This window comes from Microbacterium sp. 18062, from assembly GCF_902706225.1.
GTDB lineage: Bacteria > Actinomycetota > Actinomycetes > Actinomycetales > Microbacteriaceae > Microbacterium.
In genome coordinates, this window is sequence record NZ_CACSKB010000011.1 from 1 (window position 1) to 56,354 (window position 56,354).

The 56,354-nt window shown below is 71.4% G+C and carries 55 protein-coding genes (1 of these 55 running past the window's edge); 38 read left to right on the forward strand and 17 right to left on the reverse strand.

Going from position 1 to position 56,354, the window contains the following annotated elements:
• Positions 1-348 precede the first annotated feature (348 nt).
• Together GVL03_RS05830 and GVL03_RS05835 are read left to right on the forward strand one after the other, a co-directional pair.
• The gene (locus tag GVL03_RS05830; RefSeq protein WP_159500054.1) at positions 349-642 is read left to right on the forward strand and encodes a hypothetical protein; all 294 of its coding nucleotides are present in this window, start codon (positions 349-351) and stop codon (positions 640-642) included.
• Positions 643-872: 230 nt separating this feature from the next.
• The gene (locus GVL03_RS05835) at positions 873-1,331 is read left to right on the forward strand and encodes a GNAT family N-acetyltransferase (RefSeq protein WP_159500055.1); all 459 of its coding nucleotides are present in this window, start codon (positions 873-875) and stop codon (positions 1,329-1,331) included.
• Positions 1,332-1,587: 256 nt separating this feature from the next.
• Here GVL03_RS05835 and GVL03_RS22585 read toward each other — a convergent pair whose 3' ends face one another.
• The 3 genes from GVL03_RS22585 to GVL03_RS05850 form a co-directional block, all read right to left on the reverse strand.
• Positions 1,588-1,908 carry a hypothetical protein gene (locus tag GVL03_RS22585; protein ID WP_306770314.1) on the reverse strand — a complete coding sequence of 107 codons (321 nt, stop codon included), beginning with the start codon at positions 1,906-1,908 and terminating at the stop codon, positions 1,588-1,590.
• A gap of 29 nt (positions 1,909-1,937) precedes the next feature.
• Positions 1,938-2,192, reverse strand: coding sequence for a hypothetical protein (locus GVL03_RS05845; protein WP_159500056.1), 255 nt, complete (start codon positions 2,190-2,192; stop codon positions 1,938-1,940).
• A 186-nt stretch (positions 2,193-2,378) separates the two neighbouring features.
• Positions 2,379-2,525 (reverse strand): hypothetical protein, encoded by a 147-nt coding sequence (locus GVL03_RS05850; protein WP_159500057.1) that lies wholly within the window; start codon positions 2,523-2,525, stop codon positions 2,379-2,381.
• 170 nt (positions 2,526-2,695) lie between these two features.
• Here GVL03_RS05850 and smc point away from each other — a divergent pair, with 170 nt between their 5' ends.
• The 3 genes from smc to GVL03_RS05865 all read left to right on the forward strand — a co-directional run bounded on the left by smc (position 2,696) and on the right by GVL03_RS05865 (position 7,673).
• Positions 2,696-6,211, forward strand: coding sequence for a chromosome segregation protein SMC (gene smc, locus GVL03_RS05855; protein ID WP_159500058.1), 3,516 nt, complete (start codon positions 2,696-2,698; stop codon positions 6,209-6,211).
• Between the two features lie 23 nt (positions 6,212-6,234).
• The gene (gene ftsY / locus GVL03_RS05860) at positions 6,235-7,107 is read left to right on the forward strand and encodes a signal recognition particle-docking protein FtsY (RefSeq protein WP_159500059.1); all 873 of its coding nucleotides are present in this window, start codon (positions 6,235-6,237) and stop codon (positions 7,105-7,107) included.
• A gap of 65 nt (positions 7,108-7,172) precedes the next feature.
• Positions 7,173-7,673, forward strand: coding sequence for a DUF2004 domain-containing protein (locus GVL03_RS05865; RefSeq protein WP_159500060.1), 501 nt, complete (start codon positions 7,173-7,175; stop codon positions 7,671-7,673).
• Between the two features lie 19 nt (positions 7,674-7,692).
• On the opposite strand, the gene lipA is transcribed toward GVL03_RS05865, so the two are convergent.
• The 6 genes from lipA to GVL03_RS05895 are packed head-to-tail and all read right to left on the reverse strand — an operon-like array spanning position 7,693 to position 14,361.
• A complete protein-coding gene (gene lipA, locus GVL03_RS05870) occupies positions 7,693-8,721 on the reverse strand; it encodes a lipoyl synthase (protein WP_159500061.1) in 1,029 nt (342 codons plus the stop codon).
• Positions 8,718-9,362 carry a lipoyl(octanoyl) transferase LipB gene (gene lipB / locus GVL03_RS05875; protein ID WP_159500062.1) on the reverse strand — a complete coding sequence of 215 codons (645 nt, stop codon included), beginning with the start codon at positions 9,360-9,362 and terminating at the stop codon, positions 8,718-8,720. The genes lipA and lipB overlap by 4 nt, the downstream gene beginning before the upstream one ends.
• A gap of 39 nt (positions 9,363-9,401) precedes the next feature.
• On the reverse strand, positions 9,402-10,895 hold the full coding sequence (locus GVL03_RS05880) for an ABC transporter ATP-binding protein (protein WP_159500063.1): 1,494 nt from the start codon (positions 10,893-10,895) through the stop codon (positions 9,402-9,404).
• A complete protein-coding gene (locus GVL03_RS05885; RefSeq protein WP_235038036.1) occupies positions 10,895-11,725 on the reverse strand; it encodes an ABC transporter permease in 831 nt (276 codons plus the stop codon). The genes GVL03_RS05880 and GVL03_RS05885 overlap by 1 nt, the downstream gene beginning before the upstream one ends.
• Positions 11,722-12,708: an ABC transporter permease gene (locus GVL03_RS05890; RefSeq protein ID WP_235038037.1), complete on the reverse strand. Its 987-nt coding sequence runs from the start codon at positions 12,706-12,708 to the stop codon at positions 11,722-11,724. The genes GVL03_RS05885 and GVL03_RS05890 overlap by 4 nt, the downstream gene beginning before the upstream one ends.
• 9 nt (positions 12,709-12,717) lie before the next feature.
• Positions 12,718-14,361: an ABC transporter substrate-binding protein gene (locus tag GVL03_RS05895; protein WP_159500064.1), complete on the reverse strand. Its 1,644-nt coding sequence runs from the start codon at positions 14,359-14,361 to the stop codon at positions 12,718-12,720.
• A gap of 112 nt (positions 14,362-14,473) precedes the next feature.
• Here GVL03_RS05895 and GVL03_RS05900 point away from each other — a divergent pair, with 112 nt between their 5' ends.
• Entirely contained in the window at positions 14,474-15,031 is a 558-nt protein-coding gene (locus GVL03_RS05900; RefSeq protein ID WP_159500065.1) for a TetR/AcrR family transcriptional regulator, read from the forward strand.
• Positions 15,032-15,058: 27 nt separating this feature from the next.
• The gene (gene ffh / locus GVL03_RS05905) at positions 15,059-16,606 is read left to right on the forward strand and encodes a signal recognition particle protein (protein WP_159500066.1); all 1,548 of its coding nucleotides are present in this window, start codon (positions 15,059-15,061) and stop codon (positions 16,604-16,606) included.
• A 32-nt stretch (positions 16,607-16,638) separates the two neighbouring features.
• Here the strand turns inward: ffh and GVL03_RS05910 are convergent, their stop codons facing one another.
• The gene (locus tag GVL03_RS05910) at positions 16,639-17,796 is read right to left on the reverse strand and encodes a glutamate--cysteine ligase (RefSeq protein ID WP_159500067.1); all 1,158 of its coding nucleotides are present in this window, start codon (positions 17,794-17,796) and stop codon (positions 16,639-16,641) included.
• A 182-nt stretch (positions 17,797-17,978) separates the two neighbouring features.
• Between GVL03_RS05910 and rpsP the strand changes: the two genes are divergently transcribed.
• Genes rpsP through trmD form a run of 4 tightly spaced genes read left to right on the forward strand, consistent with a single transcriptional unit; the run spans position 17,979 to position 19,972 of the window.
• Entirely contained in the window at positions 17,979-18,395 is a 417-nt protein-coding gene (rpsP, locus tag GVL03_RS05915; protein WP_159500068.1) for a 30S ribosomal protein S16, read from the forward strand.
• A 5-nt stretch (positions 18,396-18,400) separates the two neighbouring features.
• Positions 18,401-18,631, forward strand: coding sequence for an RNA-binding protein (locus GVL03_RS05920; RefSeq protein ID WP_159500069.1), 231 nt, complete (start codon positions 18,401-18,403; stop codon positions 18,629-18,631).
• A complete protein-coding gene (gene rimM / locus GVL03_RS05925) occupies positions 18,631-19,275 on the forward strand; it encodes a ribosome maturation factor RimM (protein ID WP_159500070.1) in 645 nt (214 codons plus the stop codon). Before GVL03_RS05920 ends, rimM begins: the two co-directional genes overlap by 1 nt.
• Before the next feature lies 1 nt (position 19,276).
• Positions 19,277-19,972 carry a tRNA (guanosine(37)-N1)-methyltransferase TrmD gene (trmD, locus tag GVL03_RS05930; protein WP_159500071.1) on the forward strand — a complete coding sequence of 232 codons (696 nt, stop codon included), beginning with the start codon at positions 19,277-19,279 and terminating at the stop codon, positions 19,970-19,972.
• Between the two features lie 15 nt (positions 19,973-19,987).
• Here trmD and map read toward each other — a convergent pair whose 3' ends face one another.
• Complete coding sequence (gene map / locus GVL03_RS05935) at positions 19,988-20,770, reverse strand: type I methionyl aminopeptidase (RefSeq protein WP_159500072.1); 783 nt, start codon at positions 20,768-20,770, stop codon at positions 19,988-19,990.
• Between the two features lie 136 nt (positions 20,771-20,906).
• Between map and GVL03_RS05940 the strand changes: the two genes are divergently transcribed.
• The 10 genes from GVL03_RS05940 to GVL03_RS05985 all read left to right on the forward strand — a co-directional run bounded on the left by GVL03_RS05940 (position 20,907) and on the right by GVL03_RS05985 (position 28,625).
• Positions 20,907-21,410 (forward strand): MFS transporter permease, encoded by a 504-nt coding sequence (locus tag GVL03_RS05940; protein WP_159500073.1) that lies wholly within the window; start codon positions 20,907-20,909, stop codon positions 21,408-21,410.
• A 167-nt stretch (positions 21,411-21,577) separates the two neighbouring features.
• Positions 21,578-21,925, forward strand: coding sequence for a 50S ribosomal protein L19 (gene rplS / locus GVL03_RS05945; RefSeq protein WP_159500074.1), 348 nt, complete (start codon positions 21,578-21,580; stop codon positions 21,923-21,925).
• Between the two features lie 140 nt (positions 21,926-22,065).
• The gene (lepB, locus tag GVL03_RS05950) at positions 22,066-22,830 is read left to right on the forward strand and encodes a signal peptidase I (RefSeq protein WP_159500075.1); all 765 of its coding nucleotides are present in this window, start codon (positions 22,066-22,068) and stop codon (positions 22,828-22,830) included.
• Positions 22,827-23,507: a ribonuclease HII gene (locus GVL03_RS05955; RefSeq protein WP_159500076.1), complete on the forward strand. Its 681-nt coding sequence runs from the start codon at positions 22,827-22,829 to the stop codon at positions 23,505-23,507. Before lepB ends, GVL03_RS05955 begins: the two co-directional genes overlap by 4 nt.
• 12 nt (positions 23,508-23,519) lie before the next feature.
• Positions 23,520-23,843 (forward strand): DUF2469 family protein, encoded by a 324-nt coding sequence (locus tag GVL03_RS05960; protein ID WP_159500077.1) that lies wholly within the window; start codon positions 23,520-23,522, stop codon positions 23,841-23,843.
• 95 nt (positions 23,844-23,938) lie between these two features.
• Positions 23,939-24,301 carry a YraN family protein gene (locus tag GVL03_RS05965; RefSeq protein ID WP_159500078.1) on the forward strand — a complete coding sequence of 121 codons (363 nt, stop codon included), beginning with the start codon at positions 23,939-23,941 and terminating at the stop codon, positions 24,299-24,301.
• The gene (locus tag GVL03_RS05970; RefSeq protein WP_159500079.1) at positions 24,298-25,827 is read left to right on the forward strand and encodes a YifB family Mg chelatase-like AAA ATPase; all 1,530 of its coding nucleotides are present in this window, start codon (positions 24,298-24,300) and stop codon (positions 25,825-25,827) included. The genes GVL03_RS05965 and GVL03_RS05970 overlap by 4 nt, the downstream gene beginning before the upstream one ends.
• Entirely contained in the window at positions 25,824-26,999 is a 1,176-nt protein-coding gene (gene dprA / locus GVL03_RS05975; protein ID WP_159500080.1) for a DNA-processing protein DprA, read from the forward strand. The genes GVL03_RS05970 and dprA overlap by 4 nt, the downstream gene beginning before the upstream one ends.
• A 76-nt stretch (positions 27,000-27,075) precedes the next feature.
• Positions 27,076-27,987: a tyrosine recombinase XerC gene (locus GVL03_RS05980; protein WP_159500081.1), complete on the forward strand. Its 912-nt coding sequence runs from the start codon at positions 27,076-27,078 to the stop codon at positions 27,985-27,987.
• Between the two features lie 44 nt (positions 27,988-28,031).
• A complete protein-coding gene (locus GVL03_RS05985; protein WP_159500082.1) occupies positions 28,032-28,625 on the forward strand; it encodes a DUF3060 domain-containing protein in 594 nt (197 codons plus the stop codon).
• A gap of 32 nt (positions 28,626-28,657) precedes the next feature.
• Here the strand turns inward: GVL03_RS05985 and GVL03_RS05990 are convergent, their stop codons facing one another.
• A complete protein-coding gene (locus GVL03_RS05990; RefSeq protein WP_159500083.1) occupies positions 28,658-29,179 on the reverse strand; it encodes a murein hydrolase activator EnvC in 522 nt (173 codons plus the stop codon).
• Positions 29,180-29,511: 332 nt separating this feature from the next.
• Between GVL03_RS05990 and rpsB the strand changes: the two genes are divergently transcribed.
• The 9 genes from rpsB to GVL03_RS06035 all read left to right on the forward strand — a co-directional run bounded on the left by rpsB (position 29,512) and on the right by GVL03_RS06035 (position 36,292).
• A complete protein-coding gene (gene rpsB, locus GVL03_RS05995) occupies positions 29,512-30,498 on the forward strand; it encodes a 30S ribosomal protein S2 (protein WP_159500084.1) in 987 nt (328 codons plus the stop codon).
• Between the two features lie 99 nt (positions 30,499-30,597).
• Entirely contained in the window at positions 30,598-31,425 is an 828-nt protein-coding gene (tsf, locus tag GVL03_RS06000; RefSeq protein WP_159500085.1) for a translation elongation factor Ts, read from the forward strand.
• An 83-nt stretch (positions 31,426-31,508) separates the two neighbouring features.
• Positions 31,509-32,225: a UMP kinase gene (gene pyrH / locus GVL03_RS06005; protein ID WP_159500086.1), complete on the forward strand. Its 717-nt coding sequence runs from the start codon at positions 31,509-31,511 to the stop codon at positions 32,223-32,225.
• 64 nt (positions 32,226-32,289) lie between these two features.
• Positions 32,290-32,844: a ribosome recycling factor gene (gene frr, locus GVL03_RS06010; protein WP_159500087.1), complete on the forward strand. Its 555-nt coding sequence runs from the start codon at positions 32,290-32,292 to the stop codon at positions 32,842-32,844.
• Between the two features lie 7 nt (positions 32,845-32,851).
• Positions 32,852-33,880: a phosphatidate cytidylyltransferase gene (locus GVL03_RS06015; protein WP_159500088.1), complete on the forward strand. Its 1,029-nt coding sequence runs from the start codon at positions 32,852-32,854 to the stop codon at positions 33,878-33,880.
• Positions 33,877-34,494 carry a DivIVA domain-containing protein gene (locus tag GVL03_RS06020; protein WP_159500089.1) on the forward strand — a complete coding sequence of 206 codons (618 nt, stop codon included), beginning with the start codon at positions 33,877-33,879 and terminating at the stop codon, positions 34,492-34,494. The genes GVL03_RS06015 and GVL03_RS06020 overlap by 4 nt, the downstream gene beginning before the upstream one ends.
• Before the next feature lie 51 nt (positions 34,495-34,545).
• Positions 34,546-35,283 carry a lytic transglycosylase domain-containing protein gene (locus GVL03_RS06025; RefSeq protein ID WP_235038038.1) on the forward strand — a complete coding sequence of 246 codons (738 nt, stop codon included), beginning with the start codon at positions 34,546-34,548 and terminating at the stop codon, positions 35,281-35,283.
• 3 nt (positions 35,284-35,286) lie between these two features.
• Positions 35,287-35,571, forward strand: a complete 285-nt coding sequence (locus GVL03_RS06030) for a hypothetical protein (RefSeq protein WP_159500090.1) — start codon at positions 35,287-35,289, stop codon at positions 35,569-35,571.
• Position 35,572: 1 nt separating this feature from the next.
• Positions 35,573-36,292: an alpha/beta hydrolase gene (locus tag GVL03_RS06035; RefSeq protein WP_159500091.1), complete on the forward strand. Its 720-nt coding sequence runs from the start codon at positions 35,573-35,575 to the stop codon at positions 36,290-36,292.
• A gap of 132 nt (positions 36,293-36,424) precedes the next feature.
• On the opposite strand, the gene GVL03_RS06040 is transcribed toward GVL03_RS06035, so the two are convergent.
• Entirely contained in the window at positions 36,425-37,480 is a 1,056-nt protein-coding gene (locus tag GVL03_RS06040; RefSeq protein WP_159500092.1) for an AI-2E family transporter, read from the reverse strand.
• Between the two features lie 154 nt (positions 37,481-37,634).
• On the opposite strand from GVL03_RS06040, the gene GVL03_RS06045 reads away from it, so the two are divergent.
• Both GVL03_RS06045 and GVL03_RS06050 read left to right on the forward strand, forming a co-directional pair.
• Positions 37,635-39,482: a glycosyl transferase gene (locus tag GVL03_RS06045; RefSeq protein ID WP_159500093.1), complete on the forward strand. Its 1,848-nt coding sequence runs from the start codon at positions 37,635-37,637 to the stop codon at positions 39,480-39,482.
• Positions 39,482-40,432 (forward strand): tetratricopeptide repeat protein, encoded by a 951-nt coding sequence (locus GVL03_RS06050; RefSeq protein ID WP_159500094.1) that lies wholly within the window; start codon positions 39,482-39,484, stop codon positions 40,430-40,432. The genes GVL03_RS06045 and GVL03_RS06050 overlap by 1 nt, the downstream gene beginning before the upstream one ends.
• Positions 40,433-40,463: 31 nt before the next feature.
• On the opposite strand, the gene glgB is transcribed toward GVL03_RS06050, so the two are convergent.
• The 3 genes from glgB to glgX all read right to left on the reverse strand — a co-directional run bounded on the left by glgB (position 40,464) and on the right by glgX (position 46,877).
• On the reverse strand, positions 40,464-42,605 hold the full coding sequence (gene glgB, locus GVL03_RS06055; RefSeq protein ID WP_159500095.1) for a 1,4-alpha-glucan branching protein GlgB: 2,142 nt from the start codon (positions 42,603-42,605) through the stop codon (positions 40,464-40,466).
• Positions 42,602-44,686 (reverse strand): alpha-1,4-glucan--maltose-1-phosphate maltosyltransferase, encoded by a 2,085-nt coding sequence (locus tag GVL03_RS06060; protein ID WP_159500096.1) that lies wholly within the window; start codon positions 44,684-44,686, stop codon positions 42,602-42,604. The genes glgB and GVL03_RS06060 overlap by 4 nt, the downstream gene beginning before the upstream one ends.
• Before the next feature lie 76 nt (positions 44,687-44,762).
• Positions 44,763-46,877 (reverse strand): glycogen debranching protein GlgX, encoded by a 2,115-nt coding sequence (gene glgX / locus GVL03_RS06065; RefSeq protein WP_159500097.1) that lies wholly within the window; start codon positions 46,875-46,877, stop codon positions 44,763-44,765.
• 75 nt (positions 46,878-46,952) lie between these two features.
• Between glgX and GVL03_RS06070 the strand changes: the two genes are divergently transcribed.
• The 4 genes from GVL03_RS06070 (at position 46,953) to GVL03_RS06085 (ending at position 52,802) form a co-directional block, all read left to right on the forward strand.
• Positions 46,953-48,137 carry a cysteine desulfurase family protein gene (locus GVL03_RS06070; RefSeq protein WP_159500098.1) on the forward strand — a complete coding sequence of 395 codons (1,185 nt, stop codon included), beginning with the start codon at positions 46,953-46,955 and terminating at the stop codon, positions 48,135-48,137.
• 9 nt (positions 48,138-48,146) lie between these two features.
• Complete coding sequence (mnmA, locus tag GVL03_RS06075; protein ID WP_159500099.1) at positions 48,147-49,241, forward strand: tRNA 2-thiouridine(34) synthase MnmA; 1,095 nt, start codon at positions 48,147-48,149, stop codon at positions 49,239-49,241.
• Positions 49,242-49,636: 395 nt separating this feature from the next.
• Entirely contained in the window at positions 49,637-52,048 is a 2,412-nt protein-coding gene (gene ligA / locus GVL03_RS06080; protein WP_373683828.1) for an NAD-dependent DNA ligase LigA, read from the forward strand.
• Between the two features lie 10 nt (positions 52,049-52,058).
• A complete protein-coding gene (locus tag GVL03_RS06085) occupies positions 52,059-52,802 on the forward strand; it encodes a phosphotransferase (RefSeq protein ID WP_235038039.1) in 744 nt (247 codons plus the stop codon).
• Positions 52,803-52,824: 22 nt separating this feature from the next.
• Here the strand turns inward: GVL03_RS06085 and GVL03_RS06090 are convergent, their stop codons facing one another.
• Positions 52,825-54,528, reverse strand: a complete 1,704-nt coding sequence (locus GVL03_RS06090) for a long-chain-fatty-acid--CoA ligase (protein ID WP_159500101.1) — start codon at positions 54,526-54,528, stop codon at positions 52,825-52,827.
• 83 nt (positions 54,529-54,611) lie between these two features.
• Between GVL03_RS06090 and gatC the strand changes: the two genes are divergently transcribed.
• Together gatC and gatA are read left to right on the forward strand one after the other, a co-directional pair.
• Positions 54,612-54,911: an Asp-tRNA(Asn)/Glu-tRNA(Gln) amidotransferase subunit GatC gene (gatC, locus tag GVL03_RS06095; RefSeq protein ID WP_159500102.1), complete on the forward strand. Its 300-nt coding sequence runs from the start codon at positions 54,612-54,614 to the stop codon at positions 54,909-54,911.
• Positions 54,908-56,354, forward strand: partial view of an Asp-tRNA(Asn)/Glu-tRNA(Gln) amidotransferase subunit GatA gene (gene gatA / locus GVL03_RS06100; protein ID WP_159500103.1) — the 5' portion only. Its footprint extends 74 nt past the window's final position; only the first 1,447 of its 1,521 coding nucleotides appear in the window; its start codon is at positions 54,908-54,910; its stop codon lies beyond the right edge, outside the window. Before gatC ends, gatA begins: the two co-directional genes overlap by 4 nt.

Here is a 56,354-nt window from a genome sequence, read left to right on the forward strand (position 1 = left end):
TCGGCGGGCTGGCTCGGGTGGGGTCGCTCAGAGACACATCTGTAATGAGTCACGCCATCACGGGCGGACAGGCTTCTGATCAAGGCATCTGCGCGGGCAGGCCGAGCCGCAGCACGGTCGCGGACACCTCCTTTTCAAGACATCGCCGCAAGCGGCGGGTCGGTTCTACCCGGAGTCACACGACCGAGCCGAGGCCCAGCCTGTCAGCCGGCCGCAGGCCCGCCAGAAACCATTACAGTTCTACCCGTCTATCTCATCGCGCTCGCCTGGCAGTTCCTTCACTTCGCCGAGGAATACACCGCGCGCTTCTACCAACGCTGGCCTGAGGACGTCTTCGGTGCTCCGGCAATGTCGGCGGAGTTCTTCGTGTGGGGCAATATGGGTTCCTACGCGGCGTTCACCCTCGGCGCGCTCGCACTGTACAAGGGCTGGCGGGTACCGCTTCTGATCGTCTGGTTCTTCGCGATCATGGGCGTCGCGGGCAACGCGATCGGGCATCTCATCTATGCGGTGATCGCGGGCGACGTCTGGTTTCCCGGCACGGTCACCTCGCTGGCGTACTGGGTGATCGGCCCCGTTCTGATCCTGCGACTCTGGCGAGAGTCGCGCGCCGCCCGTGGATCACGGAGCGACCATCGATGACGAAGGTTGAGAACGCGAGGGACCTGACGCATCTGGAGTCGTTCCGCGAGAGCGCCTGAACCATGGCGGTGGCCACCCGTGCGGTGGGTCGCGGAGCCCCAGTGCAGGCAGCGACACGTGGTGGGACAGGGAATCCGGAGAACGCGTGCGGACGGCTATTTCGTATCCGCCGTTCGGGTGCCCTATGTCTCTCGTCAAGTCCAGACGGTCGCGAATGGTTGACTTGATGGGTGAACCTTGAGCGGTGCAGGCCGGCGGATGTTGAGGCGCTGACTGCGTTCCTCAGAGAGGTCGATCTCACGCTGAGCGGCCTGGATGCGCCGCGCGTGCGGTTGTGGCTCGAGAGAGACGAGGCGGGCGCGATCATCGGCAGCACCGGGTATGAGATCAGCTCTGATGGTCACCATGCGCTGATCCGGAGTGTCGCGGTCAGTCCAACGCAGCGTTCGCGTGGTCGCGGCAGTGCCCTTGCAAGCTTCGTGCTTGAGCGTGCTGTCGAGGAGGGCGTGAGCAGGGCGTGGCTGTTCAGCCGCCGTTCTGGGCCGTTCTGGCAGAGTCTGGGTTTCGAGTCTGCTGACCGTGACGAGCTCGCCGAGGCGCTGGCAGGCACCCATCAGGTGCGGCTGTTCCAGCAGACCGGGCAGGTGAGCCGTGAGGTCGCCTGGTCGCGCCTTCTCGCCGCGATCTGACCTCGCTCAGGCAGTGATCGCGATGGGTTGCGGCTGGTAGAGGGTGCCGTCGCGGAGCATCGACAGCTCCGCGACCTGCTCATCGGCGACGGTGCGTCTCGGCATCCACGTTATGAACGGCCTCGAGCAGTGCTCGGGTCCAGCCCCTATCAGCGATCACACACCGCCAACCAGGCCCGGTGACAACACCCCCCCCGGAGAAGAAGCCGATGGGCGCTCGCTGTCGCCGTGGTCGCAGCCACCTGAGCCGAGTCGCTCACCCGAGCACCTTCTTCCAGGCGCCCTCGTAGGCTCGCGGCTCGAAGCCGAGCGCCCCGTCGATGTCGAGCATGGGGCGGTTCTTTTCGGCGTTGTAGGCGATCACCCGGGGCGAGTGCGGCACTCTCTCGCGCCACGCCAGCAGGCCCCCGTAGATCGACAGGATCTCCTCGGGCGTCATGGCGTGGTCGTCGTGACCCGAGATCTCCCGGTACACGCGATTGCGCACCTCGACCATGCGGCGGAAGTCCGTCGCGTCCGTGGAGCCGATCGAGGCCGGCGCCGCGACGGGCCGGAACTCGAGGGCGGGCAGCTCCACGGCAGCACCTCCGGATGCGGACGAAGGCGTCATCGGATGGTGCGGGTGGGCATGGCGTAGGCGGCCGCGCGGTCGTAGTCGCGCCGGACCTGCTCGGCGAGCAGTTGCCGGGCATGGGCGTCGCGTGAGACGCGACGGCGCGACCGGTGGCGGCCCCAGAGGAGCAGGCGCAGCCCGACCCGCATCGCCGTGCGCTCGATGAGCGACGGACGAGGCGTGGGGGCGACGACGCGAGGAGTCTCGGTGGGGACCGGGGCCTCGGGCGGGGCGTGCAGGGTGTTCATGGTGGTTCCTTGTGTGCGGATGGTGCGAAAGGGAATGCCGCCGGTCCGGCCGCGCAGAGCGACGCAGGGATCGGCCGGGCCGGCGTGCACAGCCCGGATCACTGCGGGCCAGACGGCGCGGGGTTTCTCCGCGCGGGGACGACGGAGCTCACGCCCGGGACAGGGCGGAGCCGAACCTCGTGGAGGTCAGTCGGCGGTGTTCGCGCGGAAGGTCGGGAACAGGCGCGTTCGTCGGTTCCGGAACGCCTCGATGGAGACGGTCGCCTCGGCGGCGGCGGCGGCGGCGGCGGCGCGCGTGCGCGGCGCTGGCGTGAACGCTGTACGGATCATCATGGGGCGACCTCCTCTCGACATCGGGTGCGGAGAGCGACACTAGCGGGGCTGGGAGAACGCTGTCAACATCCCGGGCGTGTCGCGAGCGCCGCGGAGCGTCGATGCCGGGCGCGGGCGGTGCGCTCGGGTAGCGTTGGCGCAAGCTCGATGATCCGGCCGGAGGACTGTGCATGCACCTGAAGAGCTTGACGCTCAAAGGGTTCAAATCGTTCGCGCAGCCGACGACGTTCGCCCTGGAGCCCGGCGTCACCGCGATCGTCGGACCCAACGGATCCGGCAAGTCGAACGTCGTCGACGCGCTCGCCTGGGTCATGGGCGAGCAGGGCGCGAAGACCTTGCGCGGCGGCAAGATGGAGGACGTCATCTTCGCGGGCACGTCGACGCGCGGCCCGCTCGGCCGCGCCGAGGTGCTGCTGACGATCGACAACGCCGACGGCGCGCTGCCCATCGAGTACGCCGAGGTGACGATCAGCCGGACGCTGTTTCGCAACGGGGCGAGCGAGTACGCGATCAACGGGCAGTCCTGCCGCCTGCTCGACGTGCAGGAGCTGCTGAGCGACTCCGGTCTCGGCCGCGAGATGCACGTCATCGTCGGGCAGGGACGCCTCGACACGGTGCTGCAGGCGAGTCCCGAGGACCGGCGCGGGTTCATCGAGGAGGCCGCCGGCATCCTGAAGCACCGCCGGCGCAAGGAGAAGACCCTCCGCAAGCTCGAGGCGATGGAGGCGAACCTCACGCGATTGAGCGACCTCGCCGGTGAGCTGCGCCGTCAGCTGAAGCCGCTGGGCCGCCAGGCCGAGGTCGCCCGCGAAGCCGCGACGATCGCCGCCGTGGTCCGGGACGCGAAGGCCCGCCTGCTGGCGGACGAGCTCGTCGCCCTGCGGGCGGAGCTCGGAGACTACGCTCGCAACGAGCAGGAACGTCGTGCCGAGCGCACCCTCCTGCAGGACCGGGCGGATGCGGTGCGGGCCCGTGTCGCGGGGCTCGAGACGCAGGAGCGCTCGGCCGCCGTCGACAGTGCCCGCAGCGTCGCGTTCGGGCTGGAACGCGTCCAGGAGAGGCTCCGCGGGCTGTACACGCTGGCCGGGCAGCGACTGTCGCTGCTCTCAGCCGACGACGACGCACTGGCGCCCGCGCCTTCGGTGTCTGCGCAGACGATCGATGACGCCCGCGCCGAGCTCGACGAGGTCTCCGCCGGGGTGGGCGATGCCCAGGATGCTGCCGCTGCAGCCTCGCGCGAGGTCGCCCGGGCACGAGCGGAGCTCGATGCGCTCGACGCCGACATCGCCGCGCAGAGCGCCCTCGTGTCGGAGCACGACATGCGCCTGACGTCGTTGCGCGGCTCGGCCGAGGCCGCCGAGTCCGCGCTCACCGCGGTGCGGGCGGCGGTCGAGCGCCAGCAGAAGGCGCTGGACGCCGCCGAGTCGCGTCGTGCCGCGGCGGCGGAGGAGCTCGCCGGCGTCGACCCCGACCTCGTTCCCGAGGAGTCGTCCGCGCAGCACGCAGCCGCATACGAGCAGGCGCAGCGGCAGGCGGCGGAGGCCGAGAGTGATGTGGCCGGCATCCGTGAACGCCTGCACGCGGCGGAGCGGGAGCAGGACGCCGTGAGCGCACAGGTCGCGACCCTCGGGCGAGCCCTGGATGTGCGCACGGGGGCGTCGGAGCTCATCGCCGGTGGGGGGCCGGGCGTGCGCGGGCTCGTCGGCGACGCCGTGCAGGTCGACGCCGGCTACGAGCCGGCCGTCGCGGCGGCGCTCGGCGCCGTCGCCGAGGGCGTGCTCGTCGACGCGCGCGCGGATGCCCTCGTCGCCGCCGAGGCGGCGGGCTCGGGGGAGTACGGCGTCGTCGACATCGTCGTGTCCGACGTCGCGACCGATCCGCCGTCCCTGCCCGCCATCGACGGCGCGACCCCCGCGCGTGAGGTGGTGACAGCGCCGGACGGCGTGCTGGGCCTGCTCGCGCGTGTCGTGATCGTCGACGATCTCGCGGTGGCGATACGGGTCGCCGACCGTGCAGATGCCGCCGACCTGACGATCGTGACGCGCGACGGCGAGGTCGTGACGCGTTTCACGGTTCGCGCCGGATCCGGGCAGGGGCGGTCCCGCCTGGAGCTCGCGGCCGAGCGGGATGCGGCGGCCGAGCGGTTCGCCGAGATCACCGTCATCGCCGACTCCCTGCGCGAGGCGCTCGCGGACCGTTCACGCGAGCTCGCCGAGGCGCGCGCGCACACCACCGCGTCGCTGACCGCGTTGCGCGAGCACGACGCGGCTCTCGCGGCCCACGCCGAGAAGGTCAACCGGGCGACGGTGCGCCACGAGGCGGCCGTTGCGGAGTGCGATCGGCTCACCGCCGCTCTGCAGCAGGCGCAGGCCGCGGTCGCGGAGGCCGAGGACTCGGCCCGTGTCGCGAACGATCGACTCACGAACGCTCAGGAGGCCCCGCGCCCGATCCTCGACGTGTCCGCCCGCGACGGGATGCTCGCGGCGCTCGAGACCGCCCGCGACACCGAGATGCGCTCGCGTCTCGACGTCGAGACGCTGCGAGAGCGCATCCGCGCGGCGGAGGCCCGCATCCTGGGGCTCGAGCGGCAGCGCGAGCGAGAGCGCGCCGCCGCGGAGGAGGCGGCGCGGCGCGCGGTGATCCGGCGTCGTCAGCGGGACATCGCCGCATCCGTCGCCGAGAAGATCCCGCCGCTGCTGGACTCCGTCGACCGCTCCGTCGCCGAGGCCCGGGTGGAGCTGGCGACCGCCGAGTCCGCCCGCACCGCCGTCACCGCCGAGCTCGCCGAGGCCCGCCGAGAGGAGAGCGCTCTGCGCGAGCGCCTGAGCGGGCTCACCGAGAGCGTCCACGGCCTCGAGCTGCGCATCCACGAGAAACGTCTCCACGTCAGCTCGCTGCTCGAGCGCGTGCAGAGCGAGCTGGGACTGTCGGAAGACATTCTCGTCTCGGAATATGGTCCTGACCAGCCGATCCCGGCCGAAGCCGGGGGCGAGGGCTCCGAAGAGCCCGATGCGGAGCCGTTCGACCGAGTCCGCCAGAAGCGTCGGCTGCAGGAGGCCGAGCGCAAGCTCGCCCAGCTCGGCCGCGTGAACCCGCTGGCGCTGGAGGAGTTCGCCGCGCTCGAGCAGCGGCACACGTTCCTGACCGAGCAGCTCGCCGACCTCACACAGACGCGCGCCGACCTGCTGACGATCATCGCCGAGCTCGACGAGCGGATGCAGACGATCTTCGTCGATGCCTTCGAGGACACGAGGGTCGCCTTCACCGAGGTGTTCCCGGTGCTCTTCCCCGGCGGCACGGGAAGCATCGCCCTGACGAACCCCGACGACCCGCTGACGACCGGCATCGAGGTCACCGTCCGTCCCGTGGGCAAGAAGGTCGAGCGGCTCTCGCTGCTCTCGGGCGGGGAACGATCCCTCGCCGCCGTTGCCCTGCTCGTGGCGATCTTCAAGGCGCGGCCGAGCCCGTTCTACATCCTCGACGAGGTCGAGGCGGCCCTCGACGACGCCAACCTCGGACGCCTCCTGAGCGTCTTCGAGCAGCTGCGCGAGTCGAGCCAGCTCATCGTCATCACCCATCAGAAGCGCACGATGGAGATCGCCGACGCGCTCTACGGCGTGTCGATGCGCCAGGACGGCGTGTCGGCGGTGGTCGGCCAGCGAGTCCGCGACCGCGAGAGCGCATGACCGCCGCCGCGTAGGCTGAGGACATGGCCGAGAGATCGTGGTCGCTGGGCAGAGCCCTGCGCGGGATGTTCGTCAAGCCCGTCATCGACGAGACCACCTGGGAGGACCTCGAGACGGCACTGCTGACGGCCGACTTCGGCCCGGACATCACCGAGCGCATCGTCGACGAGCTGCGCGAGAAGGTCGAGCGCTATCGCACGACCGACCCCCGAGACCTGCAGCGCATGCTGAAGGAGACCCTCGAGGAGCATTTCGCAAGGTTCGACACGACCCTGCGGCTGACCGAGCGGCCGGCGGTCGTGCTCGTGGTCGGCGTCAACGGCGTCGGCAAGACCACAACGATCGGGAAGTTCGCGAACTTCCTGCGTCGGTACGACCGCTCGGTCGTCGTCGGCGCCGCCGACACCTTCCGCGCGGCGGCCGTCGACCAGCTCGCCACGTGGGCCGAGCGCGGCGGCGCGACGATCGTCCGGCCGCAGCAGGAGGGGCAGGATCCCGCATCCGTCGCGTTCCAGACGGTCGAGTACGCGAAGAACACGGGGACGCAGATCGTGCTCGTGGACACCGCGGGCCGCCTGCACACCAAGGGCGGCCTCATGGACGAGCTCGGCAAGATCCGTCGGGTCATCGAGAAGCAGGCCCCCATCAGCGAGGTCCTGCTCGTGCTGGATGCGACGACCGGGCAGAACGGCGTGCTGCAGGCTCAGGCTTTCCTGGAGCAGGCCGGGGTCACGGGCCTGGTCATCACGAAGCTCGACGGGTCGGCGAAGGGCGGGTTCGTGCTCGCCGTGCAGGAGCGCACCGGCATCCCCGTGAAGCTGCTCGGACAGGGCGAGGGCATCGGCGATCTCACCGGCTTCACCCCGCACGTGTTCGTCGAGGCGCTCGTCGGCTGACTTTCTCCGGGTACGACGTGCGCGTCGGACTACCGTCCGGGCGGGCGTGCTGCTTTCATGGGGGGATGGCGATCGAGCACGACTTCTTCGGCCTTCTCGAATCCGGTCCCGACGGCTCGATCTTCTGGTCGGAGAACGTCGAGTTCGGCGACCAATCGGTGACGGTCGACCTCACCGCGCCCGACCAGGACGACGTCTCCGAGGCGGCGCTCGACGTCGCGGCGAGTCTCGTGTCGTCGCTGGAGGCGCTCGACATGGTGGCGCGGAACGCGATGATCACCGAGCTCGACGACCGCACGAGCGAGGTGACCGAGTACATCCTGCAGCAGCAGGAGTCCTTCGGCGACGAGCTCGCCGAGTTCCTCGTCGACCTCTCCGGAGACGTCCACGTGGACGTGATCCGCTCGCTGCAGCTGACGAGCATGACGATCCTCGCCGACGAGCACGGCGGCTCCGATCCCTTCGCGGTGCTGGAGTACGCCCTCGACGCCGACGAGACCGACGACGTGCTCCTGGTGAACCTGGACTCCGAGGGCAAGGTCCAGTCCGTCACGAGCGCCGACTGAGCGGACGCCCCGGAGACTCTCAGACGGCCTGCGCGAAGGTGGTATCGCCCGCGGCGATGTCGTCCGCGAGGTGGGCGAGGTCGGCGGGGATGCCGCGCCCCTTCGCCTGCATCGACTGTGCCCAGAGGCGCCCCGCGCGATACGACGACCGGACGAGGGGGCCGGCGAGGACGCCGAGGAACCCGATGCGCTCGGCCTCCCCCTTGAACTCGACGAACTCCTGCGGCTTCACCCAGCGGGCCACGGGGAGGTGCCGCGGGGTGGGGCGCAGGTACTGGGTGATCGTGATGATGTCGGTGCCCGCCTCGTGGAGGTCCTGCAGCGCCTGCACGACCTCCTCCGGCTCCTCGCCCATCCCGAGGATGAGGTTCGACTTCGTGATGAGGCCCGCGGCGCGCGCCTGCGTCAGGACGTCCAGTGAGCGCTCGTACCGGAACGCGGGACGGATGCGCTTGAAGATTCGCGGCACGGTCTCGACGTTGTGAGCGAAGACCTCGGGACGGGAGGAGAACACCTCGCCGAGCAGATCCGGATCGCCGCTGAAGTCGGTCGCCAGGATCTCGACACCGGTCCCCGGGTTCTCGGCGTGGATGCGCCGCACGGTCTCGGCGTGGAGCCACGCGCCCTCGTCGGGCAGATCGTCGCGGGCGACGCCGGTCACGGTCGCGTAGCGCAGCTGCATCCGGGCCACGCTGTCGGCGACGCGACGCGGCTCGTCGCGGTCGTAGTCGGCTGGCTTTCCGGTGTCGATCTGGCAGAAGTCGCACCGGCGCGTGCACTGGGAGCCGCCGATCAGGAACGTCGCCTCGCGGTCCTCCCAGCACTCGTAGATGTTCGGGCAGCCGGCCTCCTGGCAGACGGTGTGCAGGCCCTCGTCCTTCACGAGCGAGTGCAGTGCCTGATACTCGGGGCCGAGCTTCGCCTTCGTCTTGATCCACGCCGGCTTCCGCTCGATCGGCGTCTGGGTGTTCCGGACCTCGAGACGCAGCAGCCGGCGGCCGTCCGGGCCGGTGGCGGGCGCGCCAGGACCCGTGCCGCAGGCGCTCATGCCGCGACCTCCGCTCCTGCGTACTCCGCGGCGAAGGCGTCGGCGACGGTGGGCGCGACATCCCTCGGCGATACGAGCGCGCCGACGACCTCGGACACCGTCGTCACCCCGGCGTCGCTGATGCCGCACGGCACGATCGCGCGGAACGCGGCCAGCGAGTTGTCGCAGTTCACGGCGAAGCCGTGCATCGTGACGCCCTTCTCGACGCGGACGCCGATCGCGGCGAGCTTGTCGGTCGAGAGCCCCCGCTGCACCCACACGCCGCTGCGGCCCTCGATCTGGACGCCGTCGACGCCGTGGACGCGGAGCGCCGCGATGATGAGCCGTTCCAGCCGCCGCACGTGGGCGACCACGTCGACCGGCTCGGGCAGACGGACGATCGGGTAGCCGACCAACTGGCCTGGGCCGTGCCACGTGATCCGCCCGCCCCGGTCGACGTCGATGACGGGGGTGCCGTCGACGGGCCGCTCGTGCGGCTCGGTGCGCTTGCCGGCGGTGTAGACGGCCTCGTGCTCGAGGAGCAGGAGCGTGTCGGTCCTGGTGCCGGCCACGACGTCGGCGTGGATGCGGCGCTGCAACGCCCATCCGTCGGCGTAGGGGACGACGTCGGGGGACAACCCCGCGGTCTGGATCTCGAGCATGGGATCTCCCTTTGTTGTACCCGGTCCAACAATAGACGATCAGCGCCGTGCGGCGGCGCGGATGAGCTCCTCGGTGAACGGATGGCGCGGGTGGGCGAAGACCTGCTCGGTCGGTCCCTCCTCGACGATCCGGCCCTCGCGCATCACCACGACGCGATCGCTCACGGCGCGGACGACGGCGAGGTCGTGCGAGATGAACGCGATGCCGATGCCCCGCTCACGCTGCAGCCGGACGAGGAGCTCGAGGATGCCGGCCTGCGTCGTGACATCGAGCGCCGACACCGGCTCGTCGCACACCAGAACGTCGGGCTCGGCGGCCAGGGCGCGAGCGATCGCCACCCGCTGGCGCTGCCCGCCGGAGAGCGTCGCGGGGGAGCGGGCGGCGAGGCCGGGAGACAGCCCGACCTGGGCGAGCAGGTCAGCCGGCGCGGCTCCCGCGCGCGCCGAGGCACGGAGGATGCGCGCCACGGTCCAGCGAGGATCGAAGGAGGCCAGAGGATCCTGCGGCACGAGCCGGACGCACGGGCGAGGGGAGGTCACCTCGACCGTGCCCTCGTCCGGACGGTCGGCGCCGACGAGGATCCGCGCCAGCGTGGTCTTCCCCGAGCCCGACTCGCCGACGATCCCCACCGCCTCCCCCGCGCGGACGGTGAGGCCGACGTCGTCGAGCGCCGTCGTGACGCCGCCGTCGGGGGAGCGGAACCGCCGTACGAGCCCCCGCCCGGTGATGAGCTCCCGCCCCGCGGCCTCGGTGGGCGTCCGCTTGGGCCCGCGGGGCACGGCCGCGACGAGCGCACGCGTGATCGGATGCTGCGGGCGCTCGAGGACGTCCGGTGTCGGTCCCGTCTCGACGATCCTGCCCTCGGCCATGACGGCTACGCGGTCCGCGACCCGGGCCACGACCTCCAGATCGTGGCTGATGAGCAGGAGCGCGCGGCCCTCGTCGCGAAGGCCGCCGAGGAGTCCGAGGATGCGCGCCGCGACCGTGGCGTCGAGGGCGGTGGTCGGTTCGTCCGCGACGATCAGCCGTGCCCCGCCGACGAGCGCCGACGCGATGAGCACGCGTTGCCGCATCCCCCCGGAGAGCTCCTCCGAACGCTGGCGCAGGCGGATGGCGGGGTCCGCGAGCCCGGCCTGATCGAGCGCGTCGAGCACGCGCGCGCGGCGTTCGCCGGCAGGGACGTGGCGGATGGCGAGCGGCTCGCCCACCTCGGCCTGGACCGTGCGGAGGGGATCGAGGGACTGCAGGGCGTCCTGCAGGACGAGCGAGACGTCGACGCCGCGCCGTGCGCGCCATCCGCGTCGGGAGAGGCGACGGACGTCCTGGCCGCCGAGCTCGAACACGTCGGCGCGGACCCGGGCGCGATGGTCCTCCTGCGTGAGGCCGAGGAGGGTCCGGGCGAGCACGGACTTTCCGGCCCCGGACTCGCCGACGACCGCGAGGCATTCGCCCGGTGCGACCTCCAGATCGATCCCGTGGAGCACGTCGCCCGAGCCCGGCAACGTGACCGAGAGCCCGGTCGTACGGAGCATCACGAGCGCCTCCCGTCGCTGATCCGGCGACCGAGCACGGTCAGCGCCGTCGCGGTGACGACGATCGCGAGACCGGGGAAGATCGTCATCCACCAGCCGGTGGAGATGTACACGCGGCCCGCGTTGAGCATGGCGCCCCACTCGGGCGAGGGCGGGAGCGTGCCGAATCCCAGGAAGCTGAGCGCCGCAACCCAGACGATCGCCTGGCCGACGCCGAGCGTGGCGACGCCCACGAGCGGCCAGAGCGTGTTGGGCGCGATGTGTCGGAGGAACACGCGGATCCGTCCGGTCCCCTCGAGGCGCGCGTACTCGACGAAGCCGCTGCGCGCGACACTGCGGACCCGGGAGCGCAGGATACGGGCGTAGCCGGGCGCCGTGGCCGCGCCGATCGCGAGGATCGCGGGCGCGGTCCCCGGCCCCATCACCGCCACCAGCAGGAGCGCCATGACGAGCGTGGGGAGCGCGAACAGCACCTCGATGACCCGGCCGAGGACCGCGTCGACTGCGCGAGGCCCGAGCCCGGAGGCGAAGCCGAGGACGAGACCCGCGCCGATGCCGATGCCGGTCGCGGCCAGGCCGATGCCGACCGACGGCGCCGTTCCGTGCACGACCCGCGTGAAGATGTCGCGACCGGACTCGTCGGTGCCGAACGGATGCCGCCACGACGGGGGGCTCAGGGCGTCGGCGGGGGCGATCGCCAGCGGATCGCCCGGTGCGAGCAGCGCCGGCCACACCGCCGCCAGGAGGATGAGCAGCACGCCGACGAGGGCGACGACGCCCGCGGCACCCAGGCGCGACAGCGCGGCGCGCGGGGCGAGCACCCCGCTCACGATCCGACCGCCACGTCGGCGGGCCGGGGTGCGGTGCGTCCGCGGTGGCGCAGGCGGGGATCGACCAGCAGCTCGAGCGCGTCGCCGACCACCATCACGGCGATGTAGACGAGCGCGACCACCACGACGGCACCGATCACGATGGGCACGTCGCGCTGGAGCGCGCCGTCGATCAGCAGGCGGCCGAGACCGGGGCGCGCGAACAGGGTCTCCACGATGACGGCGCCGCTCAGGAGACTCCCGTACGCCCAGCCGGAGAGGGCGAGGGCCGGCAGGCTCGCGTGACGCAGCGTGTGCCGGAGGAGCACGCGGGACTCGGAGGCGCCCCGCGAGCGCGCCGTCGTCGCGAACGGCGCCGCATCCGCCTCGCCGAGCGCGTCGCGCATCACCTGGGCGAGAAATCCCGCGATCGGGATCGCGAGGGTGATCACGGGCAGGACGAGCCCCGCCGGGTCCGTACCGTTGCTCGTCGCGGGAAGGACGCCGAGGCTGGCGGCGAACACGAGGATCAGCACCGCTCCGAGCCAGAACTGCGGCGTGACCGTCGCGACCACCTCGGCGCCGCGGAGCGCGGCGGCCACCGCCCGCCCGACGGACCCGCGCGCGGTCTGCGCGATGACGGCGCCGAGAAGCGCGAGCGTCCACGCGAGCACGAGGGCCAGCGTGGCCAGCAGAAGGGTGGAGGGCAGCTGCGCCGCGACGAGCTCGGCGACGGGCTGGCGTCGCGCATACGAGTCGCCGAGCTGCAGCGTGCCGACCCGGCCGAGCAGCAGCAGGTACTGCCAGACGAGGGGCTGATCGAGCCCGTAGGTCTCCCGTGCCCGCGCCACCGCCTCCGGGCCCGCCTGCGAGCCGGGCCCGCCGAGGATGGCCTCGAGCGGATCGCCCGACGCGCGGAGGGCGAAGAAGACGATCGTCGTGACGACCCACACGACCAGCAGGGCCGAACCGATGCGGGCCAGGGCCCAACGTGCGATCCGCACCGGTTCGGGTCAGCCGTCGAGACGCGCGTCGACGAACGTCGGTGTCGACACCGTGCCCAGCGTCCGCACGCCGCTGACGCCGCGCGTCAGGAAGTGGTTCTGCTGGTCGTACAGCGGCAGCACCGTGAAGCTGCCGAGGATGATCTCCTGCGCCTGGGCGTACAGATCCGCCCGCTCCTCGGCGTCGTTCGTCGCGGACGCCGCATCCAGCAGCGCGTCGAGGGCGGGATCCGACAGCTGGGCGTGGTTCGCGAAGTACCCGGAGGGCGCCGGGACGATGCCGTCGGAGTGGTAGAGGATGCGCAGCACGTCGGGGCCGACCTTCGTGTACGGCGCGCTCACGGCCTCGTACTCGTTCGCGGCGAGCGCCCCGTACCAGCTGGACAGGTCGACGGGCGTGAGGACGACCTCGAAGCCCGCGGCGGCGGCGTTCGCCTGGATCTGCTCGAACAGGGACTGCTCGGCGGCGACCGACTGGTTGGTGCTCACCGGGAACCGCACGGTGAGGCGCTGGCCGTCCTTGGTGCGGATGCCGTCGGCGTCCCGCCCGGTCCATCCCGCCGCGTCGAGGAGCGCCTCGGCGGCCACGAGATCCGTGTCGAACGGGGTCTCGTCGGCGACGGCGACCGGCTCGGTGCTGGCGAGTGGCGAGTACGAGCGCTCCACCGTGCCGAGGTACAGGGACTCGATCCCCGGGTTCGGGTCGGCGGCGCGGATGAACGCCTCGCGCACGCGCACGTCGTCGAAGGGAGCCTGCCCCGAGTTCAGCTCGATGCGGTTGGAGGCACCGGGGCGCGGGGCGTCGATGTGGGCGATGTCGTCGGAGGCCTCGGCGGCCACGATCGCGTCGGGCTGAGGGTTGTCGATGACGTCGACCTCCCCGGACTGGAGCGCCGCCCAGCGCGTCGCCGCATCCGGGATGAAGCGCCAGACGATCTCGTCGAGGTGTGCGGCGCCGGTGTTCTCGGTCGCGGCGTCCGGGGTGTCGTAGTCGTCGTTGCGCACGAGGGTGATCTGCTGCTGCGGCACCCATTCGTCGACGATGAAGGGCCCGGTGCCGATCGGTGCGGCGCAGTTCTCCTCGGCTCCCCGCGCGAGGCCGGCGGGCGACTGGATGGCGGTCCACTGCTGGCTGAGCGACTCGAGCAGCGCCGCATCGGGCTCGGAGAGGTGCAGACGCGCGTGCGCGTCGTCGACGACCTCGACCTCGACGATCTTGGCCACCGCGAGGTATCCGGTCGAGGAGCCGGTGTCGGGATCCTGCAGGTGTTCGATGTTGAGCTTCACGGCCTCGGCGTCGAGCGGCGTGCCATCGGTGAAGGCCACGTCGTCGCGCAGCGTGAAGTCCCACGTCAGTCCATCGTCCGAGACGGTCCACTCGGTGGCGAGCCACGGGGTGATCGTGCCGTCGGACGTCCGCCCGACGAGCGGCTCGAGGAACTGGGTGCTGATGAGCGCCTGCGGGTAGTTCCCCCCGACGTGCGGGTCGAGGCAGGTGGGCTCCGCGTCGCCCGTCGCGTAGACGAGCGTGCCGCCGTCCTGCGCCTCGGGCTCGGCGGGGGCGGAGCAGGCGGTCAGGGCGAGGGCGAGGGCCGCGCCCACGGAGAGGACGGACAGGATGCGGCCGCGGGGCGCGGCGAGGGCGCTGTGCATGGGGAGGGTGCCTTTGCTGTGGAAGGAGACCGACATGTTTCCGGATGCGGTCCAACAAGTCGATCCTAAGGGGGTCCGCGGGTATCGGGTCCGTCGTTCGTATGCTGGAGTCATGTCGGCCTCCGCCCGATCGGGCCGCCCCCGTTCCTCCTCGCGCGAGACCATCGCGGAGGCCGCGAGCGAGCTGTTCCTCGAACAGGGGTACGTCGAGACCTCCATCACCGACATCACCCGCCGCGCCGGCGTCGGCCGGTCCAGCTTCTTCAACTACTTCTCGTCCAAGGCCGATGTGCTGTGGTCGGGGTTCGATGCCCGGCTCGCGGTCGCCGAGGCGGGCGTCGACGACGACGCGGTGCCGGTGCGGGACGCGCTCGCCGCCGTCGCCGACGACCTCGCCCCCGACAGTCTCGCGCTGGCGATCACGAACGCGCACGCGATGGGCCTGGCGGACGAGCTCGAGCGCGATCGTGCGGTGCGGCAGGCGCGGCTTCAGCGTGCCGTGGCCGCCCGCCTCCGCCGCGAGGGGGCCTCGGACCTCGCCGCCCAGGTGCGGGCGGCGGCCTACGCGGCGGCGGTGCTCGCGGCCGTGTGGACCTGGGCGGATCGCACCACCGAGGACGCCGCGCTCGCCGACGTGCTCGGCCCCGCCCTGGATCTCGCCGCGCGCTGAGCGCGGTGGCCGTAGAATCGGGGGATCATGGCGACATTCGGCACCCTCTCCGACCGGCTCACAGAGACCTTCCGCAACCTCCGCACGAAGGGCAAGCTCACGCCCGCGGACGTCGACGGCACCGTCCGCGAGATCCGGCGTGCGCTGCTCGACGCGGACGTCGCGCTCGTCGTGGTGAAGGAGTTCACCGCGAAGGTGCGCGAGCGTGCGCTCGGCGACGAGGTGAATCGGGCGCTCAACCCGGCCCAGCAGGTCGTGCAGATCGTCAACGAGGAGCTCGTCGGGATCCTCGGCGGGCAGCAGCGCCGTCTGCAGTTCGCGAAGAACCCCCCGACCGTCATCATGCTCGCCGGACTCCAGGGCTCGGGCAAGACGACGTTCGCCGGCAAGCTGGCCCGACTGCTCGAGAAGGACGGCCACACTCCGCTGCTGGTCGCGGCCGACCTGCAGCGCCCGAACGCCGTGAACCAGCTCCAGGTGGTCGCCGAGCGCGCGGGTGCCGTCGTGTATGCGCCGGAGCCCGGCAACGGCGTCGGCGATCCGGTGACCGTGGCGCGCGAGGGCGTCGAGTTCGCCAAGCGTCAGCAGCATGACATCGTCATCATCGACACGGCGGGCCGGCTCGGCGTCGACGCCGAGCTCATGAAGCAGGCCGCCGACATCCGTACGGCCACGTCTCCCGACGAGGTGCTGTTCGTCATCGACGCGATGAGCGGTCAGGACGCCGTCAACACGGCCAAGGCGTTCCAGGAGGGCGTCGACTTCACCGGTGTCGTGCTCTCCAAGCTCGACGGCGACTCGAAGGGCGGCGCGGCGCTGTCGGTCGCGTCGCTCACGGGGCGGCCCATCATCTACGCCTCGACCGGTGAGGGACTCGAGGATCTCGAGCCGTTCCATCCCGACCGGATGGCGAGCCGCATCCTCGACCTCGGCGACATCCTGACCCTCATCGAGCAGGCGCAGCAGGCGTTCGACGAGACCGAGGCCATGAAGGTGGCCGAGAAGCTCGCGAAGGAGCAGTTCACCCTCGAGGACTTCCTGGAGCAGCTCCAGCAGATGAAGAAGATGGGCTCGATGAAGAAGATGCTCGGGATGCTCCCGGGCATGGGCCAGATGAAGCAGCAGCTCGACGACTTCGACGAGCGCGAGATCGATCGCACCGAGGCGATCATCCGCTCGATGACGCCGGGCGAACGACGAAATCCCAAGGTCCTCAACGGCTCGCGACGCTTGCGCATCGCGAAGGGCTCGGGCATGACGGTCACCGACGTCAACCAGCTGGTGCAGCGGTTCGAGCAGGCGGCGAAGATGATGAAGACCGTCGCGCGCGGCGGTGTGCCCAATGTCCCGGGGATGGGCTCGATGGGCCGGCCCGGCGCGTCGAGCAAGCGCAGCAAGCAGCAGAAGGCGAAGGGCTCCCGCTCCGGGAACCCGGCGCGGCGCGCGGCCGAGAACGCCGGCGCCGCATCGGCTGAGCCTGCCGCCCCCACCGGATCCGGATTCGGCCTCGGCGGCGGGAAGACGCCGAGCGCCGCCGACCTCGCCGAGCTGCAGAAGATGCTCGGCAAGGGCTGACGCCCGGGTCGGCGACCCGTGGTGCAGGCCGGTCAGGCGCGCAGCAGCTGCTCGCGACGGACGGGACCGGCCCGGAACTCGCGGATGAGGTGCTGCACGACCGCACGCAGGTCTCCGCCGGCCGCATCGGCCACGGCGATCTGGCGCGCGTAGCTCGCGCCCTGCGCCAGGATCGTGTCGAGCTCCGCGAACTCGGGAGCGCACCTGAGCTCCTCGGCGATGCCGCCGACGGCCTCGATCGTCTCGCGCAGGTGGTCGGCGACCGGTTCGCTGCGGCCGTCCCGGTCGACGATGACCTCGGCCTCGAGCCCGTACCGGGCGGCGCGCCACTTGTTCTCGCGCACGAACCAGGGCTGCAGCTGTGGCAGTGTCTCGCCGGAGTCGAGTCGGCGGGAGAACCATTCGACGAGCACCTGAGCGAGCGCGGCGACGGCGGCCAGCTCGGGCAGGGTCGACATGCCGTCGCACGCGCGTACCTCCACCGTGCCCCAGCGTGGAGCGGGCCGTACGTCCCAGCGCACCTCGGAGGCATCGGCCATCACGCCGGTGCGGACCATGTCCTCGAGGTACGACTCGAACGCCGGCCAGTCCTCGAGGGGCCAGGGGAGTCCGGCGGTGGGCAGCTGCTGGAAGACCAGCGAACGGTTGGAGGCGTATCCGGTGCGCTCGCCCGCCCAGAACGGACTGGAGGCGGAGAGCGCCTGCAGATGGGGGAGGTAGGCCGACAGTGCGCCGACGATGGGCATCACCTTTCGCACGTCGTCGACGCCGATGTGCACGTGGACGCCCCAGATCATCATGTTGCGACCCCACCACTGGGTGCGCTCGATGAGCTTGTGATAGCGCGTCTTGTCCGTCACCTGCTGGTCGTACCACTGCGCGAAGGGATGGCTTCCCGCGCAGAGGAGCTCGAGGCCGCGCGGGTCGGTCGCCTCGCGGACCGCAGCGATCGCGTCGGCGATGTCGTCGACGGCCGTCGCGACCGTCTCGCCGACACCGCTGGTCACCTCGACGGTGTTGGTGAGCAGCTCCCCGGTCACGGAGAAGCGTTCGCCGGCGACGCGCGGCGCCACCTCTTCGATGACCTCGGGGCCGCGCGGGGCGAGGTCGCCCGTCGCGCGATCGGCCAGCATGAGTTCCCACTCGAGTCCTACCGAGGAGCGCGGGGATGTCGCGAAGGGCACCGTCACGCGATCAGTCTGGCACGCGCGCCGCGCCGGGTTCGCGGCATCCGTCATGATCTGGCAAAATGGGACGCTGGATCATCGTCCGACCCTCTATCCGACGTTGTCCACCCATCAGAGCTTCCGCCGGGTGTGCACCCCACGCTCCAGGCGACCAGTTCGACCCCTTCCACACATTCAGGAGAATCGTGGCCGTCAAGATCCGTCTCAAGCGCTTGGGCAAGATCCGGGCTCCCTACTATCGCATCGTCGTGGCCGACTCGCGCACCAAGCGCGACGGTCGTGTCATCGAGGAGATCGGCAAGTACCACCCCACCGAGGAGCCCTCGTTCATCGAGGTCGACTCCGACCGTGCGCAGTACTGGCTCGGTGTCGGCGCGCAGCCGACCGAGCAGGTCCGTGCGCTCCTCAAGCTGACCGGCGACTGGGGTCGCTTCAAGGGCGACAAGAACGCCGTCAGCACCGTCAAGGTCGCCGAGCCCAAGCCCGCCTTCGAGGTCGACGCGGCCAAGAAGTCGGTCGTGAAGCCCAAGGCGGAGAAGAAGGCCGACGAGCCCGCCGCCAAGACTCCGGCCGACGAGGCCGCAGAGAGCACCGAGGCGTAGTCGCCGTGCTGGCCGCCGCGCTCGAGCACGTCGTCAAGGGGATCGTCGATCACCCGGACGACGTGCGCATCGTCTCGTCCACGTCGCCGCGCGGCGACGTGCTCGAGGTGCACGTGCACCCCGATGACCGGGGTCGCGTGATCGGGCGCGGCGGTCGCACCGCGAAGTCCCTGAGGACCGTCGTGGGCGCGCTCGCCGACGGATCCCGGGTCCGCGTCGACGTCGCAGACGACTGATGGCCGACGATCCGTCCGTGCGGACGAAGGCCTCTGCCCGCCCTCCGCTCTCCGCCAAGACCCAGCTCCGCGTCGGGCGCCTCGTGAAGGCGCACGGGCTGAAGGGCGCCCTCAAGGTCGAGCTCTACACCGACGACCCGGACGGGCGCTTCGCCACCGGGGCCTCGTTCACCCTGCAGGTGCCGGACTCGTCGCCGTGGTTCGGCAAGAGCGTCACCGTCCGAGAGTTCCGCTGGATGAACTCGCACCCCGTCCTCTTCCTCGAAGGCGTCGACGACCGCAGCACCGCGGAGTCGCTCGTCCGTGCGATCCTGTGGATCGATCAGGATGCGGATGCCGAGCCCACCGAGGACGACGCCTGGTTCGACCACCAGCTGGTCGGTCTCGACGTCGTCCGAGACGGGGCCGTCGTCGGCCGTGTCGCGCGGGTCGACCATCTGCCCGCCCAGGACCTCCTGATCGTCGACACCGGAGAGAACGAGGTGCTCGTCCCCTTCGTGAAGGCGATCGTCCCCGAGGTCGACATCCGTGCCGGCCGCGTGGTGGTCACCCCGCCCCCCGGCCTGTTCGAGGAGCTCCCGCCCGAGGACGACGCCCCCGAGGGCGTGCCCGAGGAGCCCGCTCCCGGGGGCTCCGGAGCCTGACGTGCGGATCGACGTCGTCACGATCTTCCCGGCGTTCTTCGACGTGCTGGAGGTCTCGCTGCTCGGTCGTGCCCGCGGCAGAGGCCTCATCGACGTGCGGGTGCACGATCTGCGCGACTGGACCCACGATCGCCACCGCACCGTGGACGACACCCCCTACGGCGGCGGTGCCGGCATGGTCATGAAGCCCGAGCCGTGGGGCGCCGCGCTCGAGGCGATCGCGGCCGACGCGTCGACGACGCCCACCTTCGTCTTCCCGTCGCCCGCCGGCGAGCGCTTCGTGCAGGCCACGGCCCGGGAGTGGGCGGCGACGGACCATCTCGTCTTCGGCTGCGGCCGATACGAGGGCATCGACGAGCGGGTGTTCGCGTACGCGGGGACGCTCGGCCCGGTACGGCTCGCGAGCCTCGGCGACTATGTGCTCAACGGGGGGGAGGTCGCCGCCATGGCGATGATCGAAGCCGTCGGGCGTCTCGTCCCCGGTGTCGTCGGCAACCCCGAGAGTCTCGTCGAGGAGTCCCACGAGGACGGGCTGCTCGAGTATCCCTCGTATACGAAACCCGCGTCGTGGCGCGGCTACGACGTCCCCGAGGTGCTCCTCAGCGGGCACCACGGACGCGTGGCCGAATGGCGCCGGGCGCAGCAGCTCGAACGCACGCGCACCCGGCGTCCCGACCTGCTCCCGGACGCCGACTGAGACCGGTGCGCCCGATCAGTCGACGCCGAGGAACGACCGGTCGGTGAGGACGATCGGCCCGTCCGCCGTGATGGCGACGGTGTGCTCGGAGTGCGCGCCACGGGATCCGTCGGCGCTGCGCAGCGTCCAGCCGTCGGAATCGGTCACGAGCTTGTCGGTCGTGGCGAGGAACCACGGCTCGAGCGCGACGACCAGTCCCGCCCGCAGCGGATAGCCGCGTCCGGCCTTGCCGTCGTTGGGGATATGGGGATCGCCGTGCATGACGCGTCCGACGCCGTGACCGCCGAAGTCGGTGTTGATGGAGTAGCCCTCGCCGCGCGCGACCTGTGCCACGGCAGCCGAGATGTCGCCGATGCGGTGCTCGACGGTCGCCGCCTCGATCGCGGCGTCCAGCGCCCGCCGCGTCGTCTCGATCAGCCGCAGATCCTCGTCGCGGGCCGTTCCGACAACGAACGAGACCGCGGAATCGGCGACCCACCCGTCGATCGAGACCGCGAAGTCGAGCGAGACCAGGTCGCCGTCGCGCAGCGTGTAGTCGTGGGGGAGCCCGTGCAGCACGGCGTCGTTGATCGAGGTGCAGATCACCTTGCCGAACGGGCTGGCGCCGAAGGAGGGGTGGTAGTCGATGTAGCACGACTCGGCGCCGGTCCTGCGGATCAGCTCGTGCGCACGGCGGTCGATCGACAGCAGATTGGTCCCGACCGCGGTCTCGTCGCGGAGGGTCGCCAGCACCTCGGCGACGAAGCGGCCGACGGGCCGCATCTGCTCGATCTCGGCGGGGGTGCGCAGTTCGATCATGGTGCTCCTTCTCTGTCCGCATCCATTCTCTCGGATGCGGACGCGCACGTCCCACCGGTCGTCACAGGCTGAGCGATCCCGGTGAGTGCGCACGACACGCGCCGCGGGCGCACGAGCCCCGCGTACGATCTCAGGCATGTGGGTGAGACGCGCGTTCTACGGGTGGCTGCTGCCGGCCGCCTTCCTGCTTCCGCTGTGGCTCTTCGTGGGCTGGGGCGTCTTCAACGCCGGGGGGTGGGCGTTCCTGTGGATGCTGTTCATCGCGATCCCGTCGGTGTTCATCGGCCAGCTCGCCCTCACCCTGATCACCCGCGCGCGGCCGAGCGTGCGCGCCGCGCGCGCCGTCTCCTGGGGGGACGTGCTCGGCTACGCGGTCTGGCACGCCCTGACGATCTCCCTCGGGTTCTACGTGTCGAGCTGGTGGGCTCCCGTGATGGTGCTCACGGTGATCGTGGGACTCGTCCTCGTCTCGCTGCAGCTGCGTGAGCTCTGGCGGGAGGCGCGCCCGGGAGACATCGTGCTGCACACGAACAGCGGCGCCGCCTACATCCCCGCCCCGCACCCGTCGGCGCAGGAACGCGCCGACGCCGAGCCCCACGAGGTCATCGTGGTGGAGGAGCGCCCGACCGCGGAGCGATGACGTTTTGTCGCTGCCGCCCGCGCGTGGCAGAATGGACCTTCGTGCCCTGACCGACTCTGCCTCAGGGGAGTCCGCCGCTCGTCACCGACCGGCACCGGCACCGTCTCCACTTCGTGAACACCCATTTTTCGCACCCGACCTGTGGCGGTTGCAGGAAGAGATCAACCATGCAGATCCTCGACGTCGTCGACGCGGCATCGCTCCGCTCCGACATCCCCGCTTTCGGCCCCGGCGACACCGTCAAGGTGCACGTGAACATCACCGAGGGAAGCCGCTCCCGCATCCAGGTCTTCCAGGGCGTCGTCATCGGCCGCTCGGGCGACGGCGTGCGCGAGACCTTCACGGTCCGCAAGATCAGCTTCCAGGTCGGCGTCGAGCGCGTCTTCCCGGTGCACTCGCCGGTCATCGACAAGATCGAGGTCGTCACCCGCGGTGACGTTCGTCGCGCGAAGCTCTACTACCTCCGCAACCTTCGCGGCAAGAAGGCGAAGATCAAGGAGAAGCGCGACAACTAGTCGTTCCGATCGAGACCCCCGGCGCCGAGCGCCGGGGGTCTCGTCGTGTCCGCGGCCGCGCGCGGGCGTCGTGCGTCTTCTCAGCGCGCGATGTGCGACGCTAGAGACCGGCGTGAGCCGCCCCGCACCGAAGGACCCCCATGACGAGCGACAACGCGATGCCCGACGTCTCCGCATCCGAGGCACCGCGTGCCGCCCGAGGCGGTCGGGGAGTCGTGACGTTCCTGCGGGACGTCGTGGTGATCGTGCTGATCGCGCTCGTGGTGTCGTTCCTGGTGAAGACCTTCATCGTCCGTTCGTTCTACATCCCGTCCGCGTCGATGGAGCAGACCCTCGTCGAACAGGACCGCATCCTGGTCGACGAGCTGACGCCGCGCTTCGGCGGGTACGACCGCGGTGACGTGGTGGTCTTCCGCGACCCGGGGGGATGGCTCGGGCCCGAGGCCGCCGCCCCGTCACAGGGACCCGTCGTCGACGCGGTCGAGTGGGTGCTCTCGCTCGTCGGCCTCGCAGCGCCCGACAGCGACGACCACCTCATCAAACGGATCATCGGCCTGCCCGGAGACCGGGTCGTCTGCTGCAACGAGCTGGGCCAGCTGACGGTCAACGGGACGCCCATCGACGAGACCTCCTATCTGCAGCTCCCCGAGTCCGGCGCCCCCGCGTCGGCGCTCGAGTTCGACGTGACGGTGCCGGAGGGATCCCTCTGGGTCATGGGCGACAACCGCTACCGCTCGAAGGACTCCCGCTACAACCAGGAACAGCCCGGCAAGGGGTTCGTGCCGATGGACAACCTGGTGGGGCGCGCGTTCCTCATCACGTGGCCGTTCGACCGCTTCGGGCTCATCGACTTCCACCACGAGGTGTTCTCCGCCGTCCCGGATCCCGAGGACGGCGACCGATGACGCCCGCGGTGCCGACGCTCCGTGTCGAGCGGGCGCTCTGGGCCGAGGGACGGATCGTGATCGCCTGCGACGAGGTCGGCCGCGGCGCGCTGGCCGGACCCGTGGCGATCGGCGCGGCCGTGCTCGCCCCGCGGTCGGGTCGTCCCCGCGTCCCGGAGGGGCTGCGCGACTCCAAGCTGATCCCGGAGGCGCGCCGCCCCGATGTCGCCGCGCGCGCCGGCGCCTGGGTCGACGCGTCCGCCATCGGCTGGTCGACGTCGGCCGAGATCGACGAGGTCGGGATCACCCGGGCGCTCGGGCGGGCCGCGCACCGGGCGATCGAGGGGCTCCGGGCGCAGGGCGTGCAGATCGGCGAGGCGCTCGTGATCCTCGACGGGAGCCACGACTACATCTCGGCGGCCGGAGCGCTGGAGTGCGCCGTCCGACCGATCGTGAAGGCGGACCGCGACTGCGCCAGCGCCGCGGCCGCATCCGTGCTCGCCAAGGTCGCTCGCGATGGGCTGATGGTCGACCTCCACGGCACCGAGCCGGTGTACGTCTGGGACCGGAACAAGGGCTACGCGAGCGCGGAGCATCGCGCGGCGATCTCCGCGCACGGCATGAGCTCCCATCACCGCGCCTCGTGGGCGATCGCCGGGACTCCGACGGATGGGCGAGGGAACACCCGTCCGATCTAGGATGGGAGCACCATGGATGACGACGCCTTCGAAGACTACGATCGCGAACTCGAGCTCGCGCTGTACCGCGAGTATCGGGATGTCGTCTCGCAGTTCCAGTACGTGATCGAGACCGAGCGGCGGTTCTACCTCGCCAACGAGGTCAACGTCGTACGCCGGGACACGGAGCACGACTTCTACTTCGAGATCTCGATGAACGACGTGTGGGTGTGGGACATCTACCGCGCCGACCGCTTCGTCAAAGGCGTCCGCGTGCTGACGTTCAAGGACGTCAACGTCGAGGAGCTCTCGCGTCGCGACTTCCAGCTTCCCGAGGAGCTCTCGCTCGACAACTGAGCGACCTGGCCTCCCCAGGCGGCGGATGCGGCTGATCGGTCCCGATCGGCCGCACGGCGTCCACGGGCCCCGCCCGAGAAGAGCACGCTGTCGGCATGGCAGCGAAAGACATCCTCGGTCGCGACGGTGAGGACGCCGTCGCGGCGTACCTGACGCGCGACGGCTACGACATCCTGGACCGCAACTGGCGATGCGCCCAGGGCGAGGTCGACATCGTCGCGCGGGACGGCGCGGAGATCGTCGTCGTCGAGGTGAAGACCCGCTCGACCGAGCTGTTCGGGCATCCGCTCGAGGCCGTCGACGCCCGCAAGCGCACCCGGCTCTGGCGCCTCGCCGTCGCGTGGGCGCAGCAGCATCCCGACCTGGCGCGCGGGTTGCGGCTCCGGCTCGATGTCGTCTCCGTGCTCGGCGCGAAGGCCCCGGCGTTCCGTCTCGAACATCTGCGAGACGTGCGATGACGGTCGCGCGCACCTGGTCGGTCGCGCTGTCGGGGCTCGAGGGCACCCTCATCGAGGTCGAAGCCGACCTCAGCCAGCAGACGCCCGAGTTCCGGATCATCGGTCTGGGCGACCGGGCGCTGGGGGAGGCCGTGCAGCGCGTGCACAACGCGTGCGCGAACTCGGGCCTGCCGCTGCCGCGCCGCCGGATCACCGTGAACCTGTCGCCGGCCAGCCTGCCCAAGCAGGGGTCGGCGTTCGACCTCGCGATCGCGATCGCGGCGCTCGCGACGGACGGCGAGCTCGACGCCGCTGCGGTCGCGACGACCGTGCACCTCGGCGAGCTCGGGCTCGACGGGCGGCTGCGGCCCGTCGCCGGGGTCCTGCCCGCGGTCGTCGCGGCGGTGAGGGCGGGCCGGCCCCGCATCGTGGTGCCGGCGGGCAATCTCGCCGAGGCCATGCTCGTCGAGGGCATCGAGGTGATCGGCGCCGCCACGCTCGCAGAGGTCGCGGCCCGGCACGGCGCCGAGATCGAGCCGCCGGAGTCGACCGACCCGGTGCAGCCGGCACCCTCGCCCGGCCCCGAGGCCGAGGCGCTCGACCTCGCCGACGTCGTCGGGCAACGCGAGGCGGTCGAGGCGCTCGTCGTGGCCGCGGCCGGTGGGCACCACCTGCTGCTGAGCGGACCTCCTGGCGCGGGCAAGACCATGCTGGCGCGTCGGCTCCCCGGCATCCTGCCGGAGCTCGACGAGCGTGCGGCTCTGGCGGTCGCCTCGGTCCGCTCGCTCTCGGGCGAGCCCGTCACCTCGCTCAGCCGCATCCCACCGCTGGAGGCGCCGCACCACACGGCGAGCGTCGTCGCACTCGTCGGCGGCGGGTCGCGCGTCATCCGTCCCGGTGCGATCGCCCGGGCGAGCGAGGGCGTCCTGTTCCTCGACGAGGCGGGGGAGTTCCCCGCCTCCGTGCTCGACGCGCTCCGGCAGCCGCTCGAGCGGGGAGACATCGAGATCCATCGCTCGGGCGTCGCCGTGCGGTACCCGGCACGATTCCAGCTCGTGCTCGCGACGAACCCGTGTCCCTGCGGCAACTATGGGGTGCGCGGAGCGGCCTGCGAGTGCGCACCGTTCGCGATCCGGCGGTACCTCGGCCGGCTCTCCGGTCCTCTCCTGGACCGCGTCGACATCGAACTGCCCCTGCGGCGGGTGTCGAGCGCCTCCGGCGATCCGCTCGAGACACGGGAGAGCAGCGCGCACGCCCGGGAACGGGTGGCGCGTGCGCGCCGGAGCGCCGTGCGCCGGCTGCGCGAGACGCCGTGGCGGCGGAACGTGGACGTGTCGGGCACGTGGCTGCGCGAGGGGCCCGGAGCGCCGGAGCCCTCGGTGCGCAGACCCCTCGATGCGGCTTTGGAGCGCGGCGCGCTGACCCTGCGCGGATACGACCGGGTGCTCCGGGTCGCCTGGACCCTCGCCGACCTCGAGGAACGCCCGCGGCTGGAGGTCCGGGACATCGGCCGGGCGCTGTTCATGAAGAAGGGGATCACGGCATGACCGACGTCTTCGAGCGGGCGGATGAGATCGCCGACGCGCTCGGTCCGCGCTCGGACACCGCCCAGGGACGCCGGGACCGAGTCGCCCGCATCGCCTGGAGCTGTCTGATCGAGCCGGGCGACCGGGTCGCCGGCGCCCTCGTCCGCGCTCGCGGTGCAGCGGAGGCGTGGGAGCTCGTCGCCGGGGATCCGGATCCCCGCGAGCTCGTCGCCGGTGCTCTCGTCGATCCCCGCGAGGCGCGGGCGGCGCTGGATCGCTGGCGACCGCGGCGGGGCGGCGGCACCGTGCACGATGCCGTCGAACGGGCGCGGCGTAATCGCATCGCGGTCATCACGCCGAACGACGACCTGTGGCCGGCCGCCGTCGACGACCTGGGCGACCACGCCCCGCCATGCCTCTGGGTGCGCGGGGACGTACGCCGACTCGCCGAGCTGACGCGCTCGGTGGCCGTGGTGGGCGCCCGCGCGGCGACGTCGTACGGCGAGCACGTCGCCGACGAGGTGGCAGCGGGTCTCGCCCGGTCGGGGATCGCCGTCGTCTCGGGGGCGGCGTACGGCATCGACGGGGCTGCGCACCGGGCCGCGCTGGCGGCCGGCGGCCGCACCTTCGCCTTCCTCGCCGGTGGCAGCGATCGTCCCTATCCGAGCGGGCACACCGATCTGCTGGAGCGGATCGCCGCCACCGCGGCCGTCATCAGCGAGGTCCCGTGCGGAGCCGCGCCCACCAAATGGCGGTTCCTCCAGCGCAACAGGCTGATCGCGGCGGTGTCGTCCGCGACCGTCGTGGTCGAGGCGGGGCTCCGCAGCGGATCGCTCAACACGGCGGGGCATGCCGCTGCGCTCGGCCGCGCGATCGGGGCGGTTCCCGGTCCGGTGACCAGCGCGGCCTCGGCGGGCACCCATCGGCTGCTCCGCGAGTTCGACGCGGTCTGCGTGACCAGCGCCGCGGATGCCCGCGAGCTGATCGGCGTCGTGCCGCTCGGAGACGACGCCGTGCGTCCGCCCGACGATCCGGAGCACACGCGCGTGCGCGATGCGCTGAGCGACCGCACCGTGCTGACGGTGCCGGCGATCGCCGCGCGGTCCGGGATGTCGGTGGCCGATGTCGAGGCGGTGCTGGGTGCGATGCTGCTCGACGGGCGGGGCGAGGGATGGCGCCGGCGCCGCTCGTGAGAGTGTTCGTCGCCGACCCGGGCGGACACCGGGGCGCCTGCCCGTCGGCCGGTCGGAGCGGGGCCATGCTGGCGGGATGGACCTGCGCGCGGCGATCGACGACTGGACCCGGCATCTGTCGGACGTCCGACGGCTCTCGCCGGCGACCGTGCGCGCCTACCGGGCCGACCTCGTCGACCTGTCGGCCACGGTCGGACCCGAGACCAGTCTCGACCGCGTCGACCTCGAGGAGCTCCGGGAGTGGCTGTGGAAGGCGACATCGCGCGGCGACAGCCGTGCGACGGTCGCGCGGCGCACCGCAGCCGCACGCGGATTCTTCGCGTGGGCCAGACAGACCGGGGCGATCGACGCGGACCCGAGCCTGCGCCTGGTCGGTCCCAAACGCGGCCGCACGCTGCCCACCGTCGCGACCGCACCCGCCCTGTCCGGTGTGATGGCCGATCTGGTCGGCGCCGCCGCATCCGGTGATCCGGTCGCCCTGCGCGACCATGCCGTGCTGGAGCTGCTCTACGCAGCGGCGCTGCGCGTCTCCGAGCTGTGCGCGGTGCGCGCGGCGGACATCGACCAGGAACGACGCACGCTCCGGGTGACCGGCAAGGGCGACAAGGAGCGCGTCGTCCCCTTCGGGGCGCCGGCGGCGCGAGCCATCGAGGCGTACGCCGTTCGCGGGCGCCCCGCGCTCGCGGCACGCGCTCCCGAGGGCCGGGCGACGGATCTGCTCTTCCTCGGCGTGCGGGGCGGCCCGCTCGGTCCGCGCCGGGTGTACGACCTCGTGGCCCGCACGGTCGGACCCGCACTCGGCTCCGGCGCGGTCGGGCCGCACACCCTGCGCCATTCCGCCGCGACCCACCTGCTCGACGGCGGGGCGGATCTTCGAGCGGTCCAAGAGATGCTCGGTCACGCGAGCCTCGGCACGACCCAGATCTACACGCACGTCTCCGGCGAACGGCTCGTCTCGACCTATCGGCTCGCGCACCCCCGCGCCTGAGGGGTCGGTGGCGACCTCCCGGGTGCGCCGCGTACGGTGGGGACATGCCCGCCTTCTCCCGTCGCCGTCTCACCGTCGCGCTGCTGATCGCCGTCGCGATCTCGACGAGCGGATGCGGCGTCCTGGCCGGTGAGCGCCCGACCGTCGTGCCGACCGACGGGGGGACGCGGCCGACGGTGCTGCCGACGGCCAGCGCCACCGAAGGCCCCTCCGCATCCCCCTCCGAGCCCGGGACGACGGTGCCGTCCGACCAGACCACCGACTGCGGCGGGGCACCCGTCGAGGTGGGCGGCGCCGACCTCGACGTCACGCTCACGGGTGAGTGCCCGTCCGTCATCGTCGGCGGCACCGGCATCGACCTCGACACCACCGCCGCGACCGTCGGCGCCCTCCAGCTGGGCGGCGACCGCAACGACCTCGACGCCGGACGGGTGGCGACCCTGACGGTGGACGGTCAGGACAACGAGATCGAGGCGGAGCAGGTCGGCTCGCTCGTCGTGAACGGCGATCGCAACGAGGTGGAGGTGCGGGGTGCGATCGACGCCGTCGCGGTCTCCGGGAACGACAACGAGATCTCAGGATCCCCGCTCGGCCCGGTCGGTGACAACGGTCAGCGCAACACGGTGACCGCGCGCTGAGAGACCGCACGCCTCAGCAGCACTCGCACGCCTCAGCAGCAGGGGAGCAGCACCGCGCGCGGGATCCCGCCGAGCAGCAGCAGCGGATTGACGTACTCGCCGTGCACACGTGCGCCGAGATGGAGCTCGCCCTGCTCCGCGTGGCCGCCCGACGAGAGCTCGCCCACGGCGTCCCCGCGCGCCACGGCCGTTCCCGGGGCGAGATCCGAGGCGACCGGCTCGAGCGTCGAGACGATGCCGTCGCCGTGGTCGATCGTCACCAGCGGCCGGTCGACGACCCTCCCGGAGAACACGACGACGCCGTCGTCGGGGGCGTGCACGGTGTGCTCCTCGGCTCGGACGTCGATTCCGCGGTGCCCCGGCCCGTAGGCGTGGGCGGGCTGCTCGTAGGGGTGGGCGATCACACCGGCGACCGGCCAGGCCCACAGGGGCGGATCCGACGGGACCGCATCGTCGACCGCCACGGCGGACGTGGGGCCGGCGGAGGCGGGCACGGCGGCCGCCAGGACCAGTAGAGCGAGCGCGGACGTCGTGCGGGAGAGCGATCGGATCATCGCCCCAGGATCTCGCCGGCGCCGGCGTCGCGGGTTCGCGGGCGGCAGGATGGGGACGAGGCGCCGGTCGACCGCCGCGGGGGAGGGGAGGTCGAGCCCTCTCTCGTCGTCCCGTGCGGCGGACGGGACGGGCCGCGACTGATACACTGATCGAGCACCTCGCATGTCGAGGTGACTACGCGTGCCCTTCAGCGGCGCGGGTCTCCGGATCCGGTCGTGGCACACCCACCCTTCGGTCATATCGCGCGAGCGACGTGCGGGTGCGTGCCGGGCACCAGGCTCGCCGACCGTCCGGTCCGGCGCGATCAACCGTACAGAACAGGAGAACGGCCATGGCCGTCGTCACCATTCGCCAGCTGCTCGACAGCGGCGTGCACTTCGGACACCAGACCCGCCGGTGGAACCCGAAGGTCAAGCGCTTCATCCTCACCGAGCGCAGCGGCATCCACATCATCGACCTGCAGCAGTCGCTGTCGTACATCGACAAGGCGTACGAGTTCGTCAAGGAGACGGTCGCCCACGGCGGCACCATCCTGTTCGTCGGCACCAAGAAGCAGGCGCAGGAAGTCCTCGCCGAGCAGGCGACGCGCGTGGGCCAGCCCTACGTCAACCAGCGGTGGCTCGGTGGCCTCCTCACGAACTTCGCCACGGTCTCCAAGCGTCTCGCGCGCATGAAGGAGCTCGAGGAGCTCGACTACGACAACCCTGCCGACAGCGGCTTCACCAAGAAGGAGCTCCTGCTCAAGAAGCGCGAGCTCGACAAGCTGCACAAGTCGCTCGGCGGCATCCGCAACCTCACCAAGACGCCGTCGGCGATCTGGGTCGTCGACGCCAAGCGCGAGCACCTCGCGATCGACGAGGCCAAGAAGCTGGGCATCCCGGTGATCGGCATCCTCGACACCAACGCCGACCCCGACGAGTTCCAGTACCCGATCCCGGGCAACGACGACGCGATCCGCTCCGTCTCGCTGCTGACGCGCATCGTGGCCGACGCCGCCGCCGAGGGCCTGATCCAGCGTCACCAGCCCGCCGGTGACGCCGAGCAGGCGGCCGAGCCGCTGGCCGAGTGGGAGCGCGAGCTCCTCGAGCAGGGCGCTCCCGAGCAGTCCTCCGCAGACACGGCCGCTGTCGCGGGTCTCGCCGAGGCCGAGGCCGAGGCGTCCGAGATCGTCGCCGACGAGCAGGCCGCCGAGGGCCAGGCCGCGACCGAGTCCTCCGCGGACGAGGCCGGTGCCGCTGCCCACGATGAGGCGATCGCCGTCGCATCGGGCGAGACGGTCGACGAGGTCGCCGCCGCCGAGTCCAGCGCGAGCAACTAACCCGCGCGTCCTACGGACACGCGACGATCGGCGCGGCCGCATCCCGGTCGCGCCGATCGGCATCCACGAGAACTCTCCACACAGAAGGAGCCGCCACTCATGGCCAACTTCACCATCGCTGACATCAAGGCCCTGCGCGAGCAGCTCGGCACGGGCATGGTCGACACCAAGAAGGCTCTCGAAGAGGCCGACGGCGACGTCGAGAAGGCCGTCGAGATCCTGCGCCTGAAGGGCGCGAAGGGCAACGCCAAGCGCGCCGATCGCTCCACCAGCGAGGGTCTCGTCGTCGCCCGCGAGCAGGGCGGTGCGGTCACGCTCGTCGAGCTCGCCTGCGAGACCGACTTCGTCGCGAAGAACACCCGCTTCCTCGCGCTGGCCGACAAGGTCGCGGATGCCGCGGCCGCCGCCCGTGCCGACTCGGCCGAGGCCGCCCTCGCCGCCGACGCCGACGGCCAGACCGTCGCGCAGCTGATCGACGACGAGGCCGCCATCATCGGCGAGAAGATCGAGCTGCGTCGCGTGCGCACCGTCACCGGCGACAGCTTCGAGGTGTACCTCCACAAGACCAGCAAGGACCTGCCCCCGCAGATCGGCGTGGTCGTGGCGTACTCCGGTGACGACGCGGAGACCGCGCGCAGCATCGCCCAGCACATCTCCTTCGCCAACCCGAGCTACCTCTCGCGCGCGGACGTGCCCGAGGACGACGTCGAGAAGGAGCGCCAGATCGTCACCGAGATCTCGCGCAACGAGGGCAAGCCCGACGCGGCGCTGCCGAAGATCGTCGAGGGACGCGTGGGCGCCTTCTTCAAGCAGGTCGCCCTGCTCGACCAGGACTACGCGAAGGACAACAAGCTGTCCGTCGCGAAGGTCGCGCAGGACGCCGGCATCACGGTCACCGACTTCGCCCGGTTCAAGGTCGGCGCGTAGCCGCCTCGAAAGGCCCGCATCGTCGTTCGGTGCGGGCCTTTCGCATGCCGTAAGTTTTACTCCCGACGAGAGGATCCCCACGAATGGACGAATCGACCGGACGCCGCCGCGTTCTGCTCAAGCTCTCGGGAGAGGCGTTCGGGGGCGGTTCCCTGGGCGTCAACCCGGACGTCATCAGTCAGATGGCGCGGGAGATCGCAGCAGCCGTCGACGAGGTCGAGGTCGCGGTCGTCGTGGGCGGCGGCAACTTCTTCCGCGGCGCGGAGCTCAGCCAGCGGGGGATGGATCGGGGCCGCGCCGACTACATGGGCATGCTCGGCACCGTGATGAACGCGCTGGCGCTGCAGGACTTCCTCGAGCAGGCCGGCGCGTCCACCCGCGTGCAGTCCGCGATCTCGATGACCCAGGTAGCCGAGCCCTACATCCCGCGGCGTGCACAGCGGCACATGGAGAAAGGTCGCGTCGTCATCTTCGGCGCCGGGGCGGGACTGCCCTACTTCTCCACCGACACGGTCGCCGCCCAGCGTGCGCTCGAGATCGGCGCGGACGAGGTGCTGGTCGCGAAGAACGGGGTCGACGGCGTCTACACAGCGGATCCGAAGAAGGACCCGTCGGCCACCCGCATCGACCGGATCACCTACGGCGACGCGCTGGTCCGGGGCCTGAAGGTCGTGGACTCGACCGCGTTCAGCCTCTGCATGGACAACGCGATGGACATGCGCGTGTTCGGCATGGAGCCCCAGGGCAACGTCACGCGGGCGCTCCGGGGCGAGCAGATCGGCACCCTCGTCACGGCCTGACGTCCCACGGGTACGGCCTGGCCGCGACTAGACTGAGAACTCTGCTGGAAGCGAGGGAGATACCGTGATCGCCGATGTGATGACCGACGCCGGTGGGCGGATGGATCGTGCCGTGGAAGCCGCGAAAGAGGACTTCGCGACCGTCCGCACCGGCCGGGCGAACCCTCAGCTGTTCCAGAAGATCAGCGTCGAGTACTACGGGACGCCGACTCCGCTCGCGCAGCTCGCCTCGCTGAACAACCCGGAGGCGCGCACGATCATCGTCACGCCCTACGACAAGTCGGCGCTCAAGGCGATCGAGCAGGCGATCAGGGACACCCCGAATCTCGGCGTGAACCCGACCAACGACGGCAACATCGTCCGGGTCACCCTGCCGGAGCTGACCGAGGAACGCCGCAAGGAGTACGTCAAGATCGTGCGCGGCAAGGGCGAGGACGCCAAGGTCCACGTCCGCGGCATCCGACGCAAGGCCAAGGACGATCTCGACGCGCTGAAGTCGGAGATCGGCGAGGACGAGCTGGCGCGCGCGGAGAAGGAGCTCGACGCTCTGACCCGGGCCCACGTCGACGCGATCGACGAGGCGCTCAAGCGCAAAGAGGCAGAGCTCCTCGAGGTCTGAGAACCGGATGTCCGACGCCACCGGCGAATCAGCGCCGCTTCCCGGGAGCACCGACGGTGCTCCCGCATCGGCACGCCCGGAGGAGACGCCGGACGTCGGGCGAACGCCCTCTCACATCCGTGCGGCCCGCAGCGAGTTCGAGCTGCAGGTCGCGCATGCCCGGGCGGAGTTCGAGGAGGCCAACGCACGCATCAAGCAGCGCACGGGCCGCGATCTGATCCTGGCGATCGTGATCGGGCTCGCGATCGGCGCCGTCGTCTTCGCCTCGCTCGTCTTCGCCAAGTGGCCGTTCGCGATCCTCGGTGTGGCGGTCGCGCTCCTCGGCGTCTTCGAGTTCGTGCGGGCGCTGCAGGCGTCCGGCCGACGTGTCGACATCGCCCCGCAGCTCATCGGCGGCGCCTTCGTGCTGCTGTCGGCGGTGTTCTTCGATGTCTGGCTGCACTGGGTGGCGTTGTTCGTTGCGGTGGCCTTCGTCATCGTGTGCCGGCTCATCGGGCAGATGGCGGCCAGGGACGGGCGCGTCTACGCCGCGGTCGTCGACGACGTGCTCGTGGCCGGGTTCATCCAGCTGTACGTCCCCTTCCTCGCGAGCCTCGCGCTGATCCTCCTCCGACAGGAGAACGGCGAATGGTGGGTGCTCTCCTTCCTGATCGTCGCGATCGCCGCCGACACCGGTGCCTACGTCACGGGGCTCACGCTCGGCAGGCATCCGATGGCCCCCCGGATCAGCCCGAAGAAGACGTGGGAGGGCTTCGCCGGCGCGGCCGTCGCCTCCGCCCTCGCCGGCGTCCTGCTCGCCTGGCTCCTGCTGGGGCTCCCGTGGTGGACCGGGATCGTCCTGGGCGTCGTCATCCTCATCACCGCCACGGTGGGCGATCTCGGCGAGTCGATGGTCAAACGCGACCTGGGGATCAAGGACATGAGCTCCTGGCTTCCCGGACACGGCGGCGTGCTGGACCGTCTGGACTCGATCCTGCCGTCCGCGGTCGCGGCTCTCGCCCTGTACTACCTGCTCACCCCTCTGGCGGTCTCATGACGATCCCCGACCAGGACGCCGCTCTCACCCGTGCAGACACGCGGAACGCGGACGTCGAGCAGACGCGCGACGCCTTTCCCCGAGCGCGGGGCCGCGCGAAGGGGTACAGCGCCGTCGACGTCGATGCGTTCCTCGACCGCGCCCGCGCCTCTTTCGAGGGCGAGCCCTCCGAAGCCGAGGCGGTCACCGCGGCGGCGGTGCGCAATGCGTCGTTCGCGCTGGTGCGCGGCGGCTATGCCGTGGTCGCGGTCGATGCGGCTCTCGGCCGTGTCGAGGACGCCTTCGCCGCTCAGGAACGCGCTCAGGCCATCGCCCGGCTGGGCGCACGGTCGTGGGTGGAGCAGCAGCGGGCCGAGGCGCAGGTGATCCTCGATCGCCTCTCGCGTCCACGCCGTCACCGATTCGACCGCGTCTCCGCGTTTCGCTACGGGTATCGGATCGAGGAGGTCGACCTCGTCGCCGACAAGATCGCCGGATACCTCGCCGACGGCACGGGCGTGTCGGTCGAGCAGGTGCGCTCCGTGGCGTTCCGGATGCAGCGCGGCGGGTACCGCGAGACGCAGGTCGATGCGCTGCTGGATGCCGTGATCGAGATCATGCTCGCGGTCGGCTGATCGCGGTTCGGATGGCGTACTCAGCGCAGCGTCGTTAGAATCGGGGACATTGTGACTTCTGGCGATGAACTCCGCACCCCCGCATCCGCCGCCGTGACGCGCCGATCGGCCGGGACGGCGGTGCGTCGGGGCGCCGCCGGGGCGAGGACCCCGGGGCCGCGCTGGTCGCGTCGGCGAGGAGTGGTGGGCACGTTCGCCGGGCTCGCGGCGATCGGTTTCGCCGCGGCCTATGTCGGCCCGGCCGGACTCGTGCTCGCCGAGCCGGCGTCGGCGCAGACCCCGCCGACGACCGTGTACGCGACCATCCTCGGCGATGCGCAGTCGTTCACCGCGAGCGGCGCGTCGGACGGCGGCGCCATCGATTTCGCCCGCGACAGCTATTCGGCCTACAAGACCCCGGAGCCCGAGCCGGAACCGGTCGCCGAGCCCGCGTCGTCGTCGAGCGGCTCGAGCGGCTCCTGGAGCCCTCCGTTCGTCTCGCCCGACCCGGGCAGCGCGCAGGCCATCGCCTACGACATGGTGCTGGCCCGCGGCTGGGGCGACGATCAGTTCGCCTGCCTCGTGGCGTTGTGGAACCGCGAGTCCGGATGGCGGGTGAACGCGTACAACGCCGGCAGCGGCGCGTACGGCATCCCGCAGTCGCTGCCGGGCAACAAGATGGCCAGCGCCGGCGAGGACTGGGCGACGAACCCCGCGACGCAGATCACCTGGGGCCTCGGCTACATCAGCGGACGCTACGGGAGCCCGTGCGGCGCGTGGGACCACTCGAACTCCGTCGGCTGGTACTGATCTGTGCCGAGGTCTCGTCGACGGCCGCAGCATCGGCGCGCCCAGGATTCGTTCGACCGCCTGCTCGCGGGCTGGAGACGCACCGAGTCCCGTCGCGGCGTCGAGTGGAACGTGCAGCCCGTCTCGGCCGCTCAGGCGGTGAAGGTGTACTCGTGCCCCGGATGCGGCGGACAGGTCGCCGAAGGGACCGCGCACCTCGTCGTGTGGCGAGCCGACGGCGTGCTCGGCGATGCGGCGGACCTCGCCGCCCGGCGGCATTGGCATTCGTCCTGCTGGAAGGTGCACTGACATGGAGATCCGCGGAGCGGTTCAGCTTCCCGCACGGCGCGAGGACATCGAGCTGCGCACTCTCGACGGGCTCACGCTCGTCGGTGAGCTGGCGACCCCCGAGAACGCCGAGCCCGTCGCGACGCTCGTGACGCTGCATCCGCTGCCCACCCACGGCGGCTTCATGGACTCGCACATCCTCCGGAAGGCCGCGGCGCGCCTGCCCGCGCTCGCGGATCTGGCCGTGCTGCGGTTCAACACCCGCGGGACGTCGTCGCCGCGGGGAACGAGCGAAGGGGCTTTCGACGGCGGGGGGCTCGAGCGCCACGACGTCGCCGCTGCCATGCAGTTCGTTCGCGACCGCGGTCTGCCGCATCCGTGGCTCGTCGGCTGGTCGTTCGGCACCGAGCTGGCGTTGAAGCACGGACGTGAGCACGACGTCGACGGGCTGCTGCTGCTCTCGCCGCCGCTGCACCGCACGACGGCCGGCGAGCTGGCGGCGTGGGCGGGGGATCGCCGCCGTCTGACCGCGCTCATCCCCGAGTTCGACGACTACCTCCGCCCCGACGAGGCGCGCGAGCGGTTCGCCGCTGTTCCCGAGGCGACGCTCATCGCGGTCGAGGGCGGCAAGCACCTCTGGGTGGGCGAGACGCAGACGCGCCGGGTGCTGAGCGAGATCGTCGCCGCCGTCAACCCCGCTGCGCTTCCGCTGCCCGACGAGTGGGACGACTCCCGCGGTTAGCGCGATTCGCGGGGAACACTCGAGCGCATCGACATTCTGATCGCGGACGTGCTCCGCGACGAACCGGCTCGTCCATGACGTCGTTCTCCACGCTCGCGAACACCACCGGCAGCGGAGGATGTCCGTTCCCGCCTAGCGTTCGTTCTGACGCGGGATCACGACCTGGCGGTACAGGATCAGGATGCTGGCCGCCACCGGGATCGCGACGAGCGCGCCGAGCAGGCCCAGCAGCGACCCGCCGGCGAGGGCGGCGATCACGACGACCGCACCCGGCACCGACACGGCGCGGTTCATGATGCGCGGCGAGATCAGGTACGCCTCGAGCTGCATGTACACGAGGTAGTAGATCGCCGCCACGAGCGCCGTCATCGGGGAGCCGAGGCCGGGGATCAGACACGTGAGCACGATGATCGCGGCGCCGGTGAGCGTGCCCACGAGCGGGATCAGCGAGAAGAAGAACGCGATGACGGCCAGCACTGCGGGGAACGGCGCCTGGATGATCGTCAGAAGGATCGCGCTCAGCACGCCGTTCGTGACGCCGAGGGCGACCTGGCCCATGACGTAGTACCCGACCGAGTCGGTGATCTGCTCCGACAGGTCGATGAAGCGGGGGCGCTTCGATGCGGGTACGAGGCTGTAGACGGCGGACTTCAGGCTCGGCGTGGACGCCGTGAAGTAGATGGTCAGGATGAGCACGATGAACGCGCCCGTCAGGCCGCTGAAGAACGCGATGCCCACGTTGATCACACTGCCGGTGATGTCGCCCCAGTTCGACAGCAGCCAGTCCTGGAAGTTCGAGATCGTGTCGTCGATCGCCGTGACCTGGATGGCGGGGAAGATCGAGTGGATCCACTCCTTGATGTCGTCGAGCGACGTGCTGTTGAGGAACGTCGTGATCGCCTGGACGAGCTGGCTGACCTGGCTCACGATGATCGGGATCACCATCCAGACGATCCCGGCGAACACCGCGAGCACCGCGAGCACCGTGATGAGCACCGCCGCCCAGCGTCTGAGCTTGCGCCGCTCGAGCCACGCCACGACCGGCTCGAGGCCCAGCGAGAGGAAGAGCGCCGTGCCGATGTAGAGCAGGATCGTCGACAGCGTCTGCACGCTGCCGATCAGCAGCAGGCCGAGGCCGACGCCGAGCGTGCCGATGAAGGCGACGCGGAAGGGGTTGTGCACCTTCACGGGTAACTCCTCGCTGACGGGGGACGTATGCGTCAGACTACGTCCCCCGAGGGGGAAGGGCGCGGGGGACACCCCTCTCGCACAACACCCAGCCGCTCTCGGCTAGGCTGGAACGTCGGATCGAGCCGCCGTCAGGCGTCGGGAGGATAGTTTCGTGCGTTTCGTCTGGGCCGTCGCAGCCTTCGTGCTCGCCGCCGTACTGATCGGTGCGGGCATCGCCCAGCGCACCGTCTTCCATGGACCGTCGACCCAGTCCGCCGAGATCGCGCTGACGGAGGACACTCCGTACACGCTGGTCGACGGTGCGGTCCTCAACACGCTGCCCGGGACGCAGACGCTCGAGGTCTCCGGCACCGACGGCGTGTTCGTCGCCTATGGACGCACCGCCGACATGACCGCGTGGCTCTCCGACCAGGAGTACACCGCGGTCGCCGCCGGCGAAGAGGGGGAGATCCTCTCGTCGGTCGTGGAGCCGGTGCCGGATGCGGCCGAGGCCGTCGATCCCGAGACCGCGGAGGCCGACGTCGAGGCCGCGGAGACCGATGCCGAGGCCGACGCGCAGGCGAGCCGCAACCCGGCCGGTTCCGATCTGTGGCTCGCGGAGTTCGCCGACGACACGGCCGTGGTCGCGTCCCTGCAGCTGCCCGCCACGATGAGCGTGCTCGTGGCCGCCGACGGCACGGCGCCCGCGCCGGCCGAGATCTCCGTGACCTGGGACATCTCGCAGACCACGCCCTGGGCGGGTCCGCTGATCGTGCTGGGCGGGCTGGTGCTCCTCGGCGGCGTCGTCCTCTATGTCCTCGCCATCCGGCAGGCGCGGCGGTCCCGTGGTCCCCGCCGCAAGGCTCCGCCGCCCCTGCCCGAGACCCAGCCCATCGACGTGTCCGTGACGGGGGCCGACAAGGGAGTGATCGCCGCCGGTCCCGCCACGCGGCGCTCCCTCGGGCGGCGCAAGGCGCTCGCGGCGCTCCCCGCGCTGCTCGGTGTGACCGTGGCGGTCGCGGGCTGCTCGCCAGACGCCTGGCCGGACTTCGGACCGACGCCGACCAGCAGCCCGACCGCGACCGTCCTCGACTCGGCCCAGCAGCAGACCCCCGCGGTCACCGAGGCGCAGGCGGAGCAGATCCTCGCTCGCATCGCGGAGACCGTCGCGCAGGCCGACGAGGCCATGGACACCGAGCTTGCGGGCACCCGGCTGTCCGGTGCCGCACTCGCCGAGCGCGCCACGAACTACACGCTCCGCTCGAGCATCGCCGACTACGCGGCGCTGCCCGCCATCCCGTCGGGGCCTGCGCAGATCATCCTCCCGCAGGCCTACGACGCCTGGCCGCGCACCGTGATGGCGGTCGTGCAGAACGAGGCATCGGACGCCACGACCTCCACCATCATGATGATGACGCAGGACGACCCGTGGGCCGCCTACACGTTGTCCTACATCGGCAACCTCGGCGGATCCACCGAGATGCCCGATCTCGCGCCGGCGTACATCGGTGCGGCGCAGGTGCCGCCGGACTCGTCCTTCCTGGTGCTCGCCCCCGACGAGCTGGCGGCGGCGTATGCGGACGTTCTCACGCGCGGCGCGGAGAGCTCGTTCGCGGACCTGTTCGACGAGGAGTCCGACCGGTTCAGCGAGAGCGTCGCCGCCGACCGCCAGGAGCGGCTGGACGCCTTCAACACGACGGCGACCGACACCGGGACGCTCGAGTTCGGCGCGACGCCCGGTGCCGATGCGCCGCTGGCGCTCGCGACCCTGGAGAGCGGGGCGATCGTCGCGGTGACCGTCGACGAATCCGACACCGTGACGCCTGCCAACGAGGACGTCGTGATCAAGTTCGACGGCAACCCGACCGTCGAGGCGCTCACCGGGGTGGCCGAGTCCCAGACGGGCGTGTCCACCACGTTTGCCGACCAGCTCTTCTTCTACGTGCCCGCGCAGGGATCGACGGAGAAGATCCGTCTGCTGGGCTACTCCTCCAACATCCTCGAAGCGAAGGTTCTGTGATGACCGATCCTGCTCCCGGCGCCGTGCTGCGCGGCGCCGTCGACCTGTCCGCCCTGCGCAACCGCGCGCCGGCTCCCGCCGCAGGCGACACGCCGGCCGCTGCCGGAGCCCCCGGTGCCTCGCCGTCGCTCGTGTTCGACGTGACGGACGACTCGTTCCCGCAGGTGCTCGAGCTCTCGCGCACCGTCCCGGTGGTCATCGACCTCTGGGCGGAGTGGTGCGGTCCCTGCAAGCAGCTGAGCCCGGTGCTGGAAAAGGTCGTCACGGAGCTCGGCGGGCGGGTGGTGCTCGGAAAGGTCGACGTCGATGCGAACCCGCAGCTCAGCCAGGCGTTCCGCGCGCAGTCGATCCCGATGGTGGTCGCGCTCGTCGCGGGCCAGCCCGTCCCGCTGTTCACTGGCGCCGTGCCGGAGCAGCAGGTGCGCGAGGTGTTCGCGCAGCTGCTGCAGCTCGCTGCGCAGAACGGCGTGACCGGGACCGTCCCCGCCCCGGCCGGGGAGGACGGGATCGAGTCCGAGGAGCCCGCGGAGCCTGCCCTTCCGCCGCTGCACGCGGAGGCGTACGACGCGATCGAGGCCGGAGACTACGCCCGTGCGGAGGCGGCGTACCGGCGCGCCCTCACGGAGGACCCGCGCGACGCCGACGCCAAGGCCGGTCTCGGGCAGGTGTCGCTGCTGCAGCGCGTGCAGGGCCTCGACCTGCACGAGGCCCGCGCGGCGGCGGCCGCGGCTCCCCGCGATGTCGACGCGCAGTTCGCGGTCGCAGACCTCGACGTCTCGGGCGGCCACGTGGAGGACGCCTTCGACCGTCTTCTCGACCTCTTCGCCCTGCTGCCCGACGACGAGCGCGCGCAGGTGCGGGAACGGCTGCTCGAGCTCTTCGGACTCGTCGGCGACGCCGATCCGCGCGTCATCCGCGCGCGCGGCAGACTCGCGTCGCTGCTTTTCTGAGCCCGCCGCGCCGCCGGCGCGGGCCGGGGCGTCAGCGGGCGTGCCGAAGCCAGAGCGCGCCGAGCGGCGGGAGGGTCACGCGGGCCCGGCCCGCGGCATCCGTGTGGACCGCGCCGAGGTTGCCCACGCCGGATCCGCCGTACGCCGCGGCGTCCGAGTTGAGGATCTCGTCCCAACGCCCGGCGGCGGGCAGGTCGAGCTCGAGATCGCCGATCGACACCCCGGAGAAGTTGCACAGCACCACGACGGCATCGCCTTCGTCGTCGCGGCGGACGAAGGCGGACACGTTGGGGTCCCAGGCGGGACCGCCGATCCGCGCGAACGCGTCGGCCTCGTGGTCGCGGGTCCACAGCGCCGGCTGCTCGCGGTACACGCGGTTCAGCGCGGCGACGAAGTCCTGCAGCTCCCGGTGCGAGGGCTGGTCGAGCAGCCACCAGTCGAGGCTCCTGCCCTCGGACCACTCCGAGATCTGGCCCAACTCCTGACCCATGAACAGCAGCTGCTTGCCCGGGTGCCCCCACATGTACGACAGGTACAGCCGCATGCCCGCCAGCTTCTGCCAGTGGTCGCCCGGCATCCGGGCGAAGAGGCTGCCCTTGCCGTGCACGACCTCGTCGTGGCTGATCGGCAGGATGTAGTTCTCGCTGAAGGCGTAGACGAAGGAGAACGACAGCTCGCCCTCGTGGTGCGCGCGGTACATCGGGTCGCGCGAGATGTAGACGAGCGAGTCGTTCATCCAGCCCATGTTCCACTTGAAGCCGAACCCGAGCCCGCCGGCGCTCGTCGGGGCCGTCACCCCGGGGAAGCTCGTGGACTCCTCGGCGATCATGGCGACGCCGGGGAAGGTCTTGTAGACGGTGGCGTTCGTCTCCTGCAGGAACCGGATGGCCTCGAGGTTCTCGCGTCCGCCGTGGACGTTCGGCTCCCACTCGCCCTGCTCGCGGGAGTAGTCGAGGTACAGCATCGACGCGACGGCGTCGACGCGCAGGCCGTCCACGTGGAACTCCTCGAACCAGTAGAGCGCGTTCGCGACCAGGAAGTTACGCACCTCGTTGCGGCCGTAGTCGAAGATGAGAGTGCCCCAGTCGCGGTGCTCGCCGCGGCGGGGATCCGGGTGCTCGTAGAGGGGCTGTCCGTCGAACCGGGCGAGCGCGAAGGCGTCCTTCGGGAAGTGGCCGGGCACCCAGTCCATGATCACGCCGATGCCGGCACCGTGCAGCCGGTCGATCAGGTGGCGCAGGTCGTCCGGGTTGCCGAACCTGCTCGTCGGCGCGTAGTAGCCGGTGACCTGGTACCCCCACGATCCGCCGAAGGGGTGCTCGGCGAGCGGCAGGAACTCCACGTGCGTGAAACCCTGCGCGGTGAGGTACTCGACCAGCGGCTCCGCCGCCTCGCGGTAGCCGAGACCGGGTCGCCACGACCCGAGATGCAGCTCGTAGACCGACATCGGCTTCGTCACCGGCTGCGACCGGGCGCGCTCGGCGATCCAGGCGTCGTCCTGCCAGACATACTCCGACACGGTCACGACGGACGCGGTCGCCGGCGGCACCTCGGCGAGCCGAGCCATGGGATCGGCCTTGAGGATCCAGCCCTCGTGCCCGGTGAGGATCTCGTACTTGTAGACCGTGCCTTCGCCGATGCCGGGCACGAACAGCTCCCAGACGCCGCTCGCGCCCATCGAGCGCATCGCGTGCCCCTGTCCGTCCCAGCCGTTGAAGCCGCCGACCACGCGGACGGCCCGGGCGTCCGGGGCCCACACGGTGAACGACGTGCCCGCGCAGCCGCCGTGCCGGCGCGCATGCGCGCCGAGGACGCGCCAGAGCTGCTCGTGACGCCCCTCCCGGATGAGATGCAGGTCGAGCTCACCGAGCGTCGGCGCGAACCGGTACGGATCGTCCGCCACGTGCGCGGTGCCCTCCGCATAGGTCGCGACGAGCTGGTACGGCGCGTGGTCGCCGTCGACCGCGCCCTCCCAGATGCCGTTGCGCTCGTGCACGAGGGGCGCGCGCCGACCGTCGCCGAACACCGCCGTCACGCTCTCGGCGAGCGGACGTCGCGCCCGCACGACCCAGGTCGACGCCGAGGTGCCTCGGTGCAGGCCCAGGACGTCGTGGGGGGAGTGGTACGAGCCGGTGGCGACGGTGTCGAGGACGGACGGGGCGACGGAGCTCATGCGAGGCCCTTCACGTGGAGGATGTGGACGGGCTCGGCGAAAGCGTCGAGGCGGACGAAGTCGTGGTCCGTCCACGTCCAGCTCTGACCGGTGACGAGGTCCTCGACGGCGAAGGGCGCACCCGGCTCGACCCCCCAGACGCGGGTGTCGAGATGCACGGTCGTCTCGCGCACCGAGTGCGGGTCGACGTTGGCGACCACGATGACGGTGTCGCTCACGCCCTCGGGGGAGAGCGCGGCGTCGAGGTGCTTCGCGTAGACGAGCACGGCGTCGTCGTCGCTCCAGTGGATGGTGAGGTTGCGTAGCTGCCGGAGGGCCGGATGGGTGCGACGGATCTCGTTCAGGCGGCGCAGGTACGGCGCCAGGGAGTCCCCGTTCGCCTCGGCGGCCGCCCAGTCGCGGATCTTGTACTCGTACTTCTCGTTGTCGATGTTCTCTTCGCTGCCGGGGCGTGCGACGTTCTCGTACAGCTCGTAGCCCGCGTACACCCCATACGTGGGCGCGGCGGTCGCGGCGATCGCGGCGCGGATCCTGTACGCCGGGCGTCCGCCGAACTGGAGGTACTCGGTGAGGATGTCGGGCGTGTTGACGAAGAGGTTCGGGCGGAGGAAATCGGCCGTCGAGTGAGCGATCTCCGAGAGGAACTCCTCGAGCTCCGCCTTGTTGTTGCGCCAGGTGAAGTAGGTGTAGCTCTGCTGGAAGCCGGCCTGCGCGAGGGCCTGCATGGGCGCGGGACGGGTGAAGGCCTCCGCGAGGAAGACGACGTCGGGAGACTCGTCGGTGACGGTGCGGATCAGCCATTCCCAGAACTGGAGGGGCTTGGTGTGCGGGTTGTCGACGCGGAAGACGCGCACGCCCTGCGCGATCCAGTGCCGGACGATCCGCAGGACCTCGGCGCGGATGCCGTCGGGGTCGTTGTCGAAGTTGACCGGGTAGATGTCCTGGTACTTCTTCGGCGGGTTCTCGGCGAACGCGATCGTGCCGTCCGGGAGGGTCGTGAACCATTCTGGGTGCTCGGCGACCCACGGGTGATCCGGCGACGCCTGGAGGGCGAGGTCGAGGGCGACCTCGACACCGACCGCCTCGGCGGCGGCGACGAAGGCCCGGAAGTCCGCGAGCGTGCCGAGATCCGGATGGACGGTGTCGTGTCCGCCGTCCGCCCCACCGATGGCCCAGGGCGAACCGGGGTCGTCGGGACCCGCGACGAGAGAGTTGTCGGGTCCCTTGCGGTTCGTGCGTCCGATCGGATGGATCGGCGGCAGGTAGAGCACGTCGAAGCCCATGGCTGCGACCTCGGGCAGGCGCGCGGCCGCGGTGCGGAACGTTCCGCTGACGATCGTGCCGTCGTCGCCCCGGGTCGCGCCCTCCGAGCGGGGGAAGAACTCGTACCAGGCGCCGACTCCGGCGCGCTCGCGCTCCACGAGGATCTCCTGGGCGTCGCCCACGGTCGTGAGGCTCACGACCGGGCGGTCCCGGAAGAAGCCGCCCAGCACCTCGTCGCCGACGATCGCGAGCGCGGCGAGGTCGTCGAGTCCGGGGTCGCGCAACTCCCGGGCGCGCTCGTGCAGGACGCGGCGCTCGGCCGCGGGACGGTCCTTCTCCGCTTCTGCGCGCTCGAACAGCGCGGCACCGATCTCGCGCATCACGGCGACATCCACTCCCGCGGCGATCTTCAGCTCCGCGGCGTGACGCCAGGTCGCGTAGTCGTCGCCGTGGGCCTCGAATCGGAAACGCCACACACCCCGGTCGAGCAGCCCCACCTGCGTCGTCCAGTGGTCGAGCCCGTTCTCGGCGGGGGAGAGACGGTGCAGCGACTCGCCGCCGTCGGGCGCGATGAGCCGGAGGTGCACTCCGATCCGATCGTGGCCCTCCCGGAATGCGGTGACCCGGAAGGGCACGATCTCCCCGGCGAACGCACTCGGACGGAACGCCGAGTGCAACGCGGACGGGCGCGGGTCGGCGAGGGGGATCCGACCGGTGACGGTGTCCCGGCCGGCGTCGTCGTCCGCTGCGGGGCGGAGGGGGATGGCGGACGCGCTGCGCCACGCCGGTGTGATCGGAGAGCGGGTCTGTGTGGCCACGACTCGAACCTATCGCGCGGCCCTCGCAGTCGGGAGCGGTTGACAGGCGTCACGGCGCGTCGGCGACGCCATCCGCTCACCGTCCGGAACGACTCGGGAGTCCCTCCGCACGGAACAGGCGCATCGAGGTCGGGGGCATCGGCACGATGTCGCCGGGCGCCAGCACGGGCTCGTCGGACGAGGGCATGTCGTCGGCGCTCGACCAGAGCGACACGAACCGACTCACCCCCTCGACCTGCGGCAGGGTGACGTCGATCGGCGCCTCGTTGCCGTGCACGATCAGCAGGATGCGGTTGAAGTCCTCGGTCTCGGGGGTGGATGCGGCGACGTACTGCAAGGTGCGATGGGCGGGGTTCGTCCACCGGTCGCTCGACATCGTCTCACCCTGCTCGTCGTACCAGTCCATGACGGAGGCGGACGGGGTCTCCATGCCCAGGCGCGCGAACCGTCGGGGCCGCAGCGCCGGGTTCTCGCGTCGCAGCCGGAGCAGTCGCTGCACGTGCGCGAACAGGTCCCGCTGCCAGGGGGCGTGCTGCCAGCTCAGCCAGGTGAGGTCGGAGTCGTGGCAGTACGCGTTGTTGTTGCCGCGCTGCGATCGTCCGAACTCGTCGCCGGCCGTGATCATCGGCACTCCCGCGGACAGCAGCAGGGTGCCCATCAGGTTGCGCATGGCCTTCCGCCGCGTCGCCAGGATGCGCTCGTCGTCGGTGGGCCCCTCGGTGCCGTGGTTGAACGAGCGGTTCGTGTCGGTGCCGTCGCGTCCCTGCTCGCCGTTGCCCAGGTTGTGCTTCACGTCGTACGACACGAGGTCCCGCAGGGTGAACCCGTCGTGCGCGGTCACGAAGTTCACGCTCGCGAGGGGCCCGCGCTCCTCGCTGAAGGTGTTCGACGACCCCGCGAGGCGCGTCGCGAAGCCGCCGACTCCCACCGGCGCCGCCGAGGCCCGCCGCGCGTAGTCGACGTCGGAGAGCCAGAAGTTGCGGACCCGGTCGCGGTAGCGGTCGTTCCACTCCAGCCAGCCGTCGCCGAAGTTCCCGGTCTGCCACCCGCCCATCCCCACGTCCCACGGCTCGGCGATCTTCTTCGTGTCGGCCAGCAGGGGGTCCTCGACGATGGCTCGCAGCAGCGGATGGTCCGGGGTGAAGATGTGCTCCCGGTCGCGCCCGAGGGTGGCCGCCAGGTCGAAGCGGAACCCGTCGACCTGGACGTCCTCGGCCCAGTAGCGCAGCGAGTCGAGCACGAGGCGCGCAGCCGCATCCGTCGACGTGTCGAGCGAGTTGCCGCAGCCGGTGACGTCGATGTAGGTGCCGTCGGCCTGCTGGCGGTAGTACGCCCGGTTGTCGAGACCGCGCAGACTCGTGCGGGGCCCGCCGATGCCCTCTTCGGCGGTGTGGTTGTACACGACGTCGAGGACGACCTCGAGGCCAGCCTCGTGGAGGAGCTTCACCATGCCCTTCACCTCCCGGAGCACCGCCTGCGGTCCCTCCCGGCGGGCGCCCTCGGTGGCGTAGTCCGGATGGGGGGTGAAGAAGTTCAGCGTGTTGTACCCCCAGTAGTTGCCGAGGCCCAGCTGGAGCAGGCGCGGCTCGGAGGCGAAGATCTGGATCGGCAGCAGCTCGATCGTGGTGATCCCGAGGCTCAGGAAGTGCTCGATCATCGCCGGGTGGGCCAGCCCGGCATAGGTTCCGTGCAGGTGCGCGGGCACCCCGGGGTGACGCTTCGAGAGACCCTTCACGTGGCCCTCGTAGAGCACCGTGCGGTCGAGGGGGATGCGCGGCTTGGGGACGCCGCCCCAGTCGAAGTCGGACTCGACCACCGCGGAGCGCCAGTCCCCGAACCCTCCGCTGACGATGCCGCGGGAGTACGGCTCGATCAGGAGCGTGTGCGGGTTGAACATGCTGCCCACCGTCGAGGGACCCGAGACGCGCACGGCGTATCGCGTCCCCGGCCGGAGCAGCTCGGTGTCCAGCTGCCACACGCCGTGCGCGCGGCGCTCGAGAGGCGCCGAAGCGATGATCCAGTCGAGGTCGCCCTCGTCGAAGACGACGAGCTCCATCGCCTCGGCGTCGCGCGACCAGACGCGCAGGGTGCCGCCGCCGTCGTAGAGACGTACGCCGAGGTCGTCGAGCTCGGGTGCGAGCAGCCCCGGGGCGGCGATCACGGTGTCGGAGGTCGGGTTCGGGCTGACCATGCCGACTACCCTAGCCAGCCGGTGAGTCCGGCCGGTTACGGGGCCCGGGCGCCCGGCGCGTGCGACAGTGGACGGGTGCACGTCTATCTCGACCACGCCGCGTCCAGCCCGTTGCGCCCCGAGGCCCGCGACGCCTGGCTCGCCGCGACCGAGGTGGTCGGCAACGCGTCGTCCATCCACGGCGGAGGACAAGCCGCCAGGCGGGTCCTCGAGGACGCGCGGGAGCGCCTGGCGCGCACGCTCGACTGCGATCCGATCGAGGTCGTGTTCACGAGCGGGGGCACAGAGGCGGTGAACCTCGCGATCAAGGGGCTCTGGTCGGCGCGTGCCCGGGGTTCCGATGCGATCGTGCTGCCCGACGGCGAGCACCATGCCACCCTCGACTCGGTGGCCGCACTGGCCGAGCGCGACGGCGCGACGGTGCGACCGGTCGCCCTCGAGGAGTCCGGCGCCGTCCCGGTGGAGCCCTTCGCGCGGGCGCTCCCGGATGCGGCGCTCGCCACGGCGCTCGTCGCGAACAACGAGGTCGGCACCGTCTCGGACGCCGCGGCGCTCGCCGCATCCGCCGCCGCGCACGGGATCCCCCTGCACCTCGACGCCGTCGCGGCCTTCGGTCACGTGCCCGTGACGTTCTCCGGATGGCGGGGCGACGCGCGCGGACCCGCGGGGCTCGCGGCGCTCAGCGTCTCGGCGCACAAGGTGGGCGGGCCCGTCGGCGTCGGCGCCCTCGTCGTGGCCCGCGGTGCGGCGCTGCACGCGCAGCTGCACGGCGGCGGCCAGCAGCGCGGCCTGCGGGCCGGCACCCAGGACATCGCCGGGGCGGTCGCCTTCGCCGCGGCGGCGGAGGCCGCGGTCGACGAGCTGGCCTCGGAGAGGGCGCGGCTGGTGCGTCTGCGGGAGCGCCTGGCGGCCGGCATCCGCACCGCCGTCCCGGGGGTGGAGTTCCTCGGAGACCCCGATCGTCGGGTGCCGGGGACCCTCCACGCCCTGTTCGACGGTGCGCGCGGCGAGACGCTCCTGTTCCTGTTGGATCAGCGCGGGATCTCGGTGTCGACCGGGTCCGCGTGCCAGGCCGGGGTTCCCGAGCCCTCGCACGTGGTCCGCGCGCTCGGACGCGATGACGAGGCCGCCCGTTCGGTGCTGCGGATGAGCCTCGGACGCACGACGACGGATGCGGACGTCGACGCCGCGCTCGCCGCGCTGCCGTGGGCGGTGGAGCGCGCCCGGGCGGCCGGGGCCACCGCCGCCCGGCGCTCGTAGACTGGGGTCATGCGGATCCTTGCGGCGATGAGCGGCGGCGTCGACTCGGCGGTCGCCGCGGCGCGTGCGGTCGACGCCGGCCACGAGGTGGTGGGCGTGCACCTGGCGCTCTCGCGGGCCGGCGGAACCCTCCGCACCGGCAGCCGGGGGTGCTGCACGATCGAGGACGCCATGGACGCCCGGCGGGCGGCCGACCGGCTCGGCATCCCGTTCTACGTCTGGGACTTCTCGGAGCGTTTCCGCGACGACGTGATCGACGACTTCGTGGCCGAGTACCGCGCCGGTCGCACGCCGAACCCGTGCATGCGGTGCAACGAGAAGATCAAGTTCGCGGCGCTGCTCGAACGTGCTCTCGAGCTCGGCTTCGACGCCGTCTGCACGGGGCACTACGCGACGCTGGTCGACACACCCGAGGGTCCCGAGCTCCACCGGGCCTCCGATCAGGCGAAGGACCAGTCGTACGTGCTGGGCGTGCTCACCGCCGAGCAGCTCGCGCACACCTACTTCCCGCTCGGCGCGACGCCCTCCAAGGCGCTCGTGCGCGCAGAGGCCGCCGAACGCGGGCTCACGGTCGCGCAGAAGCCCGACAGCCATGACATCTGCTTCATCCCCGACGGCGACACCCGCGGGTGGCTCGCCGAGCGGGTGGGCGCCGAGGAGGGCCCGATCGTCGACCGGAGCGGAGCCGTGGTCGGCGCGCACGCGGGCGCGCACGCGTACACGGTGGGTCAGCGGCGCGGTCTGTCGATCGGCGTGCCCGCCCCCGACGGCCGGCCCCGCTTCGTGCTCGAGGTGCGCCCCGTGTCGAACACCGTGGTCGTCGGCCCCAAGGAGGCCCTCGCGACCGCCGAGATCGCGGGCGGGCGGATGACCTGGGCGGGTCGTCCGCCCGTGTCCGACACATTCGCCTGCGACGTGCAGATCCGTGCGCACGCCGACCCGGTGCCCGCCCGGGCCGTGCGCGCGAACGGTGTGCTGACCGTGCGGCCCGAGACGCCGTTCGACGGCGTCGCACCCGGGCAGACCGCCGTGCTGTACGACGGGACCCGCGTGCTCGGCCAGTTCACGATCGACCGCACCGTCTCGGCCGTCCCGGTCGGCTGACCGTCCCCGCCGACGCCGTGGCGGGTCGCGGCCCCGTGGATCGCCATCCGTGTCCGGTGGGGAACGGCATCCGTGTCTCACTTGTGCAGGTGCGTTGCCCGATTCGCCTGCACAAGTGAGACACGCGGGTGTGGTCTTGGCCGCGCTGTGTCTGCGTGTCTCGACTATGCAGGAATATCGGCGGCGGATGGTGCAGAAGTGAGACAGGGAGGGGAGACGAGACATGGGGGTGGAGACGAGACATGGGGAGAGAGGGAGAAGGGGAGAGAGGGAGAAGGGGAGAGAGGGAGAGGGCGGGGGACGGGGCCCGATGGATGCGGGATCGCGGGACGGCGGCGATGCGCCGCGCAAGCCGGGACGGCGGTGTCGGCGGGGGTTCCTAGACTGAGCGGGTGGTGGATGAGACGGCAGCAGAGCACGACGACACGGCCGGCGACTCGATCGCGCTCGACCTGACCCTCGCGCAGGCGCGGGCGGAGGCGCGAGAGCTGACCGATCGCATCCTGGGCGCCCGCGACGCGTACTACGGCGCGGATGCCGAGATCGTCGACGACGCGACGTACGACGGCTGGATGCATCGCCTGGAGGCGGTCGAGCGCGCCTATCCGGAGCTTCAGGGCCAGGACTCTCCGACGCAGAGCGTGGGGGCCGCGTCGGCCACGATGTTCGCGCCCGTCGAGCACGCCGAGCGGATGCTGAGCCTCGACAACGTCTTCAGCACCGAGGAGCTGTGCGAATGGTGCGGCAAGACCGAGCTCTCCGCAGGACGGGCCGTGCGCTGGCTCGCCGAGCTCAAGATCGACGGGCTCGCGATCAGTCTCCGGTACGAGCACGGTGTGCTCGTGTCCGCCGCGACCCGCGGCGACGGCCGGATCGGCGAGGACGTCACGGTCAACGCGCTCCGTGTGCGCGGCATCCCGCAGCGGCTGGCCGGCACCGGACACCCCGCGCGGGTCGAGGTGCGCGGCGAGGTCTTCATCCCGGTGGCCGCCTTCGACGAACTCAACGCGCTGCAGGCCCGTCTGCGCGATCGCGTCGTCGAGGAGGCACGTGCGCGCGCGAAGTCGTCGTTCGACGAGGCGAAGGCGAGGCAGAGCGCGGCGCGCCGGTTCCCCGCGTTCGCGAACCCCCGCAACGCCGCCAGCGGCGGGCTCCGGCAGCAGCTCGACAAGAAGGACGGCCTCGAGCTCGAGGCCGGACGGGCGAGGCTCGACTCCCTGCGACTGTTCGTGCACGGCATCGGGGCCTGGAACGATCCGCCGGTGGCATCGCAGAGCGAGGTGTACGGGCTGCTGGCGGACTGGGGGCTGCCGACGAGCCCGTATCTCCGCACCTTCGACGACATCGACGGGGTGCTCGGCTTCGTCGACCACTACGGCGAGCACCGGCACGACGTGGAGCACGAGATCGACGGCGTCGTCGTGAAGGTCGACGAGCTCGCCCTGCACGACGAGCTCGGAGCGACCAGCCGCGCCCCGCGCTGGGCGATCGCATACAAGTACCCGCCCGAGCAGGTCAACACGCGTCTGCTCGACATCGTCGTCTCGGTCGGGCGCACGGGGCGCGCGACGCCGTTCGCGGTCATGGAGCCGGCGCGCGTCGCGGGTTCGGTCGTTCGACAGGCGACACTGCACAACCAGGACGTCGTGAAGGCCAAGGGCGTCCTCATCGGAGACACGGTGGTGCTCCGCAAGGCCGGCGACGTGATCCCCGAGGTGCTGGGACCGGTGGTGGAGCTCCGCGACGGCACCGAGCGCGCGTTCGTCATGCCGGGCCGCTGCCCCGAGTGCGGCACCCCGCTCGCCCCGGCGAAGGAGGGCGACATCGACCTGCGCTGCCCGAACTCCCGCTCCTGCCCGGCGCAGGTGCGGGGACGGGTCGAGCACATCGGCTCGCGCGGCGCGCTCGACATCGAGGCTCTGGGCGAGGTGACCGCCGCCGCCCTCACGCAGTCCGACGGCGCGGCGCCCGCGCCCCTCGACGGCGAGGCGGGCCTGTTCGACCTGACGCTCGATCAGCTCATCCCGATCGAGGTCGTGGTGCGCGACGCCGAGACGGGCGAGCGCAAAGTCGACGAGCAGACCGGCGAGTTCGTGCGCCGCGCTCCCTTCCAGCGGGTCGAGCGCACCTATCCGCCGGGGTGGGAGGACGCCACCGCCGCCGACCGCCGGGCGAACGGGATCAGGAAGGACCACATCGTCCTGCATCCGTCCGCTCAGGCGCTGACGCTGCTCGACGAGCTCGAGAAGGCCAAGGCCAAGGATCTCTGGCGCTTCCTCGTCGCGCTGAACATCCGTCACGTGGGCCCCGTCGCGGCCCGTGCCCTCGCGCAGTGGTTCGGCTCGGTCTCGGCCATCCGCGCCGCATCCCGCGACGAGCTGGCCGCGGTGGACGGAGTGGGCGGCATCATCGCGGACGCGCTGATCGACTGGTTCGAGGTCGACTGGCACCGCGCGATCGTCGAGCGCTGGGAGGCGGCGGGTGCGCAGCTGTTCACCCCCGGCCACCCCGGGCCGGGGGCCGCGAACGCCGGCGGGGGAGTCCTCGACGGCGTCACGGTCGTCGCGACCGGCAGCCTCGAGGGGTACACCCGGGAGGGCGCTCAAGAGGCCATCCTCGCGGCCGGCGGCAAGGCAGCCTCCAGCGTCTCGAAGAAGACCGACTTCGTCGCGGCCGGCCCGGGTGCGGGTTCGAAGCTCGGCAAGGCCGAGGAGCTCGGACTGCGGATCATCGACGCCGCGCAGTTCCGCATCCTCGTGGAACAGGGGCCGGCGGCGCTGGATGCGCTCGATCCCGACGCGGGCTAGCGTCGTAGCCGTGGAAGACGAGCAGGTGCTCGCGGGCGGCAACGTCGCGAGCGAGGTGGTGCGCGTCGGATCGACCGTTCGCAAGCCGTGGCACCGATCGACGCCGAGCGTCGCCGACTTCATGGCAGCCGTGCGGGCGTCCGGCGTGGACGTGCCTTCGGTCCAGGGTCGCGACGAACACGGCCGGCAGATCATCGAGTACGTCCCGGGCACGCTCGCGCTCGAGTCCGACCCGCTCACCGAGTCGGAGCTCGGCCGGGTCGGGCGCATCGTTCGAGCGATCCACGACGCGAGCGAGAGCTTCACGCCCGCGCCGGACGCGACCTGGAGCACCGCCATCCCCGCGCCGGGCGCCGACCTCGTCTGCCACAACGACCTCGCGCCCTGGAATCTCATCGTCGGTGAGCGGTGGGTCTTCATCGACTGGGATGCGGCGGCGCCGAGCACGCGTCTGTGGGATCTCGCGTACGCGGCGCAGGCGTTCACGCTGTCCGACCCCGGTCTGCCGGCGGAACAGGCGGCGCGGGGACTCGCGGCGTTCGCGGAGGGCTATGGCGCCGATCGGCGCATGCGCACCGAGCTGCCCGCGGCGATGCACCGCCGCGCCGAGGCCATGCACGAGCTTCTGAGGTCGTCGCATGCCGACGCGCGCGAACCCTGGGGCTCGATGTATGTCGACGGGCACGGCGCGCACTGGCGGGCCGTCAGCGAGTATGTGGAACGGCACCAGGACGTCTGGGCGCGCGCGTTGTGAACGAGCGCGAGCGCGGCGGGCGTCAGCCCCGCGCCGTCTCGTCCGCCACGAGCCGCTCGCGCACCTGGCGCCGAAGCACCTTGCCGATCAGCGACCGCGGAAGGTCCGCGACGACGACCACGCGGCGGGGCACCTTGTAGGGGGTGAGCACGCCCCGCGCGAAGTCGCGCACCGCCTCCGGGTCGAGCTCCACCCCCGGCCGCGGCACGACGGCCGCGACGACATCCTCGCCGGAGTGACCGCTCGGCAGCCCCACCACGGCGACGTCGGCGACGTCCGGATGCTGGCGCAGGGCATTCTCGACCTCCGTCGGGGCGACGTTGAAGCCGCCCGTGATGATGAGCTCCTTGATCCGGTCGACGATGCGCACGAAGCCGTCGTCGTCGATCGTGACGATGTCGCCCGTGCGGAACCATCCGTCCACGAACACCGCCTCGGTCTCCTCGGGCTTGCCGTAGTAGCCCTGGAACACCTGCGGCCCGCGCACCAGCAGCTCGCCGCGCTCGCCCGCGGGGACGTCGCGGGTCGGCTCGTCCGGGTCGACGACGCGGCACTCGGTGCCGGGCAGCGGGAGGCCGACGGTGCCGGCGCGCCGGTTGTCGGCGACCGGGTTCGCCATGAGGACGGGCGAGCACTCGCTGAGGCCGTATCCCTCGACGAGGTATCCGCCGGAGGCCTCCTCGAACGGGACGACGAGGTCGTGGGGCAGCGCCATCGCCCCCGAGATGGCGACGTCTGTGCCCGCGAGCGGGACGCCCTCGTGCTGCGACGCCGCCAGGAGACGGTCGGCGATCGGGGGCACGAGAGGAAGGAAGGTCGCGGGATGCTTCTTGGTGACGGCGAGTACCATGTCCGGGTCGAAGCGGGGGAAGAGCACGAGCCTCGCGCCCATCGACATCGCGAAGGTGAGGCACAGGGTCAGGCCGTACGCGTGGAACATGGGGAGCACGGCGTAGACGACGCATCCGTCGCCGCGGACGATCTGCGGCACCCACGCACGGGCCTGGGCGGCGTTTGCGAGCAGGTTGCGATGCGTCAGAGCGGCGCCCTTGGGGTTGCCGGTGGTGCCGCTCGTGTACTGGATGATCGCGAGATCTCCGGTCGCCGGCCGCGGGTGCCCTGCGGGCAGACGCTCGGAGGAGAGCAGGGTCTCCCAGGGGACCGTGTCGGAGACCCTCTCATGCAGCGCGGCCCGTGATTCGCGCGCCTTGGCGATCGGCAGCCGCAATGCGGCGCGGGTCGCGAACGGCATCGCCCGGGTCACATCGATCGACACGAGCGAGTCGAGCCGCAGATCCGCGGGGAACTCCTGCACCGTCCGCACGACCTTGCTCCAGACGACAGCGTGCTTCGCGCCGTGGTCCTCGAACTGCTTGCGCAGTTCGCGCGGCGTGTAGAGCGGGTTGTGCTCGACGACGACGGCGCCCAGACGCAGCACGGCGTAGAACGCCACGATGTGCTGCGGGCAGTTCGGCAGGACGATCGCCACCGGATCGCCCGCCCGCACCCCGAGATCGCGCAGGCCCGCGGCGGCGCGCGCGATCTGCTCGTCCAGCTCGCGATACGTCGTCTCGCGGCCGAAGAACTGCAGAGCCGGCGCGTCGGGGTAGTCGCGGACGGAGGCCTCGACGATGTCGACGAGCGACCCGGAGACGGGATCGAGGTCGTCCGGGACACCGGCGGCGTAGCTGCCCACCCAGGGGCGAGGAGGATCGTACGTCGTCACCCGCACAGCCTACGGGCCCGCGCGTGACGCACCGAGGCCGCTGCCGCGGCGGGGAGGCGCCGGCTCCCGCCTAGACTGTTCCGGTGTCTGAATTCACCCCCGATCTCGTGCGCCATCTCGGCGTGCTCTCCCGGATCCAGCTGAGCGACGACGAGGTGCAGCGCCTCACCGGTCAGCTCGATGCCATCGTCGACAACATCGCGAAGGTGTCCCGGGTCGCCACCGCGGACGTGCCGGCGACGAGCCACCCGATCCCGCTTCAGAACGTCTACCGACCCGACGAGGTCCGCGACACGCTGACCGCGGCGCAGGCGCTGCAGAACGCGCCGGATGCGGACGGCAGCCGGTTCCGCGTGACCGCGATCCTGGGGGAGGAGCAATGAGCTCCGCCGAGCTGATCACCCTGTCCGCCGCCGATCTCGCCGAAAGGCTGGCGTCCGGAGAAGTGTCGAGCGTCGAGGTCACCCGGGCCCACCTCGATCGCATCGCCGACGTCGACGGCGATGTCCACGCCTTCCTCCACGTCAGCGACCACGCGCTCGAGGTCGCTGACGACATCGACCGCCGCCGGTCCGCCGGCGAGCGGCTCGGCCCGGTGGCCGGCGTCCCGCTCGCGATCAAGGACGTCCTCGTCACCACCGACATGCCCTCCACGAGCGGATCGAGGATCCTCGAGGGCTACCTGTCGCCGTTCGACGCGACGGTCGTCGCCCGGTCGCGGGCCGCGGGCCTCGTGCCGCTCGGCAAGACGAACATGGACGAGTTCGCGATGGGCTCGTCGACCGAGCATTCCGCATACGGGCCGACGCGCAACCCGTGGGACCTCACCCGCATCCCCGGCGGGTCCGGGGGCGGGTCGGCCGCGGCCGTCGCCGCGTACGAGGCGCCGCTCGCGCTCGGCTCCGACACGGGAGGATCGATCCGGCAGCCCGCGCACGTGACCGGCACGGTCGGGGTCAAGCCCACCTACGGCGGGGTCAGCCGCTACGGCGCGATCGCCCTGGCCTCGAGTCTCGACCAGGTCGGCCCCGTCACCCGCACCGTCCTCGACGCCGGACTGCTGCACGACGTGATCGGCGGCCACGACCACCACGACTCCACGTCGCTGACCGACGCATGGCCGTCGTTCGCCGAGGCGGCGCGTGAGGGCGCCCGGGGCGACGTGCTCAAGGGGCTGCGCATCGGCGTCGTGAAGGAACTGCCCGACAGCGGCTTCCAGCCGGGGGTGTCGGCATCCTTCCATGCCGCGCTCACCGCGCTGGAAGCGCATGGTGCACAGATCGTCGAGATCAGCGCGCCGCACTTCGAGTACGGCGTCGCCGCGTACTACCTGATCCTCCCCGCGGAGGCATCGAGCAATCTCGCGAAGTTCGACTCGGTTCGCTTCGGCATGCGGGTCACCCCGCACGCCGGCGCGACGGTCGAGGAGGTCATGGCCGCGACCCGTGACGCCGGCTTCGGCGACGAGGTCAAGCGCCGCATCATCCTCGGCACCTATGCCCTGTCGGCGGGCTACTACGACGCCTACTACGGCTCGGCACAGAAGGTGCGCACCCTCATCCAGCGCGACTTCGCCGACGCCTTCGCGGCCGTCGACGTCATCGCGACCCCCTCCGCACCGACCACGGCCTTCCGCCTGGGCGAGAAGATCGACGACCCGCTGCAGATGTACTTGAACGATGTGACCACGATCCCGGCGAACCTCGCCGGGGTGCCCGGCATCTCCATCCCGTCCGGCCTCGCCGACGACGACGGACTGCCGGTCGGCATCCAGTTCCTCGCCCCCGCTCGGGAGGACGCGCGCCTCTACCGGGTGGGCGCGGCCC

Excerpts from the sequence above, each read along its gene's own strand:
- GVL03_RS05830 (WP_159500054.1), top strand. The coding sequence starts at position 349 with ATGTCGGCGGAGTTCTTCGTGTGGGGCAATATGGGTTCCTACGCGGCG.
- GVL03_RS05845 (WP_159500056.1), bottom strand. The coding sequence starts at position 2,192 with ATGAACACCCTGCACGCCCCGCCCGAGGCCCCGGTCCCCACCGAGACT.
- GVL03_RS05850 (WP_159500057.1), bottom strand. The coding sequence starts at position 2,525 with ATGATGATCCGTACAGCGTTCACGCCAGCGCCGCGCACGCGCGCCGCC.
- smc (WP_159500058.1), top strand. The coding sequence starts at position 2,696 with ATGCACCTGAAGAGCTTGACGCTCAAAGGGTTCAAATCGTTCGCGCAG.
- ftsY (WP_159500059.1), top strand. The coding sequence starts at position 6,235 with ATGGCCGAGAGATCGTGGTCGCTGGGCAGAGCCCTGCGCGGGATGTTC.
- GVL03_RS05865 (WP_159500060.1), top strand. The coding sequence starts at position 7,173 with ATGGCGATCGAGCACGACTTCTTCGGCCTTCTCGAATCCGGTCCCGAC.
- lipA (WP_159500061.1), bottom strand. The coding sequence starts at position 8,721 with ATGAGCGCCTGCGGCACGGGTCCTGGCGCGCCCGCCACCGGCCCGGAC.
- lipB (WP_159500062.1), bottom strand. The coding sequence starts at position 9,362 with ATGCTCGAGATCCAGACCGCGGGGTTGTCCCCCGACGTCGTCCCCTAC.
- GVL03_RS05880 (WP_159500063.1), bottom strand. The coding sequence starts at position 10,895 with ATGCTCCGTACGACCGGGCTCTCGGTCACGTTGCCGGGCTCGGGCGAC.
- GVL03_RS05895 (WP_159500064.1), bottom strand. The coding sequence starts at position 14,361 with ATGCACAGCGCCCTCGCCGCGCCCCGCGGCCGCATCCTGTCCGTCCTC.
- GVL03_RS05900 (WP_159500065.1), top strand. The coding sequence starts at position 14,474 with ATGTCGGCCTCCGCCCGATCGGGCCGCCCCCGTTCCTCCTCGCGCGAG.
- ffh (WP_159500066.1), top strand. The coding sequence starts at position 15,059 with ATGGCGACATTCGGCACCCTCTCCGACCGGCTCACAGAGACCTTCCGC.
- rimM (WP_159500070.1), top strand. The coding sequence starts at position 18,631 with ATGGCCGACGATCCGTCCGTGCGGACGAAGGCCTCTGCCCGCCCTCCG.
- map (WP_159500072.1), bottom strand. The coding sequence starts at position 20,770 with ATGATCGAACTGCGCACCCCCGCCGAGATCGAGCAGATGCGGCCCGTC.
- GVL03_RS05940 (WP_159500073.1), top strand. The coding sequence starts at position 20,907 with ATGTGGGTGAGACGCGCGTTCTACGGGTGGCTGCTGCCGGCCGCCTTC.
- rplS (WP_159500074.1), top strand. The coding sequence starts at position 21,578 with ATGCAGATCCTCGACGTCGTCGACGCGGCATCGCTCCGCTCCGACATC.
- lepB (WP_159500075.1), top strand. The coding sequence starts at position 22,066 with ATGACGAGCGACAACGCGATGCCCGACGTCTCCGCATCCGAGGCACCG.
- GVL03_RS05955 (WP_159500076.1), top strand. The coding sequence starts at position 22,827 with ATGACGCCCGCGGTGCCGACGCTCCGTGTCGAGCGGGCGCTCTGGGCC.
- GVL03_RS05960 (WP_159500077.1), top strand. The coding sequence starts at position 23,520 with ATGGATGACGACGCCTTCGAAGACTACGATCGCGAACTCGAGCTCGCG.
- GVL03_RS05965 (WP_159500078.1), top strand. The coding sequence starts at position 23,939 with ATGGCAGCGAAAGACATCCTCGGTCGCGACGGTGAGGACGCCGTCGCG.
- GVL03_RS05970 (WP_159500079.1), top strand. The coding sequence starts at position 24,298 with ATGACGGTCGCGCGCACCTGGTCGGTCGCGCTGTCGGGGCTCGAGGGC.
- dprA (WP_159500080.1), top strand. The coding sequence starts at position 25,824 with ATGACCGACGTCTTCGAGCGGGCGGATGAGATCGCCGACGCGCTCGGT.
- GVL03_RS05980 (WP_159500081.1), top strand. The coding sequence starts at position 27,076 with ATGGACCTGCGCGCGGCGATCGACGACTGGACCCGGCATCTGTCGGAC.
- GVL03_RS05985 (WP_159500082.1), top strand. The coding sequence starts at position 28,032 with ATGCCCGCCTTCTCCCGTCGCCGTCTCACCGTCGCGCTGCTGATCGCC.
- GVL03_RS05990 (WP_159500083.1), bottom strand. The coding sequence starts at position 29,179 with ATGATCCGATCGCTCTCCCGCACGACGTCCGCGCTCGCTCTACTGGTC.
- rpsB (WP_159500084.1), top strand. The coding sequence starts at position 29,512 with ATGGCCGTCGTCACCATTCGCCAGCTGCTCGACAGCGGCGTGCACTTC.
- tsf (WP_159500085.1), top strand. The coding sequence starts at position 30,598 with ATGGCCAACTTCACCATCGCTGACATCAAGGCCCTGCGCGAGCAGCTC.
- pyrH (WP_159500086.1), top strand. The coding sequence starts at position 31,509 with ATGGACGAATCGACCGGACGCCGCCGCGTTCTGCTCAAGCTCTCGGGA.
- GVL03_RS06015 (WP_159500088.1), top strand. The coding sequence starts at position 32,852 with ATGTCCGACGCCACCGGCGAATCAGCGCCGCTTCCCGGGAGCACCGAC.
- GVL03_RS06020 (WP_159500089.1), top strand. The coding sequence starts at position 33,877 with ATGACGATCCCCGACCAGGACGCCGCTCTCACCCGTGCAGACACGCGG.
- GVL03_RS06035 (WP_159500091.1), top strand. The coding sequence starts at position 35,573 with ATGGAGATCCGCGGAGCGGTTCAGCTTCCCGCACGGCGCGAGGACATC.
- GVL03_RS06050 (WP_159500094.1), top strand. The coding sequence starts at position 39,482 with ATGACCGATCCTGCTCCCGGCGCCGTGCTGCGCGGCGCCGTCGACCTG.
- glgB (WP_159500095.1), bottom strand. The coding sequence starts at position 42,605 with ATGAGCTCCGTCGCCCCGTCCGTCCTCGACACCGTCGCCACCGGCTCG.
- glgX (WP_159500097.1), bottom strand. The coding sequence starts at position 46,877 with ATGGTCAGCCCGAACCCGACCTCCGACACCGTGATCGCCGCCCCGGGG.
- mnmA (WP_159500099.1), top strand. The coding sequence starts at position 48,147 with ATGCGGATCCTTGCGGCGATGAGCGGCGGCGTCGACTCGGCGGTCGCC.